Below are 57,671 nucleotides of genomic sequence, written 5' to 3' on the forward strand. Positions count from 1 at the left end.
AAATAAGAGTACTCTTTATTTTCTTTTATAGCCATAGTAACTATGTTGATAACTTCACTTGATTCTACAGAATATAAAGAACATCCTAAAATTTTACCTGTATCTTTATCAATAACAGCTTTTAAAATTCCTCTTTCTTCTTCTAAAATTTTAGCTCTAGGAATTGAAGTTGCTTTAATTACTTTTGTTTTAACCTTATATCCTGCATTTAATGCCTCTTCTTCAGACATCCCTACTCTTGATAAGGTGGGAGATAAAAATACAGAATAAGGAACTAAATTTCTAGAATTTATTGTTATAGCTTTATCTCCTGAAATACTATTTTTAACTATTCTAAAATCATCTAAGGAGATATACGTAAACTGAAGTCCTCCTTTAACATCACCTAAAGCATATATATGTGAAACATTTGTTTGCAAATTTTCATTAACTAAAATCCCCCTATTTGAGCAGTTAATCCCAGCATTTTCAAACTTTAAATCATCAATATTTGGTTCTCTTCCCACAGCTATTAAAATTCCATCAAATATTAAAGAGTGACTTTTATCATTTTTATTAAATAAAACTTCCACTTTATTTTTGAAAAAGTTATCTACTTTTATAATATTACTTTTTGTTAATATCTCAATTCCTCTATTTTGAAAATCTTTTTTAACTTCTTCCCTAATCTCGGGCTCTTCTCTTAAAAGAATATTATCTCCACCTTCAAAAACAGTTACTTGTGAACCAAAGTTATTAAAAATTGATGCAAATTCTAGTCCTATATATCCACCACCAATAATTGCTAATTTAGAAGGTAATATATCTAACTCCATAATAGATGTACTCGTGTAGATATTCCTAGTTTTTTCTAATCCCTCTATTTTAGGAATAATCGTCTTTGCTCCTGTATTTATAAATATTTGCTCACCTTTTAATATAGTTTTATCTTCTCCATTTGTAACACTTATCAAATACTCAGTTTCAAAAGAACCTATTCCTGTATAAATATCTACATTTTTAAAAGAATCTAACTTATTATAATTAGCCCCTCTTAAATCGGAAATTAGTGTGTTTTTTCTTTCAATAGCTTTTTTAAAATTCTTTTCAATTTTTTGAGATTCTTCAACAAGAATTTTTGTAGGAATGCATCCTACGTTTATACAAGTTCCACCATACATATTTTTATCTTTTTCAATTAAAGCAACTTTTTTCCCTATTTTTCCTAAAAATCCCGCAAGAGTTTTTCCACCTTTTCCAAACCCAATTATAATAGCATCATAAGATTTAGCATTTAAAATATTACATATTTTCATAATAGTACTCCTTTTCATATTCTTATTTCATATGCTCAGAATACAATATTATTTATTTTCTGTAAATTAGTTACAAAAAAGTAACTACTATAAATTTTCAAAATTTAAAAAATAAAAGACGCTAAAATTTAAAGTTCTAGCGTCTAACAATAAAAATTTTATTTATATTTTACAAATTAATTTAAACTTTTATTATATGATATATTTAAACTATTTTTAACTTTTTTTAAGCTATCTAAAAATCTATTTTTTCTATTTATATGATATACAGCTTGCCTTTTCCATGGGTCTACTTCAAATAAATCCTTGTTTAAAGAGTAATAATATTCTTGGCAAAACTTTATATATTCTTTATAAAAAGTTTCTAAATTTTTTATTCCTTTATACTTTTTTAAATAAAATAACAATAGCTGTTCTTGAGGTGTCATCTTTACAATATGATATAAAAACTCCTGCTTCCCACTCATAGCTGATAAATTTTCTTCTAAAAACTTTGACAAATCTTGATAAGTTTTAAAAGTATGTATAAACTTATCAAATTCTCTAAACTTATTATAATCCCATTTTAAATCTTTACTCATCTTTCTCACTCCCTTGAACGTAGAGAAGAAGACAAAAAAATCTACTGGATATATAATCCTTTAGATTTTTTTACACACTTGTCCACTCCTAACAATTTTGTGTAGTTTTTAGGTAAGTCTCCTGACTTAGAATCACTTTACTCCTATCCTTCCCAGATTTTATTCCAGTGGTTTTATAGTTTCATCCTCATTACAGTAGCGGAGGCTGTGTAGGATTTACACCTACTTCCTTGTTATGCCTAAGCACCCAAAAACTTTTATTTAGTTTTATAATAATTTTATATCTCATTTTAAATTATTTGTCAATTCTTAAAATTAAAAATAGCTTCTTATATATCAGCTATACTATCTAATATATAAGTTGGATTATAAACACTTTTACTATCCCTTTTAGCTTCTCCTGTTAAAACTAATATTGTGTCACAGTCATTAATATATCCTGAAGCGATATCAGTATATAATCTATCCCCTACTATTACTACTTCATCTTTTAGTAAATTTAAATTTCTTAGTGCATAATCAAGCATAGCTTTTTTAGGCTTTCCAAAATATTTAGGAATTTTTTTTGTACATAACTCAATTATATTGCAAATAGCTCTACAGTCTGGTAAAAATACTCCATCCTCCACAGGATAAACTAAATCTTCATTTGCTGCTAAATATTCTACATTTCTATGTAGAAGTTTACAAGCAATCTCTAACTTTTTATAGTTTAATTCAGAATCAAGTGTTACCACAACTATATCAATTTCAGAAAAATCAAACTCATCATTTTCATCAAATATTTGAATCTCTAAATCTTTACAATAATTTTTATAATCCTTTGTCCCCACCATAAATATTTTTTTATCTTTACAACTATTTTTTAAATAATCTGCTAATACTCCTCCAGCAGTTATTATCTCTTTCAATTCAGCTTCTATTCCCAGTTTTGTAAATTTTTCGATATAGCTCTTTGGATTTTTAGAGGAATTATTCGTATAAAACCCTATTTTCTTTCCACATTTTCGTAATTCCTCAATTTTTTCTTTAGCTCCTGGTATTAGAACATCCCCTAAAACTATTGTTCCGTCTATATCAAATAAGTATCCTTTATAATCTTTCATTTTTGCTCCTCTTTTGTTAAATTACTTTTAGTTGCTTTTTTATTTCTTACCATGGTTATAACTTTTCTTTCTAGTATTTTCATTACTATTAAAGTTATAACAACAATTAAAAAAGCTGCTATAGATAAAAATACAAATCCATATCCAATTGCTAATCCAATTGCTGCTGTTATCCATAAAGTAGCTGCTGTTGTTATTCCTGAAACCTTATCATTTGAATAAACTATTGCTCCTCCCCCTATAAATCCCACTCCTGTTACAACTTGAGCTGATAGTCTTGTAATATCTAATTTATAACTTTCTATGAGGTTAGGTTGGGAGGATATTAAATTTATTTGCCTTATTAACAGCTCCTCTTGTAAAAGGGCAATCGTTGTAGCTCCTAAACATACCAATATTAAGGTTACAAATCCTGCTGATTTATTTTTTAACTCTCTTTCTAATCCTATACAACCTCCAAATATTGAAGAAACTGTCAATCTAAATAATATCTCTGTCAATCCTATCCCAGTCATAATTATCCCTCATTTTATATTTATTTATTTTGATTTGCTATAAACTGAACTCCTAAATCTGGAAAATCTGTAAATACCCCTGTAGAATTAGTTTGGTTAAATATGATTTCAAACATCTCATCTATATTGTCTACATAGTTTGGTAAAGCATCTTTTCTAATTGTGTACGGATGTAATTCCAATCCATTTTTTCCAATATATTCTACTAATGGAGTTACTTTTATATCTCCTTTTTTAGAATTATCTCCATCTATTAGCATATACCATGCTGGACCTATTCCATCAGCATATTTTGATACTTCTTCTACTCCCTCTGGAGTAAACATCCAATCATAATTATAGTTTACCCATTCACCTTTTTTATTTTTTTCCATAGTTTCATTCCAATCAGTATATGCAACTAACTGAACTAATTTTAAATCCATTCCCATCTCTGGCATAAGTTCATTTTTAACTCTTTTTAACTCATTAAAATCAAAAACTTGGAAATAGATGGGGTCATTCTTACTTGTATAACCATACTTTTTTAGAATTTGTAAAGTTTCTTTAGCTATATCTTTTCCCTCTTGATGATGTAACCAAGGAGCTTTAATTTCTGGATATATTCCAATTCTTTTTCCTGCTGTTTTTTCTAACCCTTGAATAAACTCTAATTCTTCTTCTAAAGTATGGATTTTAAATGTTGATTTCCATAAAGGGAATCTTCCCTCGTAAACCAATTTTTCCTCACCATTTTCCACTTTAAAATTTTCAGTCATATTTAAACCTTTTATTTCAGCTAAAGTAAAATCCATAACATAATATCTACCATCTTTTCTTGCTCTATTTGGATATTGCTTAGCAACATCTGTAAGTTGGTCTAAAAAATGATCATGTATTACAATTACTTTATTATCCTTAGTCATAGCCAAATCTTGTTCTAAATAATCTGCTCCTTGACCAAAAGCTAAAGCCTTTGACTCAAGTGTATGTTCTGGCAAATAACCACTTGCTCCTCTATGTGCTATTATAATTTTTTTATCATTTTGTGAAAAAGTCGCTAAAGATAATCCTACCATACTAAGTGCTAATAAAATTTTTACGTTCATCTGACCTCCATGGATTACATTAATAGGTTTGGTATATATAGTGCTATTGTCTCCGAATAAGTTAAGATAGCTAAAACTATTAACAATGCTAAAATAAATGGTAATACCTCTTTTACAAACTCATCGAGTTTTACGCCAACTATAGTACATGTTGTAAACATCATTGAGCCAAAAGGTGGTGTTATTCCTCCAATCATAATATTAACAATTAATATTACTCCAAACTGAATTGGATCTATTCCAACCTTTAAAGCTGCTGGTACTAAAAGTGGTGCAAGAATTACAAGTGCTGCCCCTCCTTCTAAAAACATTCCAACAAAAAGTAAAAGTAGGTTAACTATAAAAAGTAACATGTATCTATTATCTGTAAATCCAACTAATAGATTTGTTATCATTTGAGGAATTCTTTCTAGCGTTAAATAATATCCAAAAACTTTTGCTCCTATTATAAGAAGCATAACAGAACCTGTTCCATAAACCGTATCTTTTAAAATAATAGGCACATGCTCCCATTTTAGTTTTTTATATACAAAAACTCCAACTACAAAACAGAATAATACAGCAACTCCACCAGCTTCTGTTGGAGTAAAAAGTCCCATACGCATTCCTAAAATAATTCCAAAAGGAATTAGTAACGCCCATATAGAATCTTTAATCTGAATCAAAATCTCCTTTATTGTAGCTCTTTTATCTCTAGTTGAAGTATATCCTCTTTTCTTAGAAATTATATGCACTACAAACATAAGAGCAACTGTCATCATAATTCCAGGTGTATATCCTGCTAAAAACATTTTAGCTACTGAAACGTTGGCTATTAATGAATAGATTATCAAATTTGTTCCTGGAGGTATTACTGGACTTACCGAAGATGATGCAGCTGTAACAGCTGCTGAAAATGGTTTTGAGAAATTTCTTTTTACCATCTCTGGAACTAAGATTTTAGATTGCATAGCTGCATCAGCATTTGCAGAACCTGAAATTCCACCCATCATAGCACTTAATATTACATTAACTTGTGCTAGTCCTCCGACCATATGCCCTGTTAAAACTTCTGCCATTTTCATTAAACTAGAACTAATTCCTGAAAAGTTCATAACAGATCCAACCATTATAAAAAATGGAACTGCCAAATATGGAAATGATTCCACTGAAGTTACAAACTGTTGAATAACCATATTAACAGACATTATATTATTCTGGAATATAAAATAATATAGTGATGCTCCTATAAGAGCAAAAGCAATAGGTATATTTAAGAAAAACAGTATAAATAAAATAATAACTGGTATAAATGGTTCCATTACATCATCACATCCTCTATTTGCTGTTCAAACTCCTCTTGCTCCTCTTGCTCTTCTATTTCTAAATTATTAAAATTAATAATATCGTAAATAAAAAAATAGATAGAGTAAATTGTCATTAACCCAAAGGAAATTGGCAAAGAACTATTTATATAAACATACGATATTTCTAAAGCTGAAGTTATCTTATCAGATGAAGATGTATAGTTATAACTTAAATAAAACATAGAAGCAGATAATACTAAAAGTAGAGTATTCGTTATAACCCTTAATACTCTTCTCCCTTTTAGAGGTAGTATTTTTGTTACAGCATCTACTCCTATAAGTCCTCTTTTTCTATAACTTGCTGTTGCTCCTAAATAAACTGTCCATATAAAGCAACCAACAGAAACCTCTTCTATCCAAGAGTATTGTATTCCTAAGAAATATCTTAGGAATACATTTACTATTACAAGAATTACAGTTACGCTGATTGTTATACTTCCAAGTAATGCTTCAAACTCTATTGCCCTAAATTTTTTTAAAATATCATTACTCATGTAAGCCTCCAAACTAGCAGATTCTATTTATTTCTAATTTTATTTAATTCATCCATTATTTGATTATAGATTCCTGGTGTCCATTTTGGAAATTGGTTAAATACGTTTTCAATTGCTTTATTAAATGCAACTGCATCAACCTCATTAAATTTAACTCCAAGTTCTTCTAATTTAGTTTGGTACTCTTTCTCTAACTTCACAGTTTCATCTGTATTATAAACACTTCCGTTATAAATCTCTTCTTCAATAACTTTTCTTTGCTCATCAGTTAACGCATTCCAAACTTTATTTGAAATAGTAACAGCTGAAACTCCTAAAAGGTGATTCGTTAAAGAAACTTGCTTTCTAACCTCATATATTTTAGTTCCATAAATTGTCATTAAAGATCCCTCTAATCCATCTACAACTTTTTGTTGAATTCCACTATAAACTTCTGTAAATGGAAGTGGAGTTGGATTTGCTCCCATAGCTTCTAAAGTTAACATATAAAGTTGGCTATTTGGAACTCTAATTTTTAATCCTTTTAAATCTTCTGGAGTTTTTACCTCTTTTTCTGTTAACATACTTCTAAATCCAAATAGATAATCTAATGATAAAACTTTTATCCCTTTTTTCTCAGCTTCAGCATTTAAATTTTTAACTAAATCACTTTTAGTCATAGCTAAGTATTCATCAAAATTATTATATAACATAGGTCCAACTACTGCGTTATAATCAGGTACGTAATCTCCTAAAAAGTTTATTCCATCTACTGATATCCAGTTTGCTCCACCAACAACTTGTTCCATACTATCTTTTCCAATTGGTAGTTGTCCGCCTGTGAAAACCTGTATCTCTAAATTATCTTTTAATCTATCATTTATTTTATTAGCTACCTGATGAAAAGTTTTTGCTGTTTGCTCATCTTCAACAAACTTCATACTCATTTTAATAACCTTTTTTTGAGGAGCTTTAGCTTGTTGTGCTCCATCTGTTTTCTCTTTTTCTCCTCCACATCCCACTAAAAAAATACTTAAAACCAACATTAAAACTTTTAAAAATCCCTTTTTCATTTGATCTCCTCCCAAATTAAATTTTGTTTTTTATGAAAAAAGAGCTATTCAAAAAAAGATAAAAATCTTTTTTACTGAATAGCTCTCTCTCTCATCTCTGCTATTTTATAAAAATCTTTACATTTTTGTTTAATATTTTCGACTTTAAATTCATTTCATATTTTTTCAGTACTAAGTATACTATATTAATTTAAAATGTCAATATTTAAACGTTATATAATTTTTAAATAATAGAAACTTTAGAAAATATTATTTTTTATAGTTAGCCAAAAGGATGAAAAATATTTATTAAGGAATATTCTTCATTTTTATTATCTAGTTTAGAAATATAATATATTTCATAAAAAATTTCAGATTTTTTCAACTTCTTATCTCTTTGAAATTTTTTTATTTTTTCAAAGTATATTTCGTTTTTAAAAGCTGCTCCTTCCACATATAAAGATACTCCTTTATTTTTATAAATCTCTTCACTATTAATAGATTTAGAAGCTACTATAATCTCTTCATAGTAACTATAATTTTTTTCATCCACCTTTAATATTATAAAGGTATCGCTTATATTATAAGAAATATCTATCTTTTTAAAAACTTTTCTTATATGAGTTTCAATATCATTGTTATCTTTTATTTCTCCTTGAGAACTTCCCAAAATAAAAAACTCTAACTCTTCCATTTGAGGTGGTTTATTTAAACTATTCATTGCGTGACTCAAAGTTTTTTCTAATCTATTTAAATTAGATTTTATATTTTTTAAGTTTTCAATCTCTTTTTCAATTATATTTTTTTGAAATACAATTGACTTTAAAATATTTTCTAAATTATTCCCTTCATATAAAATCTGTTTTATTTTTTCCAAAGGAAATCCTAAAGACTTACACCTTTTTATAAAATCTATTTGTAAAAATTGATCTATTGAATAATATCTATATTTCGTCTCTTCATCAACATAAATTGGCTTTAAAAGTCCCTCTTTATCATAGTGACGAAGGGTTTGAATAGAAATTTTTGTTAATTTAGATGTTTCTCCTATTGAAAATATCATTTTTTCCTCCAAATTTTTTTGACTCTATAGTTACAATAGAGTATATACTATTCTCTAGTAAAGGAGGAAGTGAAATGTTAAAAAAATTTATTAATTATGCTGTTCCATCTGTATTTGCGATGTTTGTATCATCACTTTATGTAATTATTGATGGAATCTTTGTAGGTCAAGGTGTCGGAAACTTAGCTCTTGCCGCTGTTAATTTAGTAGTACCTGTATCAATTTTCTTTTTTGGAATGGCCACAATGTTTGCTGTTGGAGGTGGAACTCTTATTTCTGAAAGTTTTGGAAAAAAAGACATAGCAAAAGGTGTTCACATCTTTAGAGAAGCTTTTATAGTTCTATTAATTTTAAGCTTTTTTATGAGTTTCATATTTGTTGTTTTTTCAAAAAAGATAGTTATACTTTTAGGAGCTAATGGAAATGTTTTAGAGGAAGCTAATACTTATCTAAAATATTATGTTATGTTTTGTATTCCAAATATCCTAGGAATATCTTTAAGTAGCTTTATAAGAAATGATGGAAATCCAAAGCTTGCCATGATTGCAACTGTTTCTGGTGCTTTTTTAAATATTGCTCTGGATTATGTATTTATTTTTATTTTTAAATGGGGAATAAAGGGAGCTGCTATAGCTACAGGGCTTGGACAGATTTTAACTGTTCTAATTATACTACTACACTTTTTATTTAAAAAAGGATATCTTTCTTTTGGTAAAACTAAACTTCACAAAGAAAATATATTAAGATTTATTACGCTGGGGTTTCCATCTTTTTTTATGGAGATAACTTTTTCAATAATGGTATTTTGTATGAATATAGCTATTTCAAAAGTTGGAAATGAAAGTCAACTAGCTTCATTTGGAATAATAAACTATCTAACTACAATTGTTTATATGCTTTTACTTGGTTTATCTTTTGGAGTTCAACCATTATTTAGTTTCAACCATGGAGCTAAAAATTATGAAAATGTTTTTAAATTTTATAAATTTACAATTGTATCTTCTATAGTTATTAACTTTATTTATTTTGCTATTTCATATTTTTATGGATATGACATTGTTAAATTATTTACTAAAGATGGAAGTATTTTAAATGAAACTTATATTGGTCTCACTCTATTTAATCTTTCATTTTTTATCGTAGGGATTAATGTTATTCAATCAGGATATTATCAAGCTATAAACAACCCTAAAAACTCAAATATTATATCTTTTTTAAGATCAATTATATTTTTTCCAATAACAATTTTTATAAGCAGTCATTTTTGGGGATTAACTGGAGTTTGGCTAAGTCCTTTATTTTCTGAAACTCTTTGCTTTATAACTTGGAATCTTCTATTTAATAAAAACTTGGGTTCAGTATTAACAAATTATTTTATAAAATCTACACCTAAAAACCAGTAATTTAAATTTATTTACCAACTTTTTACACTATATTAACTTCTACTTAACTCTTATGTTATATAATAACTTATAAGATTTATTTCGGAGGGATTATATTGAAAACTAAATTAGCATTACTATCATTATTTGTTTCTACATTAACTTTTTCAGAGGTTGTAAATTTAAAAAAATTTGATATAGAAGTACCATCTCAATTCATGGTTCCATATAGTGGTGATGAATCTGAATTTAAAGATGGCTTCAAAACAGGTTTTGGGTCAGCTCTAGCTTTTAAAAATATAAATTCTGATGGGACAATAGAATTTTATGCTTTAACAGATAGAGGTCCTAATGCAGATATTCCAAAATATTTAAAAGATGGTAAAAGTGTTCCTGGAAAATTTTTCCCAGCACCAAACTTCACTCCTTCAATTGGAATTTTAAAAGTTGATGATAAAAAAGCTGAAATAATAGATAAAATTGAACTAAAAGATTCAACTGGAAAAAATATTACTGGATTACCTCTTCCCTTAAACAGAATCGGTTCTACTGGTGAGGTTGCATTAGATTTAAATATGAATAGTCTAGGGTATGATATCAATGGTCTTGACCCAGAGGGAATAGCTATTGATAAAGATGGAAACTTCTGGATTTCAGATGAGTATGGACCATTTATAATAAAGGTTGATAAGAATGGAAAAATTTTAGAAAAATTAGAACCTGGAAATGGATTACCTGAAATTGTAAAACATAGAATTCCAAATAGAGGAATAGAAGGGTTAACAATTGATAAAAATGGAAATATCTATGCCGCAGTTCAAAGTACTTTAAATGTCGACGGAAAAACAAAAGATACTGCAATTTTTACTAGAGTTTTAAAAATTGATCCAGACACAAAAGAGGTTAAAACTTTTGCATATCCAATTGATAAAAATTATAAATCTAACTCTGCTGCTAAAATTGGTGATATCTATGCAGTTGATGAGAATAAACTATTGATAATAGAACAGGGAAAGCAAAAAGGAAAAATGGAAAACTTAATCTATTTAGTTGATTTTTCAAAAGCTGATGATATTACAACTTTAGGTAACCTAGAGAGTAAAGGAAACGATTTAAAAATAAAGCTTGGAGAGAAAAAGCTAGTTGTAGATTTAAGAAAACATGGATGGGATACTGAAAAAGCTGAAGGATTAACTCTTTTACCAGACAATAAAACAATTGCGATAATCAATGATAATGACTTTGGAATGGCAATAAGTGAAGATGTATCTCCTTATCATTATAACGAAAATGAAAAACAACTATACTTAAATAATAAAGCTACAAATCAAAAACTAACTTTAAAGAAAAATACAGAAACTAGTCAACTTTGGTTAGTTACACTTAAAGAGGAAATATAAAAATTATTTTAAAAATTTTAATCCAATCACAATTTGATTGGATTTTTTTTTGAATTATGTTACCATCAATCTATAGAATTAAAATAAAGGAGAGTTAAAATGGCAAAAGGTTATGATCAACATATAGAAAGAAAAAATAAAGTAAATAGTTTTGGTAGAGAACTTACAAGAAGGGCTAAGTCAAAATGTGAGCTTTGTGAAGCTACAGGTGTAAGTCTAAGTATTTTCGAAGTTCCTCCAGTAAAAGAGGAGCCAGAGGTAGAAAGATGTATTTTTATCTGTGATGAGTGTAAAAATAAATTAGAAAGAGTAAAAAAAGCTAAAGAAAATGATTTTAGATTTTTAACTAACTCTATTTGGAGTGAAGTTGATATGGTTAAAGCTTTATCTATCAAACTTCTAACAGAAATGGCAACGAAATACTCGTGGGCAGAGTTAGTTTTAGATGATCTTTATATTGATGAATCAACTGAAGAATTGATTAAAACCATAGAGTTAGAATAAACTTTTCTCATAATAGAGAAAAGTTTTTTTATTTTTTTGAATAAATATGCAAAGGAAAAAGTTAAAAAAAATATAAGTATATATTTATATAGTATTTAGGAGGATTATGCATGGATGAAAAAAATTCTATAAGAGAAAAGTTTTTGAAGTTTGAAAACATTTTAAACTCTTCAAATCAAAATAGAGAACAACTGATTATTATTTTAAGAACAGCTCAAAGCATATTTGGATATATTCCAAAAGATATCCAAAATTTAATATCTAAAAAATTAAGAATTCCTATTGCTGAAATTTATGGCGTAATCACATTTTATAATTATTTTATAACAGAACCTGAAGGAAAATATCCAATTCATCTTTGTATGGGGACAGCTTGTTATATAAATAAATCTGAAAATCTATTAAAAGAGATTAAAAGAATTCTAAATATAGATATAGGGCAAATAACTGAAGATGGACTTTTTTCTTTAAGCATAGTTAGATGCTTTGGTGCTTGTGCTTTAGCTCCTGTAATTAATATAAACGGAAAGATTTATAGTAAATTAACTCCAGAATCTTTAGAAGATATACTAAAAAAATATAAGGAGGATGAGGTATGATTACTAAAAAAGATGATTTAGAACAAATCAAAAAATATTTTATAGAAAATCAAAAAGATAAAATTCAAATAAAAATAGCCATGTCTGTTTGTGCAAAATCTTCTGGTTCAGAAAAAATTTATAACTATTTTTTAGAGGAAATTAAAAAGAAAAATTTAGATATAGAAATTATTCCTACTGGATGCATGGGATTTTGCTATTGTGAACCAACTTTAAAAGTAGTAGATCCTAAATCTAAAGAAGTAAAAATTATTGGAGAAGTTACCATTGAAAAATCAAAAAATATTTTAGATAAAATAGTAAAAAATGAAAAAATAGAGGGCGATGTAACACCTAGAGTAAACGAAAAAAGAGTCTCACTTTTAAATTGTGGTGACATAAATCCAGAAAGTTTTGAAGCTGCCATCTCTAGAGGAGCCTATTTTTCTTTAGAAAATATACTAACTAACTTTTCAAGAGAAAATATTGTTGACTCTGTAGAAAAATCTGGATTAAGAGGAAGAGGAGGAGCTGGTTATCCAACAGGTAAAAAATGGAGAGCTCTTTATGAAAATAAAGATGAGGAGAAATATATTGTTTGTAATGCAGACGAAGGTGATCCTGGAGCCTTTATGGATAGGTCAATTTTAGCTGGAGATCCACATCTTGTACTAGAAGGTATAATCATTGGAGGATATGCTGTTGGTGCGCAAGATGGGATTATCTATATAAGAGCTGAATATCCACAAGCTATAGATATGCTTTTAAAAGGTATTGAGGATTTAAAAAAACATGGCATATTGGGAAATAATATTTTTGGAACAAATTTTAGTTTCAACATTGAATTAAAATATGGAGCAGGAGCTTTTGTTTGCGGAGAAGAAACTGCTCTTATTCAATCTATGGAGGGAAAAAGAGGAGAACCTAAAGCAAAACCACCCTATCCTGTTGAACTTGGTTTCCGAGGAAAGCCAACTGTTGTAAATAACGTTGAAACTCTTGCTAATATAACTAGAATATTTCAAAATGGCGTTGAATGGTATAGAAAAATAGGCACAGATAAATCACCAGGAACTAAGATTTTCGCTCTTGTTGGTAAGATAGAAAAAGTTGGTTTAGTTGAGGTTCCTTTAGGAACAAAACTAGAGGATATTATATATAAAATTGGTGGTGGTATTAAAAATGGAAAAAAATTTAAAGCAGTTCAAACGGGAGGTCCTTCTGGCGGATGCTTAAGTGATGAAGATTTAAATATTTCAGTTGAATATGACGAACTTGTAAAAAGAGGGGCCATGATGGGATCTGGAGGATTAATTGTTTTAGATGAAGATGATTGTATGGTTGAGATGGCTAAGTTTTATATTGGGTTTTCAGTAGGTGAATCCTGTGGAAAATGTACTCCTTGTAGAATAGGAACTAAAAGATTATATGAACTTTTAGATAAAATATTAAGTAGAAATGGAGAAATGAAAGATTTAAATCTATTAGAGGAATTAAGTATAACAGTTAGAAGAGCATCTCTTTGTGGACTTGGTAAATCTGCTCCTAATCCTGTTTTATCTACGCTTAAAAAATTTAAAAATGAATACTTAGAAAAAATAGAAAGGAGATGATTTTTTTGTTTGAAATAACAATTGATGGTGTTAAAACTCAAGTTTCTGAAAATACAACTATTTTAACAGCTGCAAAAAATATAGGTATAAAAATTCCATCTCTTTGTAATTTAAAATTGGATGATTATTTTTTTAATAACCATGCAACTTGTAGAATATGTGTTGTTGAAGTAGATAAAAGAGATGGTTTGTATCCTGCTTGTTCAACTATTTGTTGGAATGGAATGAACGTTGTAACAAACTCTTCACAAATTATACAAATTAGAAAAAATATACTTGAACTCCTAATTTCAAATCATCCGAAAGATTGCCTAATATGCTCTAAATCTGGAGAGTGTGAATTACAAAAATTAACACAAGAGTTTAGGCTTAAAGAGATTAGATTTAGTGGCGAAAGAAATCAATTTAAAAGTGAATATTCAGAATCTATTATAAGAGATCCTGAAAAGTGTATTATGTGTAGAAGATGCGAAACTATGTGTAATAAAGTTCAAACATGTGGAGTTCTCTCAGCAATAAACAAGGGATTTCATTCTGTAGCTTCTACAGTATATGGAAATAATTTGGATAAAACAGTTTGCACATTCTGTGGACAATGTGTAAGTGTATGCCCTGTTGGTGCATTACATGAAAGAAATTACATTTGGGAAGTTATCGAAGCTCTTGCAGATCCTAATAAAAAAGTTATCGCACAGGTTGCTCCTGCTGTTAGAGTTGCATTAGGTGAGGAATTTGGAATGGATGTAGGTTTAAATGTTGAAAAAAAAATAGTTACAGCTCTAAAAAAAATGGGATTCGATGGAGTCTTTGATACAACTTGGGCAGCTGATTTAACTATTATGGAGGAAGCAACAGAGTTAAAAGAAAGATTAGAAGGTTATTTATCTGGAGATAAAACAATAAAACTTCCAATATTAACATCTTGTTGTCCTGCTTGGGTAAATTTTATAGAATATAATTTTCCTAACTTACTAGATATCCCTTCTACGAGTAAATCTCCACAACAAATGTTTTCAGCAATAGCTAAAAATGTATGGGCACCTAAAATGGGAATAGATCGAAAAAACTTAGTAGTTGTTTCTATAATGCCTTGTTTAGCTAAAAAGTATGAGGCTTCAAGAACTGAATTTATAAAAGACGGAAATAGAGACACCGATATATCTATCTCAACAAGAGAATTAGCAGATATGATAAAATATTTTAATATTGATTTTAAAGAGGTTATAGATCAAGAATTTGATTCACCAATGGGAGAATATACGGGTGCTGGAATAATATTTGGAAGAACTGGAGGTGTGCTTGAAGCTGCTTTAAGAACTGCCTACGAGTGGGTTGTCGGTGAAGAGCTAAAAGATATTGATTTTTTAAAATTAGAAATATCGAAAGGTTTGATAGTTAAAAAAGTAAATTTTGGACCAAAAGAATTAACTATAGGGATAGCTCATGGACTTGGAAATGCTAGAAAACTTTTAGAAGAGATTGAATCAGGAAAAGAGATTTACCACGCAATAGAAATAATGGCTTGCCATTATGGATGTGTTGGTGGCGGTGGTCAACCTTTCGTCCATGAAAATATTGACATATTAAACAAAAGAGTTGAAGCTTTAAATGATATAGATAAAAATTGTAAATTGAGAAAATCTCATGAAAATCCCTATATTAACAACTTATATAATGAATATTTTGATTTTCCATGTTCAGAAAAAGCTAAAATTTTACTTCATACAAGATTTTTTAAAAAATAAATAAAATACACCGGCTATATACCGGTGTATTTCAATTTCTCATTATTTGATACTTCTTAATTTAAAAAAGTTTTTTTATCATTGATAATTTCTTGAAGCTTATCTATAAATCTACAAAGATGAAAACCATCACATACTGCATGATGAACTTGAATAGCTAAAGGAATTAAATATTTATTATTTTCTAAATAAAATTTTCCAAAGGTAAATATAGGAAAATAATAATCATATCCATTTTTCAAATTCAAATTAAACCCATCAAAAGTATTCCAAGGAATCATTGAAACTGGAAAACTATTTTCAGGAGGATTTTCTTTTCCAATCATTTTTATACTATCTCCAAATTTAGCTATATCAAGAACATACGAGTTATAAAATTCAGAGTAAAAACTGATACAATCACTCCATAAATTAGTAAATAGATCATTCCCATCTTTCAAATAGGTATAACAAGGATATAAAGTTTCATAAACTCCTAAAACTCCATTAGAATTTTTATTTATTCTAAACTCTTCAAACTCATTAACAGTTTTAGTTAATGCAAAAATTAGTGCTGGATAAATTTTCAAATTTAATTCTTTTATATTAGTTATATCTATTTTTGTTGTTAAACTTACTGTGCATGGAATATCTTTAGAAAAATATTCATAGTATTCTTTTCTTTTCCAATTTTCAATATCAATCTTTTTAAAAAACATAAGGTTGCTCCTTTAAACTATTAATTCTTAATAATGTTGTATTATAACATATGCTCTATAGTTTGCTGTAATCTTTATTTCAGTTCTTTTTATTTTTATATTTCTTCATTATTTGAAACAAAGCTAATTAACTTAATTTTTTGAGCACCAGTAGCATAAACTATAATCTCAGAAACACCTGATTCCATAAATTCTGCTCCAATCTCATCAATTTTTTCTTTTAAAATATCTTGCTCTCGCTCATTATTTGTTTCAATAGCAACTTCCCATCTACCCATAATATCTACTTCACTTATAATCTTCATAGCATCATCTCCCTAAAAAATAATTATATTTAAAGAGTTATACTAAATTAAAGAAGTAGTTCCTTCACTATCAATTTTATATCTCTCTGGATTTTTAATTAAATCTTTTTTTATTTTTCAATTTTAGAATTTTTACTATCTTCCAATTCTTTAATTTTCGATTCTAAAAAATTTACCTTTTCATTATAATTAAAATCAGATATGCTTAAAAGTTATTAAAAAATAAAATTCTACTTCATTGAAAGATTTCTTCTAGATTTAAACCATTCAAGGGTCTCCCCTTCAGTTTCTTGTGGAAGAATTCTTCCATAAACTTCATTATACAACCATGCTAAAGTTTTTTTTGAAAGATATTTTTTCATTTCTTCCTCTCCCTCTTGCATAACTACTTTAATAAAACATGGACACTTAGTATATGATTCTGGAAGATTATTTTGATCTACTAAAATATTTTTTTGTCTAATCTCTGCACATTGAAAAAAGGGCTCTTTTCCTTCAATAGCCTCAATTATATCCCAGAAAGATATCTCTTCTGGATTTCGAGCTAATTCATATCCACCCTTTACGCCAGGAACTGATTTAGTTATTCCAGATTTTCCTAATTTTGTAAAAACTTTAGCTAAATAAGATTCTGATACTCCTTGAAATTCTGCTAAATCTTTAATTCCAACATAATCTTTATCTTTAAGCTTTACTATATATAAAAGGCAATGAATAGCATACTCCACACCTATTGACATTTTCATAATTTTTCACTCCTTTAAATGTTATTGTCTTATATTTTATCATCAAAATATTATTGATTCAAGAACGATATTTTTTATTGACATAATTTTAATAAAATGTTAATATAATTAACGACAATATATGTCGCTAATTGAAATTTTTATAGGAGGTTTTATGTTTAATGAAAAATTTTTAGAGGTATTAAAACATGAAGGGGTAGTTTCTATTGTTTCTTGTGGAGTAAACGAAGCTCATGTTTCTAATACTTGGAATAGTTACCTTACTATAACTGATAATAATAAAATTTTAATTCCTGCTGCTGCAATGATTCTAACAGAGAAAAATATTATTGAAAATCCAAAAGTAAAATTAACATTAGGTAGTCACGAAGTAATGGGATATAGATATATGGGAACTGGGTTTCTTGTTGAAGGAACTGCAAAATTTTTAAAAGAGGGTGCCGATTTTGATATGATGAAAGAAAAATTTTCATTTCTTACAAGGGTCTTAGAAATTACTGTAACATCATATAAACAAACACTTTAAATTTAAGGAGAAATAACAATGGCTAAGCAAATAATAGAAGAAAATTGTATTGGATGCGGATCTTGTGAAAGAACATGTATCGTAGGTTGTATATCTCAAATAAAAAATAAAAAAATGTTCATAGATTCTAATGCATGCGTAGATTGTGGAGCTTGTCAATTAGCTTGTCCTTCTAAATGTATTGTTTAACAAAAAAGTTTAAATTTAAAAAGAGATATTTTTTGGACAAAGTTTTCATTCTGTGTTATTATTTAAGGATAAATATTTTTATTAATAAGGAGGATAACTATGAAAATTTTTGTCTATGGAAGTTTAAGAGAGGGATTTTTTAATTTTAATAAATATATAAATAACGCAGCTAAAAAAATTGAACTTGGTGAAGTTAAAGGCAAACTATATGCTATTAAAGATCAAGAATATCCTGCACTATTAGAAGAAAACGGAACTGTAATTGGAGAAATTATAACCGTTGAAAATTGTGATTTAAAAGCTATTGATAATATGGAAAATTATTTTGGTGAAAATAATCCTAATAATGAATATAATAAGGTAAAAAAAGAGATTAAAAATTTAGAAACTGGTGAAATAGAAATTTTAGATGTTTATGTTTATAATATAACTAATCCAAATTTTTCATATGATAATCTGATACCTGTTTCATCAGGGGATTGGAAAATTTTTAAAAAATAAAAAAATTCAAAACTTTTTTCTTATCAAAAAACGTCTAATTAGCATAATAATAGTTAGAAAGTAGAAAAGGATTTTGTAGCAATTTGTAAATGTTGTAAAAAATAACCATCACACAGTTTCAATAAAGTTTTAATATTTAGAAATATGTTTAAATTTTTAAAGAGTTTTAACTAATTATGAAGTTGTTATTCTAACTATTATATGAAGTAATAGATTTAAAGTCAGTAAACTATTTTATTTTTAAGAGATTTAAAAGAAAATTTTTACAAGTTTTAAAGTTATTAGAAGGTGATTAAGTTTTAATAGTGAGTAGAGGGATTTGTGATGGTTGCCCTCTACTTTTTTATTATTTTTATAGAAATTAGAAAAAGAACTAGAATTATCTAGTTCTTTTCCTAACTTTTTGAGGGTGAAATCAACAATTCCATAAAACTTAAGGTCACTTGTCAATTTGAAACGAATTTTATGCTTAATAAGGTATGTCTTATCATTCGCTTTAAATTCATAATTTCCTTTTTATTAATTTATTCTTTAAAATATTTGTATTTTTACACTATCCCCTACTAAAAATTCTGAAGATTCTATAATCCAGTCTTCCTCTTTAGAAAGAATCATTTTTATTTCCTCTAAAAACCTCATCACTAAAGTAGTGGGCTTTACAGAACTTGCTGTAATTTCTTAACCTAAGAGAATAAATAGATTAAATTCAAGTATTTTTCATGCAAAACCACCTCCAAAAATAAATTTACCTTTAATTATACTAAATAAAAGGAAACACATTTTTTATCCGAATTTATGTTTAAGAAAACTCATTTCTAAATGTTATAGGAGGATATTATGGTAATTTTAAAATATAAAGATTGGCAAAATACTGTTGATACTCTAGGAATGTATATTCAAATGGTTGGAAAGGTTGCTCTTGAGAGAATTCCTCAAGAACCTGAGTGGGAATCAGCTATGCTTCATATTACACCAACTGGAATTTCTACTGGAAATATTCCATCTGAAAATGGATTATTTCAAATTTCATTTAATTTTATAAAACATGAACTGGTTATTCTTGATGAAAATGGAAAAGAAGCTGTTACTCCTCTTAAAGATGGAGTTTCTGTAGCTCAATTTTATAAGATATTTTTAAGTAAACTTGAATTTTTAGGATATCGAACTGATATTTATTCTATTCCTCAAGAATGGAACTTTACAACACCTTTTGAAAAAGATGAAACTCATAAATCCTATGACCGAGAAGCTGTTGAAAAGTGGTTTGAAATGATTAAATATGCTTATAAAATTCTTAGTAAATTTGCTGCTCCTTTTAGAGGAAGAAGAACAAAAGTTAATTTCTATTGGGGTTGTTTAGATATGGGAACTGTTAGATATTCTGGTAAACTTCTTAATATCGACCCTTCTTTACCTGTTGGTTTTAGATATGGTGTTGATGCTGAAGAGGTTGAATTTGGATTTAATCTTGGTAATAACAATATTGGCGAACCATATTTCTTTGGATTTATGTGGCCTAATAATCCTGATGAATATAAAAAAATGGCTCTCCCTATTGAAAAAACTTATTATAATGACCAATTTATTTATAAATTAACTGACTGTCTTGCTACTCCTAATCCTGAAGAATCTGCAATGGCTTTTTTCCAAAGTGTTTACGAAGCTGCAACTAAAGTTCAAGAATGGCAAAATCTTGAGTCTTATAATAAACCTTTAGAGCTTCCATCACAAAAAATTCGTAGAAATAAGTAAGCTATACAAATCTAACAAAGAAAAAGATTATTTACCCTCTAATCTTTTTCTTTATTTTTTGTTAGAAATAACAAATACTTTTTCTACAAGATTTGCATCCTAATCTCTTTTCAATCTCCTCCAAATTTTGAAGGAAAAAATGCTTCTTTTTAATGGATATAAAGCCCTCTTTTTTTAATTTTGCAACTACTCTTGAAACTGTTTCTTCTGTTGAATTTAAAGATTTTGCAATATTTTTATTTAGAATCTTATGATTTATAAAACTATTCTCATTATTATTTCCATAAGTTCTATATGCTCTAATCAATAATGATAACACTGCATTTTCTATAGAAAATAGCTTTATATCTCTTATTTGAAAAAATAACTTTTGATAAAAAATAGAAGTATATTCTAAAATTTTCTCATGTAAATCTATATCTTTCATATATAAAATTTTTAAAAAGTTTTTATCCACAATGTAACATGTTGTATCTTCACAAACCTCAATATAAAAATTTTCTAGATACTTATCTCCATCTAAAAAATCACTTATTCGATCTAAAATAATTATATTCCCTTTTGAATAACACCCTAATAGAAACTCTTTTTCTTCACAAAGATTATGATAATATCTAATCAATCCTTTATCTATAATCAAAATTTTTTCAGTAGAAAAACTAATATCTGTTAAAATCTCTCCTTTTTTATACTCTTTTCTTTGTGGGTTAAATTTTAAAATATCTTTTATTAAATTTTTTCTATACTCTAAGAATGTCATATTTTTCCTTTCAAATAACTTTTCTAATTAAATTATACAAAATTTTAACACATTTCTTTTTCAATTTGTATTATCTTTATAGTACTTTTTTAAAAAAAATGTAAATTATTGATTTTAATCAAGTTTTTTAGAATTTTTTTATGATAAAATTATATATATAACAAAATATTAAATATAGAAACAAAGGAGACAATTAAACATGAAGATTGCAATAATTGGAGTTGGAGCTATGGGTTCAAGATTTGGATATATGTTACAGCATTCTGGAAATGATGTATTTTTAGTTGATACTTGGAAAGAACATGTTGATACAATAAATAAAAATGGTCTTTTAGTTGAAGAAAACAGTAAATTAAATTCAATTAAAATACCCGCTTTTCTTCCTGAAGAGGTAGTAGAAATTCCAGAGCTAATAATTTTATTTACTAAATCAATGGGACTAAAACCAATGCTAAAAAGTATTAATAAAATAATTGGAAAAAATACACAAGTTTTATGCCTATTAAATGGATTAGGTCATAGTGAGACAATATCTGAATTTGTGGATATAAAAAATATATTTATGGGCGTTACTCTATGGACATCAGAACTAATTGGTCCTGGTCATGTTAAGCTGACAGGTAGTGGAAACTTGGAAATTCAAAATTTAGATCCAACTATGGGAGTTACTGCAAAAAAAATATGTCAAACTTTAAATGATGCAAACCTCAATGCAATCTATAGTAAAAATGTTGTTCTTTCAATTTGGAAAAAAGCTTGTATCAACGGCGCATTAAATAGTACTTGTACCATTCTAGATTGTAATATTGAAGAGTTTGGACAGTTAAAAAACTCTAAGAAAATCATTACAAAAATAATTCAAGAGTTTTCACAAATAGCTAGTAAATACAATATCTCTTTAAATATTGATGAAATTGTAAAAAATGTTGAACAAACCTATGATCCAAATGAAGCTGGTGAACACTTTCCATCTATGCATCAGGATTTAATACAAAATCATCGACTTACAGAGATTGACTATATCAATGGTTATATTTCAAAAAAAGGAAAAGAATTTGATATCCCAACCCCATATAACAATCTTTTAACAATACTTGTACATTCTAAAGAGGAATTATTAATAAAATAGAAAAGAACCTCATTTTTGAGGTTCTTTTTTTAAGATAAATAAATTACAATTGACTCATAAGCTCTCAATTTTATTTTTTTACCATTTAACAATATATCATTATAATTTTTTACTAAAATATCTTTTCCTATAAATTCATCTGGAATTTCAACTTCTACTTCATTTTCATAAAAATTATTTATAACTAAAAGTTTTTCAGCTTCAAATTTACGCATATATCCAAATACTTGTGAATTCTCCTCATACATAGGAATAAAATCTCCATGAGAAATAACTTTATACTCTCTTCTTAACTCTATTAATTTTTTATAGTGATAAAAAACTGATTCTTCATCTTTTAAATTACTCTCGACATTTATTGTAGAATAATTTTTAGCTACACCTATCCATGGAGTTCCTACAGTAAAACCTGCATTTTCATTATTATTCCACTGAACTGGAGTTCTGCTATTATCTCTGGATTTTTGCCCTAGAATTTCTATAGCTTCATCGATAGTTTTTCCTTTTTCAAGAAGTAGTTTATAATTATTTAGAGCTTCTACATCTTTATATTCATTTATATTTTTAAAGTGAGGATTAGTCATGGCAATCTCTTCACCTTGGTAAACATATGGAGTTCCTCTTAACATATGGATTGCTGTTCCCAGCATTTTTCCAGACTCTTTTAAATATTTTTCATTTCCAAATCTAGAAACAATTCTTGGTTGATCATGATTACACCAAAATACTGCACTCCACCCATCTCCATTTTCTATTCCCACTTGCCACTTAAAAAATATCTCTTTTAAAGATTTAAAATCCATATCTCCTAAAGCCCATTTCTCCCCATTTGGATAATCTACTTTTAAATGATGAAAATTAAATACCATAGATAACTCTTTATTTTCTGGTTTTGTATACTCTACACAATGGGAAATCGTTGTTGATGACATCTCTCCTACAGTTAAACTTCCTGGATATTTTCCAAAAGTATTAGCTGTTAATTCTTTTAAATATTCATGAACTTTAGGTCCGTCTGTATAAAATTTTCTTCCATCTGATGTAGCAGTCTCATAGTTATCATCTGGAAAATTTTGATTTTTTGAAATTAAATTTATCACATCTAATCTAAATCCATCCACACCTTTTTCTAGCCAAAAGTTTATCATTTTATAAATATCCTCTCTTAACTCTGGGTTCTCCCAATTAAGATCAGCTTGAGTAACATCAAATAAATGTAAATAATATTTTCCTAATGATTCCACATATTTCCAAGCATTTCCACCAAATTTTGAAGCCCAGTTATTAGGAGCTTTATCAGCTGTTCCTTCTTTCCAAATATAATAATTATGATATTTATTTCCAGGCCCTTTTAAAGCTTCTTTAAACCAAAAGTGCTCTGTAGAAGTATGATTAATAACCATATCCATTATTAACTTCATTCCTTTTTTATGCATCTCATCTAATAATAGATGAAAATCTTCCATAGTTCCAAATATTGGATCAATATTATAGTAATCAGCTATGTCATATCCGTTATCCATCATTGGTGAGACATACATAGGAGTTGTCCAAACTACATCCACGCCTAAATTTTTTAAATAATCTAGTTTACTTATAATTCCTCTAATATCTCCTATTCCATCCCCATTACTATCACAAAAACTTTTCGGATATATCTGATAAACTGTAGCACTTTTCCACCAATCTTTTTCTAACATAATTTTCCTCACTTTATTTTAAATTTATAATTTTATTTTTTTGCAAATCTTCCTTTACTCAATAAATAAGTAGCTATAATTGGTATAACAAAAGCTATTGACATGGCTATAATATAGTTTATCCAAAATTTAGGCTGAATAGCTAAAAATGCTGGAAGTCCACCTATTCCTATTGAGTTTGCTAAAACTCCTGTTAAAGTTGAATAAATAGCTGCAAGTGCAGAACCAATTAATGCTCCATAAAAAGGATACATAAATCTTAAGTTTACCCCAAACATAGCTGGCTCAGTAACTCCTAACCATGCTGATATTGCTGATGATAAAGATAAAGATTTTAATTTTTCATCCTTTCTATTTAAAAACATAATTGTCACAGCTGCTGATCCTTGAGCTATATTACTTAAAGCTATCATTGGCCAAATCATTGTTCCACCTTGAGCAATTAACTGTAAATCTACAGCCAAGAATGTATGATGAACTCCTGTTATAACTAATGGAGCGTAAAGCATTCCAAAAAGTATTGAACCAAACACTCTAAAAGGACCAGTTAATAAAATATTAAATATTGCTGCAATATAATTTCCTAGCTCACGAGACACTGGGCCAATAACCAAATATGAAACAACAACAGTTGTAAACAAAACTAGAAATGGCAGTAGTATCATTTTTAAAATTTCAGAAAGATACTTTCTTAAGAAAAGTTCCATTTTTGCCATAAAGACTCCCGCTAACATAGCTGGAATAACTTGAGCTTGGTACCCAACTTTTTCAATAGTTATAAATCCAAAATCCCAGAAAGGGATTGTTCCTGTAGCTTGAGCTGTAGCATATCCATAAGCATTCATAAGTTGTGGAGAAACTAATGTTATTCCTAAAACAATTCCCAAAATCTCTGTTCCTCCATATTTTTTTACTGTGGACCATGTTACTCCTACTGGTAAGAAATGGAATATAGCTTCACCTAAAATCCATAAAAAACTATGAAGTTCTGCTAATTTAGGGTTTAAACTTGTTAAAGTTTGACTTCCATCTCCAAATATTGCTAAATCCCCAATTATATTTCTGAATCCTAATATTAATCCACCTGCAATAATAACTGGAAGAAGTGGTGTAAATATTTCTGCAAATCCACCTACAATTTTTTGTAATCTTCCCATTTTTTCATTAGCAGCAACTTTTGTTTCCTCTTTAGTTGCCTCTGAAATTCCTGCAGCTATCACAAAATCTTTATATAAATCTTTGACTTGATTTCCAATTATTATTTGAAATTGTCCTGAGGTTGAAAAACACCCCTTTACCAAAGAATTATTTTCAAGCTCTACTTTTTTTACTAAACTTTCATCTTTTAAAACTAACCTAAGTCTAGTCACACAGTGAGTTGCACTAATTAGATTATTTTTTCCACCGATTAAATCTAATATCTCTTTAGCTTCCTTTTCATATTTACCCATTTTTACCCTCCAATGTTTTTAAAAAAACTTTTTAATCTCTTATTGAACATATCATATAAACTTTTTGTTATTTTGTCAACAACTTGTTTAAACAAGTTTGTATCTTTGTATAATTATTTTTTTCTGATATAATATATTTAACAAAATTAGTTAATATATATTTAGGAGACAAAATGGCTAAAAGCAGATATTTAGAAATCTACAACTTTATTAAGGAAAATATAAATAATGGAACTTATCTACCAGAAGAAAAAATTCCATCTGAAAATCAATTGAAGGATATTTTTTCAGTTAGTAGAAATACAGTTCGAAAAGCTATCGATCTTTTGGCAAGTGATGGACTTTTGAGTTCAGTTCATGGGAAGGGAGTTTTTGTTATGAAAAAAATTCCTGTTAATTTTTTATTAGGTGGAACTGAGAGCTTTAAAGAAGCTTCTTTAAAAAATAGTTTAAAGTATAAAACATCCATTCCAATTTTTGAAACTCTAATTGTTAATGAGGAACTAAATAAAAAAACTCATTTTCCCATTGGTGAAACTATTTATCATATTATTAGAATACGAGAAATTAGTGACGAAAAAGTTATTTTAGATGATAACTATTTCTTAAAAGAGATTGTTGAAGGATTAACTGCTTCAATTGCTATGGATTCTATATATGAATTTTTAGAAAATAAAAAAGGGATTAAAATAAATGGAGCTCAAAAAATAATCTCTGTTGAACCTCCTAATGAAGAGGATAAAAAATATTTAGATTTAAGAGGAAATAATCTTGTAGCTATTGTTAAAAACTTTGCTTACTTAGATAATGGAACTCTTTTTGAATATACTGAGTCTCACCATAGAAGTGATAAATTTGTTTTTAGTAGTTATGCTAAAAGATAATAAATTAGAATTTTCTAATATACTAATTTACAAAGAATTTAATTCATGGTAACATATACCAAATTATTATAAAATTTGGAGGATAATATTCAATGAAAACAATAGCTTTTGTGTGTAGAGGTAACTCTTTTAAAAGTATAATCTGTGAAAGATTTGCAAAAGAACTAACAAATGATTTTATAATTGTTAGTGCTGGAACAAATCCTGCAGAAAAAGTAAATGATGACGGTGCAAAAATTATGAAAGCAAAAAGTCTTTCTATGTCTAACTATAAACCACACTCTTTAGACGAGCTTCCACAAAATATAGATTACTTAGTAAAAATGGGATGTGCTGTAGAATGTCCATTTGTTCCTGCTAAAGAAACAATTGATTTCGATATGGATAAATACCCAGCTAACACTTTTGAAGAAAAAGAACTCATAGTAAATCTTCTTGAAAAAAAAGTTAAAGAATTTATAAAATCAATTACTAAGTAATTTTTTTATTTAAATATAAAAATTTTATTTAATAATTGTAAAGTTATATATAAATATGGTATATTATGTGTGGGGATTATTAAATTTTATATAGAAAGAGACAACTTTAATTTAAAATTAAAGCTGTCTCTTTTATTTTTTATTTTTTTATAAATTCCTCTCCTGGTCTAAGAGCACTCATATCTTTAACTCTATCTACATCAAATTTATAAAATTTTATTTTAAGTTCCACTGGCCCTTTTAAAATAACGTGATGGTATCTTTCTGGATAAATAATAAGAGGATGTTTTGCATCTACTGTATAAACTTTTCCTTTTTCATCTTCCCATACAAACTCAAGCTCACCTTTTTTTACAATAAGATAACCTAGCTTATCCTTTGGAGCCATATGTTTTTTCAAAATATCTGGGAAAATATTTTGTTCGTTCATCCACGGTGTTTCTCCAACTTTTTCCAATCCCTCTGGAAAAATTAAATTATCATAAAGTTTTACATCTGCCAACTTCCCATCCTCAATTATTTCCTGTATCTCCTCTTCAATAACTTCACTAGCATCCCCTTCAATATCTGGATTTAATCTTTTTAAATCTATTTTTTCTTTTTCACAGTTACATTTCATAAAATCACATCCTTTTAATTAAAAAACTAAAATTTTAAGACAACTAAATGTACAAAAAAAAATATTTTTTTCCTTGTAATATGTTATAATAAAATATTTCATTCTAAATTTTTTTGAACAGTTTAGATATTTTTTTATTGACATATAAATGATTTATATTATATAATATACGGAATAAATTATATAAAAGCCCTTCGTATAACCCTATTAATTTGGTATAGGGGTATCTACCGTGGAACCTTAATTCCTGCTTACGAAGAAAATACGTCACATATTGTGTCATATTTTCTTTGTAAGTGGGATTTTTTTATTTATAAAATTTAAATTTTAGAGGAGGATATATGAACTTTGAAAAATTACCTAAAATAGAGTTACACTGTCACTTAGATGGAAGTGTAAGACCTGAAACAATAATTGAGTTAGCAAAAATAGAGGGTGTTGACCTACCTACTTCCAACATTGAAAAAATAAAAAATATTTTAATTGCTCCTATGGAATGTACATCTTTAAATGAATATTTAGAAAGATTCCAAGTTCCTGTAGCTATTATGCAATCAAAGGAAAGTTTAAAAAGAGTTGCATATGAGTTAATGGAGGATTCAGCAAAAGAAAATATAAAATATATTGAAATTAGATTTGCTCCACTACTACATACAAATAAAGGATTAACTTCTGAAGATATTATTCAAAGTGTTTTAGAAGGAATAAAAGAAGGCGAAAAAAATTATGATATAAAAGGGAATTTAATCCTATCTTTTCTAAGACATATGCCAGCAGAAACAATTTACGAAGTTATTGAAATTGGAAAAAAATACTTAGGACAAGGAGTTGTTGCAATAGATTTGTGTGCTAGTGAAGAAAAAGGATTTTGTGAAAAATTCATTAAACCGTTTTTATTAGGAAAAAATTATGGATACAGAGTTACAATTCATGCTGGAGAAACGGGAATAGGTGAAAATGTTTTTGATGCAATTCAAACTCTTGGAGCAGAAAGAATTGGGCATGGAATTCATATTAAAAATTGTAAAGAAGCTTATGAACTAGTAAAAGAAAAAAATATTTTTCTAGAGATGTGTCCAACTAGCAACGTTCAAACTAAAGCTGTGAACTCTTTTGATGCTCATCCTATTTTAGATTTTCATAGAGATGGTATCAAAGTGACAATAAATACAGATAATAGAACTGTGTCTAATACAACTTTAACTAATGAGTATCATGTTATAAAAGAAAATTTTGAAATTGATTTAGATACTTATAAAAATATTTATTTTAATAGTGTTGACGCGGCTTTCACAGATTGTCAAACTAAAGAAAAATTAAAAAATTTACTAAAAGAGTTAGATTAATCAAGGGTATTAACCTATTAAATCTCTGTTCATTTTTAAAATATAACTAGTTAAAAACATAAAGAAAATAAACATAATAAAATATTTTAAAATAAAATGTTTACTTTTTGAAAATTATATGTTATACTAATTTTGTAGTAAGGAAATAACACAAGTAGATAAAGATTTTTAAGGAACTATTTTAACGAGTACTTCTTTATAATAATATTGATTGGGTAAATAGTTACTAACAATTAAAAATAACGGAGGTACTTAAATGAAAGGTACAGTAAAATGGTTTAACGAAGAAAAAGGATTTGGATTTATCACTGGTGAGGATGGGAAAGATGTATTCGCACACTTCTCTCAAATCAAAAAAGACGGATTCAAGTCTTTAAAAGAAAACGAAGAAGTAGAATTCGATGTTGTTAAAGGTGACAGAGGATTACAAGCTGAGAACATTGTTTCTGCAAAGTAATTGAATTTTACAATCCCTTATAGAAATTTCTATAAGGGATTTTTTTTTCTCACCTAACATCCAATTAAAAAACTATTCAATCCCCTCATCATAAATAGATTCGAGTAAAAAAATCTCCCTATTAAAAAATAAACTATACAAACAATTAATGCAATAACAGTTAATTTTGAAATTAAATTATAAGATTTACCTCTTTTATTGTCATCACTTCTTCCACAACACTCTCTTCTATCAACAATTAAAAATATAAGTAAAACTATTAAAACTAAAAACATAAAATCACATCCTTATTTAAATTATATAGTTTATAATAATATAAATTTGTTACATAAGTATGTCACTACAAAATATTTTTTCTAATTTTTTTAATAAAAAACTTGAAAACATATTTTTTTTATGATAAAGTATACAAAAATATTTTATAGGAGTGGTTACTATGTTTAAAATAACAATGAAAACTACAATGATGAATATGATGCCTTTGGGAGTTGGTACCAAAAATTAATTTTTTAATTTTGGGACGAACTCATTTTGATTTACTTAAATGAGATCTCCCGAAGAAATATGTTGAAAACACGTTGCTTGGGAGAATCTCTCAAGCTTTTTTTATTTATATACAATAAATTTAAACGTGGAGGAATATTAATATGAAAAAAATTATTTTGTCTGGAATTTTATTAGGAAGTTTAGCATTGGTAGGTTGTGGAAAAGAAAAGGAAAAAAATATTATAATAGGAACACCATCTAGAATAAAAAAATTAGATCCTATGGTATCTAATGATATTCCTTCACTGCTTGTAACTAATCAAATTTTTGAAACATTTTTATACTACGAAAATAAAGAGTTAAAGTCTAATGTACTTGATAAATACATCTTTGTAAACGACACTTTGGAACTTACTCCAAAAAAAGATTTAAAATTTTCTAATGGAGATTCTGTTACTATTGAAGATTTTAAAAATAGTTTTGAGAGAACTTTAACTCATCCTGGATGCAAATTTCTAACTGGAAATATTGAAACTATAAAGATAAATGGAGATAAAGTTGTAATTACTTTTAAAGTTGCTACACCTTCAATTTTAAATAATATGACATATCCAATGATTGTTCTTTTAAAAGAAACTGATAAAGGATTAGTTGGAACTGGTTCTTTCAAATTAGATAAAGAGGATATTGATACCATTGAATTATCACCAAATAATTATTCTAAAAATCCTGGGAAAAATAAAATCATATTTAGAGCTATTCCTGAAGATAATGCTAGAACAATGGCTTTAGAAGCCGAAGAAATCCAAATCAACACCAATGTTCCTCCTGTTGATAAAAAACTAGTAAAAAGCAAAGGAATAGAGGTTATTGAAACGCCCTCTGTAACTACAGAAATGGTTTGGTTTAATAATGAAAAATTAACTTTAGAAGAAAGAGTAAAAATATCTAAAGCAATAAATAAAAGAGATTTAATAGCTACTTCTTTAGAAGGAAGTGGAACTATTGCAACATCTATGATTCCTGAAACTTCGTATGGTTTTTCTCCAAACACAAAGGAAATAGAAGTAGAAGATGTTAAAATAGATCGTACCTTAAAAATTATTTTAAATGATGTTGGAACTAGAAAAACAAATGCTCAAATAATCCAGGCTAATTTAAAAGAAGTTGGAATTGAATCTGAAATTATAATTTTAGATTGGGCTAAATATTTAGATTCTTCAGCTAAAGGGGAGCACGATCTTCTTCTTGGAGGATGGGTTAACGGAACTTTTGATGCTGAAGGAGTTTTATATCCTTTGTTCCACTCTCAAAACGCTCCTGAAGCAGGAAGAAGAACAATGTATAGTAATAAAGAGTTCGATTCTCTTTTAGAGTCTTCTAGAACTTATGATTTAAAGCAAAGAGAGGAGTATCTAAAAAAAGCTGCTGAGAAATTATACGAAGATTATGCTATTTTACCTCTATATTACCCTAATTACTCTGTAGGAGTTGCAAATAATGTTGTGGGATTTAAAGGAGACGAAAGAGGACTTTATAATTTCTCTCAATTAAATTTTAGAAATTAGATTTTATTTAAAAAAAATGAATAAGAGATGACATAAGTCTTCTCTTATTCATTTCTATCTTCTTTTAAAATACTGTAAATCAAATGAAGCATCTCTTCACCTTTATAAACTTTTACAAATTCACCTTCAATTTTCATTCCAACTCTTTCAGCCACTCTACAAGAGTTAATATTTTCAGGTCTAATTTCAGCAATTACTTTATTAACATGTAAAAAATCAAAAGCATATTTTATACAAGCACTTACACCTTCTGTAGCATAACCAAATCCCCAATATCTCTTATCCAATATATAAGCTACTCCTATATGTTTTTCCCCATTGATACCCTCTATTAAAGGTCCAATTAGTCCAATAAATTTTTTTGTTTCCTTTTCAAAAACAGAAAAATAACTATATCCCTCATTTTTATAACGAACTCTATTTTTTTCAATCCATTCCATAGTTTCTTTTTTAGAAAATCCATGTCCCCATGCATACATAATCTCTTTATCTTTTAAAATGTTATATATTGAATCAAAATCATCTTCAGCAATCTCTCTAAACTTTAATCTTTCACTAATAATTTTGTATTCCTTATCCATCTTTCATCTCCAATTATAGCTTTTTTATTTTTTGCACACATCAATCCATGAAATAAAAGGTGTATATTTTTCTATCTCTTCTATTGTTAGTTCAATTGCACTATTACTGCTTCCACAAGCTGGAAATACTGTTTTAAATCTCTTTAAGGAATCATCTAAATATATATCTATATTTTCATTAATTCCAAATGGACAAACTCCGCCAACATCATGGCCTATAGTCTCTAACACCTCATCAAATTTTAACATTTTAGCTTTGGATTTAAATTGCTCCTTATATTTTGAGTTATCAATTTTTGTATCTCCAGCAGTTACAATTAAAATTGGATTTTCATTAACAACAAAAGAAAGTGTTTTTGCTATTCTACACGGTTCACACTGTAAAGCTTCAGCTGCTAACTCCACTGTGGCACTTGATACCTCAAACTCTTGAATTCTATTTTCAATTCCAAACTCTTTAAAATACTCTCTAACTTTTTCAATTGCCATTGATCTCCTCCTCACTATTTTTTAGAAATAACTTTATCATAGCAATAAAATGGTTTTTCCTTTCCTAAAAATTCCATTTCCCCAGCTAATTGAAATCCAAATTTTTTAAAAAGAGAGTTCATCTTATCGTTTATTGAATATGTATCCGTTTTGAGGTATGAAACTCCATTTTCCAATGCTAGCTCCTCTGAAAACTTTAATAATGAAAGTCCTACCCCTTGATTTCTAAAGTTTGGATTCACTGCCATTCTATGAACAATCATAGCCTTTTCTAAAGATTGCCAATCAATATGGTCATACTCAGCAGGTTCTATGCAATTTATACAAACAAAGCCTCTTATTTCATCATTTAACTCATCCACATATAAATCACCAGCATCTATGTCTTTTGAAAAGTTTATCGCTTGTGGGTAGCTTTCATCCCACTGAGTATTATTATAAGTTTTCATCTCTTTAATTGTTACTGATATAATCTCCATTATTTTTTGAATATCTATCTCTGTTGCTTTTCTTATCACAATTTTTTCTCCCCTTTAATTATAAGATATTAGAGATTTTAACCCTTTTTCCAATATTTTCATAGTATAAAATTTATAAATAAAAAAATATCCACTACACCTTAATCTTGTAGTGGATATTTTACACTTATAAAATTACATTATTTTTTATAATTAAAATCTGGAATCTGCTCCCATCTTCTTTTTAATGTGTGAGCTGCTAATTTGGGTTTTCTTTCTCTTGTAAATATCCCTTTTTTATTTCCTCCAACTTTCATTCATAATTTATCTTTTAAAATTTTTACCTGGATTGAAAATTCATCTACAATAGCTGAAGTTAAAAAAATTGATGAGGATATCATAAAAGAATATTCTAAGCTTTGTCTTTTTCATAATGAAAAATATAATACCTATAGTTTAAATATAAAAAATGCCCTACTTTTTATTGATATAAATAAAGATAACCCTATTAGTTTAAGTGAAGTTGCTGATTTTGTTTCACTTAATCCTGATTATCTTTCAAGATTGTTTAAAAAAGAAGTCGGTATAAATTTTAAAGACTATATTCAAAAAATAAAAGTAGATTTGGCTATAAACTACCTTGAAAATACAAATTTAAAAATATCTGAAATAGCTTTTAAGTTAGATTATTGTAATATTGAAAACTTTTCTAAAATTTTTAAAAAATATCAAAATGTTACTCCAGCTAAATTTAAAAAAAACTTGGAAATTTCTAATATAAATAAAAAATAGAGAGGTTTTAATTCCTCTCTATTTTTTTATTTTATAAGTTCTAAATACTTATCTATAACATCTTTTGGTTCTGCCCGTTTTGTATAATCAACATCTATATAGGCATACACAATAACTCCTGATGAATCTACTATATAAGTTGCAGGAATTGGAAGGATTCTACTTTTCTTCCCTTGAGATTTTTCTAAATTGATTCCAAATCCATCATAGATATTTTCAATTGTTTCAGTTATATCAAATGTCAGATTTAATTTTTTAGCAAACTTATTATCAATATCTGAAAGAACTTCAAAATTGAGATTTTCAACATTAATAGAACTCTCTGGTCTTTCTGGAGAGATTGCTATCATTTTAATTTTATTTTTATCCTTTAATAACTCATTGTATGTAGATAATTCTAAATTACAATATGGACACCAAGTTCCTCTATAAAAACTTATAATTGCTGGTTGTTTTCCTAAAACATCCATTATAGATACTTTGTCTCCTAAATTATTTAACAAAATAGTATCTTCTATTTTATCTCCAATATTAAATGCTTCTTTTTCTAATTCACTATTTTTTAAACTTTGAGTAGCTTCTAACATTTTAGATAATATTTCTGGACTTATCCTATTTTTAGCTGACTCTCTTCTTTCTGATAATTTTTTTTCAAGAATATTCACCATTAATCACCTCTTTAAATTTTTAAATGTACTCTCTTATGTTTTAAGAATAATATAAGATAGGTATAAAAACAATTAGTTACTATTTTGTTACCAGTTACGTAGAAGTAACTAGTTTACAAATTATGTAGCTTTATGATATTCTAAAAGGTAATTATGTTTAAAAGGGGTATTTATTATGAAAAAAATATTAATCTTTAGTTTTTTAATTTCAACTCTAGCCTTTAGTAGTGAATCTATTGGAGTTGGTAAAGATGATAAGTATGGATATGAAATAAAATTAAAATTAGAAAAAGATTCAAATGGAAAGATTAAAAATATTGAAATTCTAGAAGACAATACTAAAAAAAGTATTTCTAGAAAAGCACTTCCTAAATTAATAGCTGAAGCCAAAATTAAAAATTCAGCAGATATAGATTCAATTGCTGGAGCCACATACACATCTGATGTTTTTAAAAAGGCTTTAAAAGCTGCTCTTGAAAATACCAAGTAAGCAAAAATAATTTCAAATCAAAAGGTGAATAAATGAGAGAAATAACTTGTCCTTTAGAAGCTATTTTCTTTATTCTAAGAGGAAAATGGACCCCTATTATTTTATGGAGAATGCGTTTAGGAAACCAACGTCTAACTGATTTAAAAAAAGATATTATTGGTTGTAATGAAAAAATGTTAATCCAACACTTAAATGATATGATTGAACATGGACTTTTAGAAAAAATTGAATATAATGTTTATCCAAAACATACCGAATATAGATTGACCGAGTTTGGAAAAGAGCTAATCCCTACTTTTGCAAAATTTCAAGAGTTAGGAATTAAATACTTACAAAAAAGTGCGTTATTAACAGATGATAAATAGTATGTTATTCTTAAGTTGAATTAAAACTTAGGAGGAACCTATTATGAAAAAAAATATTTTAGTAACATTAAGTGCTTTATCTATTTCAGCTTTTGGATTTACTTTAGAAAGTAATAGTATAGAAAATGGATATATAAAAGAAAAATATGGTAAACATGGAACTCAAAATCTAAATGGTATGCCTAGTTTATCTTTTCCTTTAGAATGGAAAAATGCTCCTAAAAATACTAAAAGTTATGCTTTAGTTATGGAAGATTTTGATGCTATTCCTGTTACAGGATTTTCTTGGATACATTGGATTGCAATTATTCCTAAAACAACTACTAAACTTCAAGAAAATGCTAGCTTAGAAAATAAAGAGATTATTCAAGGTGTTAATAGCTGGATCTCTTCTATGGGAAGATTAAATAAAAGTGATGCCTCACATTTTGGAGGTCCTGCACCACCAGATACAGATCATACTTATAACATTACTATCTATGCTCTAGACAAAGAGATTAATTTACAATCTGGATTTTATTTAAACGAACTTTATACTAACATGGATGGCCATATTCTTGATAAAGTTACATTAAAAGCTAAATATAAAAAATAAAGAAAGATGAAGTATGCAGTAAATATATGTATACTTCATTTTTTTAATTTTATATATAAAAAAAAGATGTATTTCTACATCTTTTAAAGTTCGTATTGGTACCCCGTAGGGGAATCGAACCCCTGTTTATAGAGTGAAAATCTATTGTCCTTACCACTGAACGAACGGGGCAGGTGATGGTGCGTCATACTGGGCTCGAACCAGTGACAACACGATTAAAAGTCGTGTGCTCTACCATCTGAGCTAATGACGCATATCTTGTTAAATTTTTATTTATTTTTTGGTGGCGGGAGCTGGACTCGAACCAACGACCTTCGGGTTATGAGCCCGACGAGCTGCCAACTGCTCTATCCCGCGATATATTAAATGGTGCCTGGGGCCGGAATCGAACCGGCACGCTATCAGATAGCTCAGGATTTTAAGTCCTGTGCGTCTACCTATTCCGCCACCCAGGCGTCCTAGTTAGAAACTTACATTTCTCTCACGAACAAAATTATTATACCGCATTTTATAAAAAAAGTCAACTATATTTTTTATTTAATTTAAATATTTTATTTATTTTTCTGTTTCTTGATATATAATGTATATAACAATTTAATTATTTTTAAGGAGAATAACATGACTGGAAAAAATAGAAAAGATATTAAAGCAGGATTAAGAGTTATGATAGTAAAAAAAGAAGATCAACGAACTGGAAAGCTTACTGAAGGAGTTGTTAAAGATATTCTTACAAACTCTAGTACACACCCCCACGGAATAAAAGTTAGACTTCAAGATGGAACTGTTGGTAGAGTCCAAGAAATCAAAAGTATTTAAACATAAAAAAACTTAGATTAAGTAATAACTTATACTTAATCTAAGTTTTTCTAATTATATTTTAATTATTTTTCTTAATTTCAAAAATTAACATATGTGAATTTTCTAAAGATTTGATTTCTATTTCTTCATCTCCCATTATAGCTTCATACCTTTTTCCAAGTAATCCATCTATTTCTGTTTCTCCTTCAAAAAATGCTATATAATAACCAAATCCTTTTTTAGGAGAAAATTTTATTTTTTTATCTTTCTCTAAATATAATGCAAATATATTTATATTTTGATTTATTTTTATAGGAGCTTCTTTTTCACCAGAAGCTATCAATAAAAATTTATTTACTCTATCTTCCCATTTAAAATCGACCTGTCCATAATTTGGTTCATAATCCATTTTATTAGGAATTATCCATATTTGAGCAATCTCAACTGACTCATCCTCTTCATTGAATTCTGAATGAGATACTCCACTTCCTGCACTCATATATTGAACAGAACCTTTAGCAACTTTTTTACTCTCATTATTAATACTATCTTTATGAGTTATAACTCCTTTTAATATATAAGTTAATATTTCCATATTTTTATGAGGATGAGTTTCAAATCCTGTGTGTGGAGCTATAATATCATCATTTATAACTCTTAAAGGCCCAATTCCCAAATTATTAGAATCATAGTATTCTGCAAAGGAAAAATGATGAACAGAGTACAACCAATCGTATCTACTTTCACCCATATGACTTTTAAATTTTTTTATTAACATTTTACAAAAAGTGTTCAATTAATATTGAAGCACAATTCTTTCACCTCCATTAAAAATATACATCATTTAAATATTAAAATACTTCTTAAATATTTTTGTATATTATTTTTTAGAGCAATAAATTTACAGCTTTAATCTTTTAATAATTTTTCTATTTTTAATAATAATTTTTCTATCTCTTCTTTTCTTTTATCATCAACATATTGAATTTTTTCTTTTATATTATTAAAAATCTCAAAATTTATATTTACTCCAATCTCTTTTCTAATCTCTTCACTTCTAATTGGATTTTCTGCTTTTAAAAACATTTTAAACTCAATCACACTATTTGATGTGTTTAAATATGTTAAATTTTCTTCTAAATTTTTATAAATTTTTTCTATCTCTCTGAAAGTTAAAGATCCTACAATTTCTTTTGCCGTGTCAGTACTAGTATTCTCAAATAATTCAAATCTTCTTCTATGTCTCAAAGCTGTCATTCTATTAAAACCAACTAATTCTAACCACTGACAATATGTCATATCCTCTTGTATTTTTTCTGAAACTTCTTTAAAAATCTTTCCAAGTTGAATTGAAGCATTAGCTTGTAAATTTAAAATCTCTTTTGTTTTTACTTCTAAAAACTCATTTTCCTCTTTAGTTTCACAAAATTCTATTTTAGCTACATTTTTTATTATTTCTAGTGCTTCACTTTTCTTCTCTTTTTCAATGACTTCTTTGCTAGCTCCTTCAGTAGCTCTTCTCAATCTATCTATTGCTCCCATTGAACACCCCTCATTGTATAATTTAAGCAAACTTAATTTTTAATATAACACTGTAACACAAATTTTATTCTTGTAACACATGTGTTACATCCCTTTTATAACCTCTATTAAACTATCTTGAACTTCTTGTAATCCTTTTGAATTTGTTTCCCAAACGCTTTTTCCTTTCTCTAAAAGAGTCTCAATTTGCGATAACTCTTTTATCGGCTCAGGAAGAAGTATTGTTGTTTGTCCTAAAACATTTTTTAAATCATTTAAATATTTATTCTGATTTGTTGTATTTCTGTATTTATTAACTATTATTGAAAATACCTTATCAATACCAGCTTCTTCTACTACATTTATAACTCCTTCAACTGTAACTCTATCACAGAAACAAGGAATAATAACTTTATCTGAACACTCTACAAATATTGTATCTAATTTCATAGTTGGAATACTATCAATTAAAACAAAGTCATACTCTATTTTCATTTTTTCTATAAATTTAGGAAGATTATTTAAAAATGTTGTAGAAAATTTAGAATCCTCAAGTGGAATAAAATCAACATTTTCTCTTATTCTTACAATATCTCCATCTTCACCTTTTACAAAAGCTTTTAAACCACTATCAAAAATAGGTTTATGCTCTTGTGGAGCTGTATAGTCTAACACATTATTTTGAGAATCTGATGTTAAAATTAATACTTTTTTTCCAATTAATGATAGTCCAACTGATAATTGAACTGTTAAAAAAGTTTTTCCTACTCCACCTTTATTAACTTTTATTGTGTATACTTTTCCTTTTCTATCCACTTTTCCCTCCACATTTGGCTTTATACTCACAGCGTCATCTAATAGTGTAATTACAACATCTTTTTTCTCTTCCGTTAAGCCTAAACTATTTATAATAGGCAACGGAATTACTAATTTTGGTGATTTATATTTTCCTACTTTATCAAATTTAACTTTATAATTTTTTATTAATAAAAGAATTTTTCCATTTTCCGTTTTTTGCTCTTGCTCTACTAAAGTTTTTCCATACTTTAAAATAATTTCATCATTTTTATATTCAAAAATAATGTTATTGTTTTCCTCTGTTATAGATAAAAAATTTAAAATATCTTTAGATAAATTTAATCTACACCCATTTAATCTTCCATCTTTTTTATATGAAAACGATAATTTTTTTATCATTCTTAACTCCTTAACTTAACAATAATTTTAAATTTTTAAGAGCTTTTTCAATTTCATCTGAATTTTTTCCTTCTAAAGATATCTTTGCTCCATTTAAATTTAATGTTACTGTTATCAAATTTTCACGATAGTTTATTTTCATTATTATCCTCCTAAATTTTAGAAAAATTTAATGAATTTTCTATTGCGAGTAGAAAGGACTTTACATTAAAATTTTCTATATTTTACCTTAATAAAATAATACTTCTTTTATTGTGTTATGTCAAGCCTAAAAAATATTTTTTTCTCACTTTTATTGATTTTAAATATTTTTAATGTTATAATTTGTCCGCGAGTAGAAGGGATTTATCTTAAGATAATCTCTTTTTTTTATAAAAAAAGCACTTTTTTCAACTAATGAAAAAGTGCTTTTTACTTATCTTAAAATTACTTATTAAATTATTTTCCTAATAAAATTTCCTCAACTTTATTTTGAACATCATCTATAGTTTGAATATTCCCTGCTAATACTTCCTTTGTTAATCTCATTTTCAATCTTAGTAACTCCTCTTTAGAGAAATCTCCTTCTAGCATTATTAACACATTATTTATATAATCTTTTGCTAATGATAAAAATTCTTTAGTTAAAGGCTCTGAATAGCTTTTATTTTTTTCTTCTATTTCTATTACCTCTAATTCTGGTGAAGAGTTACAATTAAAATAATCTATTTCATTTAAATAGTTTAAAATTATTCTTTTTTTTCCGGCATTAAAAGCCATTTTCTGTATTTTAGTGTTCATTCCACATATTTTTATATAATTTTTAAATGCATTTTTTTCTATCTCATCTTTTTCTTCTTGAGTTAATAACTCAAAAGAAGCTTCTAATTGAAGAAATTTTTCATCAATTACTTCATCTTTTCTTATTTCAATTTTCTCTTGAGATAAATTTTCTTTTTTAGTTTTTTCTATAATAATATCTCCTGCCCAATCATTTTCTAAAGCTTTTAAGAAAAATGCTCTTGGACTAGTTAATTTTTTTTGCTTATTTAAATAAGCTATTGTTCCTCTTACTTTTTCTTCTCCATATTTTTCAATACTATCTGCTATAGTTTTTGGCATAGATTTCAATTTTTTAGCTATATTTGGTAACTTATTAAATAATTCTTCTATCAACTCTTTAGTTATAACTGTTTTTTCCAATTGTTCTTTTTCATTTTCAGTTAATGTATCGTGCTCTGTTGCAGATATTGTTAATTGAGTAGAAATATTTTTAAAATCATTAAAATCATCAAAAAATCTCTCTTGTTTTTCTTCAGCTGAATCTTCATAAAAATGTATCTCTATCTCTGATTTTTCCCAAGTACTATCTTTTACAAAATTAAACTCTTTAATCAAATTTTTTATTTTTAATTCGTTTAAATTATTTTCTAAAATTTTTATAGTGTTATGTGGGTTTTTAGGATTAAACTTTAACGGAATTCTTTTTATTAAAAAAAGTGTATCTATTCTTAAGTAAAGCTCATGATATCTAAGCTTTTCTATTAACATATAAATTGTACGAGCCGTACTGGTATCTATATCTAATAAAATATCAGAATTATAAACCATATAACCTTTTGTCATTATATTATTGTAAAAATGGTCTGATACAGATATTTCATAAACTTCTTTTATTCTGTTATCACTGATCTGATCTTTAAGAGTTTTATTTTTTCTATCATCAAGTCTAATTCTTTTTAGTGATAGAATTGTTGTTTCAATATCTTGAGTTAAGATTGATTTATTCACAGAAGAATACATTGTATTTTTAAAGTTATAGTTAGAAGTTGCCAACCTTGATAAACTTTCTTTAATCCTTTTTACATAATCTTTGGTTGTTAACTTTAGTTCTTTTTTTAACTCTGCTGCCGTTACAATAAATCTTCTTGGCATACCTTTATTTTTCATAACTTTCATCAAGGCTATAAAAACTTTTTCTTCTAATTCTCCAGGTATATAATCTCCTGCTTTTGGTGTAACATTTATATATGTATCACGATTTTTATTAAAATAATATTTTACAATTTGATTTACTTTTCTTCTTGTATTTTTAGAAAAAAGTGGATATTGTATAACATTCATATCAACACGAACTAAGGATTTATTTTTAATAAAATCTTCGTCTACATAGATATTTTCTTCTACTATCTCTGTTTCTGGTGTATCTATAACTTCCTCTTCATACCACTTGCTCATTAATTTATCTCCTTAAAAATAATCTAAATTTTTTACACTTAATAATGGGGGTTATCTAGAAAATTATCCAATTTTTTACATATTTTAACATAATTTCTTATAAAAATATATAAATTATTCTTAAAAACAGTCATTTTTTCTTATAAAATACACCTCAGTAATGCGTGGTCATATAATAAATTAATAAATATCCCCCAGCAATACGTTAAATTTTTATTAAACCCTCAGTAATACGTGTAAAAGCCCTCGGTAATACGTGTAATCACCCTCAGTAATACGTGTAATCACCCCCAATAATACGTGTAACAAGTCCCCAATAATGCGTGGTAATAAAAACATTACTTTTCATAATAAAATCAATGCTTAAACAAGCTTTTTTTATACTTTTTTTTGTACATAACAATATAAACAATATATAACAATATAAACAACTATAAACAATGTAATTTTTCTAATTTTCTAATATTAAATAAAAAATAAGCACTTATTAATGAGGGTAACTTAAAAAATATATAAAATTATATTAATTAACAAAAAATAAAAAATCCAAGAAAACTAAGCCTTTTAAAAGCAAAAATTCTTGGTTTAAACCTATTTTTTAAACAAATTTTTCTATATAATAAAAAACCTTCCTTTTGGGGAAAAGGAAGGTTTTTATAACACGGGGGAGTGTTAAAATAAAAAGATTTAAATAAATTTGGGGGGTATTAAATTTACTTAATCATCGGTTTCGATTAATAATACCATATTCGCACTGTTATGTCAATAGTGTTTTTATTTAGAAAATATTTTTTCGATTTTTTCTAAATTAGAGCGTATTAAAATTAAGTGATTTAAAATAGAAAAAACTAAACTTTCAAAGTTAAATCTAATAATTTGAATATAAAGTCAAAAAAAACTTGAAATTTTATGTTTTTTGACTTATGATTCAACTATAGAATTTTTATTTTTTATAAAATAATTAGAAATAATAAAATAAAAAAAGGTGGGATCTATGAACTTAATATTAACTAAATTAAAAAATATGGATGAACAAAATATATTTGAAATAAAAAAAAGAGAAAAGATGTCAAAATCTTCGATATATATTTTAAAAATAGATTCAAATAAATTTTTAACTTCCAATACATTAATTGAATTTTTAAAGAAAAAAGATTTGAGAAATGAAGTTTTAGAGTTTACATTAGAAGAAATATCTAGATTGATAGAAAGAAAATTATCAACTAAATATGAATTTATGGGGATGTATAATCCTAATTTTCCTAAAGAAATAAAATAAAAAATTATTAGTATATATAAGCTAAATTAAGGATAGGTAACAAATGATTGAATTTAAGAACAAAGATGATATAAAATATATAAAAGTTATATTAGATGATTATCAAGAAAATTTTTTATTAGAAAGTAAATTAACTATAAAGGGCATAGAAATTAAAGTTAAACAAAGTTTAATTAATGAAAAAATTTTTAAATCTATAAAAGAAATTAAAGTAATTTCTTTAAAAAATATAAAAAATTATGAAGCTATAAAAGATAGTATTAAAGTAAATAGTTATACTGCTATTGGAATCCACGTAAGATGGGCGTTAACTAAAGATATCAAACCAATTACAAAAATTGATAAAATATTTGAAATTTTAAATAATGTAAATGCTTTTTATAATGATTATGAATTATACTTTAAACCTTTTGGAGTAGTTCAATTTATTAATACTAAATTAGATATAAATATAAGTTTTAAAAATAGCGAAGAATTATGTGAATATATAAAAAAACATTTTAGTATCTCTTAAATTAATAAGAAATAATGTATAATAAATAACAAGAAAATTAAAGGAGTTAATTTATTATGAGAAAAAGAATTTTTTATTTAATAAATATTTTTTTTATTTTATCGTTACAAATATTAGCATTAAATTTTACAAATAGTGAAAAGATTGAGCAAATATTTCAACAAAATGAAGTAAAAGGAACATTTGTAGTTTATAATCCTCAAAATAATAGTTTTATAGGATATAATGAAAATAGAGCAGAGGAGCGATTTTATCCAGCATCTACTTTTAAGATATATAATTCTTTGATTGGACTAGAGACAGGAGCTGTAAAAAATGTGGATAAAGTTTTTTATAAATATAATGGTGAAAAAGTATTTTTAGAGAGTTGGGCACAAGATTCTAACTTAAGATATGCTATAAAAGTTTCACAAGTTCCAGCATATCAACTTTTAGCTAAAAAAATTGGAATGAAAAAAATGCAAAATGAAATTAATAAACTAAATTTTGGAAATAAAGAGCTAGGAGAAAAAGTTGATCAATTTTGGTTAAGAGGACCTCTAAAAGTTAGTGCAGTAGAACAGTGTAAGTTATTGGCTAAATTAGCTAATAATGAGCTTCCATATTCTAAAAATAATCAAAAACAAATTCAAGACATAACTATTTTAGAAAATACAAAAGATTGGACTTTACATGGAAAAACTGGCTGGGCAACATCAAACATAGAAATACCTGTAGGTTGGTTTGTTGGTTGGGTAGAGAAAAATGGACAAATTTATAGTTTTGCTATTAACTTAGAAATGAAAGATGGAAAAGATTTATTCAAACGTGAAAAAATTGCAAAAGAATCTTTAAAGTCTTTAGGTATATTATAAAAAAATCTTCCCGTCTAAAATTTAGAGCGGGAAGAAAATTTATAAAGTTTTCCTAGTTTTCTATAAAAAAAATCTTTTCTAGTTAAAGCTCCCTTGATAAAATATTTTTTAACTGGAAGATAGCATTTTAATTCTTCTAAATATTCATACGAATTCCAAGTTCCAACTTTAATATTCTTTTCATAATAACCATTTTCAAATGAATTAAAATACTTCCCATTTTTTATAATAATTTCATCTGTAATTTTGCCTTGAAAAACCTCTTCTAAAGTTACTATTCCCAAATGATGAATATGAAAAAGAAAATAGTATTTTCCATTGCTAAATAAAACATCATCACTATTAAGATATTTTATAAAATTTAAATTATCAAGTGAATAAATTTGAAAATATTTTTGAAGATTAAATCTTTCATAATCTTGAGGAAAAACTTCGTATTTGTTAAAATTTTTTTTATCAGGCTGCTCCTCTTTTTCAATAGCATTAAGAGTATTCCAATCATAATTATTAAAATTTATGATCTTATAATACGGAGTTAGTTTATCTAATTCTTTTTTTGCTAAATTAACATTGAAGTTTTTAATATTTGCAATTTTACTATTTAGTTTATGAGAGGTTATAGTATTAAATGTTTTAAAGAATTCTGTAACTTCATCCTCTTCGTACTCATCTTCTTCCATATTTAAATTGGTAAGAGAATATCCTTCTAAATAATTTTTATCATCTTTAGAATAAATAATAAAAATCTCATTAACACTATCTTTATTAGTATCATATAAAAATACATCTTTAACTTTTGTTTTTATATTTTGTGTATCTAAAACAATAGGTTTATTATTTTTATTTATTTCAAAAGTAATATTATATTTATTTTTGGTTTTTTCAAATTTAAGAAGTCCGTTGACAGTTGTAATTTCATTTTTAAATAATTCTAATTTCAAATTTGGGTATATCGTATTTCCATGTAATTTAAATGGAGTTAATAAAATTAAAAATAGTAAAATTAGATATTTTTTTTGAAAATTTTTGATTAAATTAAATTTTGATTTATAAGTTTTCATAAAACCCTCCAACAAAATATCCATTGAAATTTATCTTTGAATTTATGAGAATTATAGCACAAAAATAAGAGGAAAAATCAATAATAAAAAAATAAATTTTCACGTAACACATGTGTTACATAAAAATTAAAAAAACTAGTTTAATTAAATTTGACTTTGAGAAAAGTGAGAGCTATACTTATAATATAGCAGATAAAGGGAGGTATTTTATGAAGAAAGTATCTAGTTTCATTTTATGCTTAATTATAGTTGGTTATTATTCATCTCAAAATAAAAAAAATCAAAAGTTAAAAAATACTAGAAATCAGTTGGCATATGAATACAGTGTAAAAACTGATAATTTAAATAATAAATTGATATATGAGTATAATCTAAAAGATAATAACTCAAATAATAAGTTATTATATCAATACAAATAATAAAAAACTGTTAACAATTTTTAATTTTTGTTAACAGTTTTATTTTTTTATTAATAAATTTATTTATCGATAATCTTGACAAATAATTAATTCACAATTTATTGAATTTGTATTCAAAACAATCTTTTGTTCAAGGGATGGAGACTTGTCAGAGAAAAAAGCAAAGTTATTAGTAGATGAGACTCTACCATATGCCATTCCAGCCTCGTTGCCAGAAGAACCTCGATTAACTCCAGCTATAAAGAAGATATGAGTGTTAAATTGCTTTTTAACAGGTATTAAAGCATAATTCACACCATCTAAATTAATTACTTCAGGAAAATAACTTTCAGCTAAAATTTCGACACAAATTTCAGAAGAAGCATCAATAGCAGCTAAAAAACATTCTTTCTCAAAATTAGTACTAATATTTTCTAATCTAACTAAAATATAACCTACATATTTATTTGGGGGAACAACAATGTCTTTAGAACCCCAAAATATATAAGGACCACCACTTTTCCAACTATTGATGCCTCTATTTGAAGTTTTGAATAAATCATATCTAGATTTAAAAATTAGAGATTTTTCATTAAAAGATGGTGAATTATTATCTTCTATAATTGCTCCAGATCCAATATTATTTTTATGAATGATTGTTGTATTCCAATTCCCACTAGGTTTTGTATAAAAGAAAGAGTTAGCAATCATATTTTGTTCTTTAGAATCACTATTTATACTCCAAGTTCCACCTTCACTTCCGTTGATAACAACACCCTTTGTTTTTCCTTTAAAAATCATATCTCCATCAAAAAATTGACATCCATTTAACATATAACCAACTTCAACATTTTCAAATCGTATAGATTCTTCAATGTTATGATTAAATTGACACCCTGTAAATGAAGCATGGGAATTATTAGGATAGTTGATTCCATCAGTTGTTCCACCTACAACTCTAGCACCATTTTGATTTCTGTTAAATTGGCAATTAGATGCCATATTATTTCCACCACCAGTAAAATATCCAATGTAATTTTCTCCAGCTATACATCCATTTAATTGAGAGTATTCACCTCTAACGTCATTTTTTATACCAATATAGTTTTTATAAGCTTTAAAATTATTTAAAATTGGTATTTTATAATATTGAGGAGCCGATTGTGCACCAGTATTTTTAATTTTTATACCAGAGTCATTACACCCACTAGCAGAACAGTTATTTAAGGTAACAGATAAACATCCGTCTAAATACCATCCAACTTGATTTCCTTTTATTGAGGGTCTTATGATTTCATTATTTCCAAGAACATGAATATTTTCAATGATACAATTTACATTAGAAAGAATTCTAATGATATTACTGTTTAAGTTGCTTTTGAAAATAGTATTAAATTCCCCTCTTAAAAAGGTTCCATTGGGTATATTTAAATGGGTTATCAAATAAGTTCCTGTAGGAACTTTAATCTCTTCTCCTATATGCGAATCAATTATATTTTGGATTAAAGAAGTTTGGTCAATACTTCCATCTTTAATAATCTCTTCAAAATAATTAAAATTATTTTTGTTATCATCATACCAAAAAATTTTCATATCTAAATACCTCCATGTAATAAAAATTCAAAATTGTTATTGATATAATGATAACATTTTATTTTAAAAAAGTTTATATAAAATTTATATGTTTTAGTACAATCCTTATTAAATCAATATTCTTATTGAAAAGTTAGAGGGTTAACTTGTCAAATATAATAAAAAAGTTTGACTTAATTTATATCGTTATGTAGAATTGTTTCATATAAGTTTTAAAAAGGAGGGGAAATGAATAAAGAACTAATTAAAATTTCAAGTGCGTTAATAGCAGATGGTGAAAACTTTTTACAACATATAGTTGATAATAATATGGATACATTATTTCTTTCAGTAGCAGATGGAAAATATCCAAAAGATATTTATTTTGAATTTCCTGAGAGTATTGTTTTAGATAGGGTTGATTTTTTTACAAATCATCCAACAAATGATGATGGAAAAATAACTAAATATGAGATTTTATATAAAAATAGCAGTTCAGCAAAAGAATGGAGAAGCATATATGTTTCAAATACATATAGTTCTAAAGGTATTAGAATAGCTAAATTTGAACCAATTTTAGCTAAAAATATGTGTTTAAGAATTCATGCTTCATCTTCGAAAAAAGTAGCAATAAATAATATTGAATTTTATATAAGAGAAGACTTAAAAGAGAAATTATTGGAAATCTTTGAAGATATAGATTGTAAAAAATAATAGAAAGTTATTCTTTAAAAGATATAAGAGAGTTTAAAATCAATAATAAGGATTATAATTTTATAGGAGAACTTTGTGAAGTTGGAAAATATATTCGTCTAAATGGAGCTATAGAAACAGTAAAAACTATAAAAATTCAAGGAGTTGAAAAGGACATTTCAGCAGAAGAATTCTTTGAGAATTTAAAGAGTAATAAGCCATTAGTAATCACTCCACTTAATATCTTTGTAGAAAAGCAAAGAGAACTTCTTTTGGTAACAGATAAATCAACAGATATTTATATAATAAATGAAATTGGAAAAGATATCATATGGAAAAAAGAACGATTAGGAAAGGGAATGAATATAATTTATTCTAAAGATATTTCTGGAGATCTTTATTTAATTAATAATAGAGTAGATTTAGAAATGGTTGTTTATAATCCTATTGAAAAAACAAATTTTAAATTAGGAGACAATAGATTTTCACAAGTTTTAAAAGATGAAAATTTAGATAAAAATATTTTTGTAGCAGGAAAGAGTTTTAATGCTAGTTTATCTAAAAAGTGGATAGTTGAAAATTTTAATGAAAGTGAATTTATTCAAAGCATTGAAAATTTAGATACAGTTTTAGATTATATTTATTTTTTAATGGAAAGAACAGATGTATACAGTGAAAACATAGTTCCATTTAAAACATTTTTTATACAAGGAAAAAGTATAGATAGAGAAGCTAGTTATGAGAAAGTAGATTTAGGAAGTTATTTAAGTTTTGCAAATTCTCCAGAAAAGTTTTTTAATAAGAATATTCAAAATATTATTAATGAGGATTTTTGTAATGTAATTAGAGAGTTATTTATCAATGAAAATATAGTTGGAGTTGAAGTTTCTAAAGTTTTTAAATTTTTATTAAAACAAGAATTATATATAAGGTATTTAAGAATACAACCAGAGGTAGAGGATGTGACTTTAAATATTTGGTCTAAAATTAGATTAGTTCATGGAACAGAGAGATTAATTCCTAAATTAATTAGAGGAGTAATCGAGCCTACTTTAGATAATTTAGTTTTAGTTGCTTCACAAATATTAGAGAGAAATCTTTCAATATACTTTAAAGAGGTATACTCTTTAAGTGAGGAGACTATTCAAGGATGTGAAAAGTATCCATCGCTTCATGTGGATATAAATTGGGTAACTTATGAAAATCAGAGAGAATATCAATTAGAAGAGGTAAGAAGGTTTAATGAAATTTTAAGAAGAAATCAATAGGAGTTGAAAATATGCTAAAGAATAGTTATACAAGAAAAATTATTGAAACTTTAAGTATAGTTGATAGAATAAGTTTTTTATGTGATGAAGTTATAGAAAAAGTTATTTTAAAATATTTAGATGGATATGGAAATGAAAGGACTCAAGAGTTTGCTGTGGAACAAACTCAAAATCTAATAACAGTAAGTTTTGCTAAAACATTAGTTAAAGAGTTATCAATTGAAATTTTAGGAACTTTAGAAGTTAGAGATATTGAAGTTAATAGACATCCTATAGAAAATTTTAGTATCAATGAAGATATAGAAAAGAAAATATCATATGAAGCTTTAACAGTGACTTCTTCTTCTGCGGAATCATCAAAACCTATATCAAGAGCCTTTGATGGAAACTTAAATACAGAAGCTCAATTAAAAAAATATTCAAATTACGGTTGGGTTCATATGGTGTTATCAGAGGAGAAAGTAATTGATTGCGCAAGAATTTTGAGTTATAGAAGCAGTACTTCAGGATTAATAAAGCAGTTTAAAATTTTAGTAAAAAATCCTATGGATGGATTATGGATTGAAGCTGGAACTTATGTTACTGAAGAGTTTAAAAATGAATGGATGACAATTAAAACATTACCATACTTAACTAAAGAGGTTACGTTAATAGTTGAAGATTCAGAAAATAAATGGGCATATATAAATGAGATAGAAATATATAATTATTCAACTCTTGAAAGAGATATTTTAAATTTATTTACTGATGAGTCTTTGGTAGATATAAAATCTGAAGTTGCATATTGGGATATAGTTAGATTAAAAGAAAGAGCTGTGAGTACAGATTACTATAAAGAACTTTTAAATAAAGCATTAGAAATATATTTAAGTAAAAGGACTCCAGCAACTTTAAGATTAACTTTTGAAAATTTAAAAGTAATTAATAATTTAAGGTTTAGAGCTTCTGGAGAAATGGAGTTATATAATATTGAGTATGTAAATTCAGCAGATGAATATATAAAAATATCTACACCAATAATAGAAAGTGGAGAAATAAAAACTTTAAACATTCCTAAAATTTTAGCTAAAGAGGTTTATATTGAAATTTATGGAGTGAATAGTATTGAAGATGTAATATATGAGGAATATCCTATAGATGGCTTTGCTTTAACTGAAGATAGTGAACGAAAAATCTCAAGGGAAGCTTTAAATATAACAACATTAAATGAAAACTCAAGATTTCCTTTAACTAATATGTTAGATGGAAACGAAAGATCTGAATCACATATGAGTGGAACTTATAGTGGTCATCATGACTATAATTTTAAAATAGATAGTTTAAAAATAATTGATAAGTTTAGAATTTTAAGTACAAGATTCAATCCTAGTTTTACATCAGGTTCTATAAAAAGATTTGAAGTTTTTAACAGAGATTTAAGTAGTGAAGAGTTAGTATCTTTAGGAAGTTACACTGTTGAGGAGTATAATGATGAGTGGCGTGAATTAAACTTTACACCAGCCTTAACAGATGAAATTATTTTAAGAGTATACGAGTCTGATAGAAATTGGATATGCATAAATGAAGTTGAAATATATCAATATAGTCTTTTAGAAAAAGAGATAAAAGGTTTATTTTTAGATTCTAATTTTATATCACTAAGAGCTAATGTAACTTATTGGGAGATACAAGAGTTAAGAAAAAGAGCAACAAATACTAAAGAGTATATAGATCTTTTAAATATAGCTGAAGAGTTATTTTATAAGGATAAAACACCTACGACTTTAGAATTAAATTTTGAAAATTTAAAAGTTATAGATAATATTCAATTTAAAGTAGATGGGATTGTAGAAAAAAATTATATTGGATATTTAAATACGCAAAATGAAAATATAAAATTAATAACTCCATTAGTTCAAAATAATGAAAATATAATAATTGATACCTCTAAAATTTTAACGAAAAATTTATATATTCAGCTTTATGGTGTAACAGAAATAAGAGAATTAACTTATAATGAATATCCATTTGAAAATTTTGCAATAGTAGAAGACACAGAGAGAAAGTTGTTAAAAGAAAATATAACGATAACTACATTAAATGAAAACTTAAGTTTTCCACTAACTAATATGTTAGATGGAAATGAAAGATCTGAATCACATATGAGTGGAACTTATAGTGGTCATCATGACTTTAATTTTAAATTAGATAGTTTGAGAATAATTGATGAGTTTAAAATTCTAAGTACGAGATTTAATCCTAGCTTTACTTCTGGTTCTATAAAAAGATTTGAACTTTTAGGAAAAGATTTAAGTAGTAATAGGCTTATATCTTTAGGAACTTACTCTGTTGAGGAATATAATGATGAATGGCGTGTGTTGAAATTTGCTCCAGTCTTAACAGATGAGATTATATTAAGAGTTTATGAGTCTGATAGAAATTGGGTATGTATAAACGAAGTTAAAATATTTAATTATAGTACCCTAGGAGCACAGATAGATTATTTATTTGCTGATAAGTGGCAGACAACTTTAAGAAGTGATGTAACTTTTGAAGAGATAAAGAGATTATCTGATTTAGTAACAGTAACTCAAGAGTATAGAGACTTAATTAATAGGGCTTTTGAACTATATTATGATGGAGTACCTCCAAAGTGTATAGAAGTTGAGTTTGGAGAGTTAAGGATATTTTCTGAAATAGAGTTTGATATTATTGGTAAATTAGAGAAAATTATTTTAAGCTACTACGACACATATAATAATTTACAAATTAAAGATTGCAATATTAATATTTTAGAAAATAAAGGCACAATAGTTCTTAATGGATTTGCTTATACAAGAGGAATAAAATTAGATGTTTATGGTGCAAGAGATTTAGCAGATATAAAGTTTAAAGAACACCAGATATCTGAGTTTGCATTAGCAGAAGATTTAGATCAAAGATTAACATATGAGCAATTAGCTGTAAATTGTAATAATGTACATGAAAGTTATCCTCTCTCAAATATGTTTGATGGAAATGTAAGAACAGATTTTCGTTCAAGAGCTTTTAGTAATAATCTAGATATAAATATAAAATTAAATGAGGCATCAATTCTAGATGAGATTGGAATCACTAGTTTTAGATTTGATAGCCCAAGTGGAGTAACTGGACTTATTAAAAAAGTACTGATATTGATAAAAGACACAGTTTCTAAAAAATGGTTAGAGTTTGGGTATTTAGAAGTAGAAGATTTTGTAAGAGAGATGCATATTTTAAAAAATTCTCCATATTTAACAGATGAGATATGTGTAAGAATTTTAGAAGCTGATAGAGGTTGGGTTTTGATAAATGAACTTGCAATAAATAAGTATAGTTTATTAGAAGCTGAAATAAAAAATCTATTTACAGATGAAACATACGCAGCATTAAAAGATAGTATAACTTATGAATTAATTAGAGCATTAAAAGAGAGAGCAAGCAACTCAGAAGATTTAAAAGAACTTATAGCTAAAGCATTAGAGTTATATTTTAAAAGAAAAACTCCAATTTTAGAGGCAGTTCCTGTGGATAAAAATATTATTTTTGATAGAGTTGATTTAGAATTTACAGGAAATTTAGAAAGAATAGTATTTGAATATGAAGATAATTTTGGATGTAAGATTCAAAAAATATTTGATTATTTAGATCAAGACAATGATAGATTTAGTTTGAATTTACCTAAAATACATGGAGAGAATGCTTTAGTTAAAGTTTATGGTGTTGATTCTATTTTATCAATTAATGCAAACACTTATTCTTTGAAAGAGGTTTCAATATATAACGATGTAGAAATCTATATTCCAAAGAATGAGATAACAGTAACAGAATCAGATCCGACCTCTAACTCATACTTAATAGAAAGAGCTTTTGATGAAAATATGAATACAGAGTATCGTTCAAAATCATTTAGAGATTACTCAGATATTACAATAAAACTAACAAAAGAAACACTTTTAGAGAAAATAAATTTATATAGTTTTAGAAGTGCTAATCCTGGAATAGTAAAAGGATATTCTATTTTTGTAAAAAACATTTTAATGGATGAGTGGGTAGAGTTTGGAAACTATTCTAATGAGGAGTTTATTAATAACTGGTCAACAGTAAAGAATAGTGCATATTTAACAGATGAGATTAAAATAAGAGTGACTGATGCAGAAAGTAATTGGGTTTGTATAAACGAAATTCAAATTTGTCCTCTTAATACATTGAGATGTGATGTGGATAGATTATTTAAAGATAATAGTTTTATGGAGTTAAGAACGGGTGTAACTTTAGAAGAGATATTAGGTTTAGAATCTTTAATAAAAAAAGATTCAGCTCTTATAAAGAAGATTCAATTAGCTAAATTTTTATTTGAAAGTATTGAATCAGAGGAGTTTGATATTCCGTTAAAAGAAGTAAAAATCTTTGATAGAGTGGAGTTTATAACAGAGGGAGAGATTTCTAAAATACATTTAAAATATGTTGATACCTATGGTTACAAAAGAGAAAATGAAGTACCATTTGAAATAATTGGTGATAATGTTTTAATTAATTTTGAAAAAATTATGACAGATAAAGCTTCTATTGTAATTTATGGAAAATCTCAAAGTTATGGAATTCAAAAAATTTATCAAGTAAAAACAAACTCATATAATTTAGAAGAGTTTGCAATAGATGAAGATATAGATGTTAGACTTCAAAGAGAAAGTTTCAGTATAAGAAACTCAGCATTAAATGGTGGATACAATGATATAGAAAAACTTTTTGATGGAGATTTAATAGGACAGGTTCACTTTAGGAAAACACCAGGAGCTTATATATACTTAAAGTTAAATAAACCAATGCTAATTGAAGCTGGAAGAGTTATGAGTTATAGAAATGCTACATCAGGATTTTTACAAAAATATAAAATATCTTTAAAAAATAGTTTTGATGGTAGTTGGGTAGACTTAGGAAGTTTTGAAAGAGGAGAATATTTAAACAATTGGTTAGAAATAAAAGGAGACAAATATTTAACAGATGAAATCTGGATTGATTTTGAGCAAGGAGAAAATAACTGGACACTGATAAATGAATTAGAAATATTTGTTTATAATATTTTAGAGGAGAAAATAAATAACTTATTTAAAACTTCTGAGTGTTTAGAGTTAAAAGATACAGTAACACTGGATGAAATAAGAAATCTTTTATCTAAAGAGTTATTCAAACAAGAGTATATAGATAAGTTAATTTTAGCAAAAAAACTTTATATAGAAAAAGCATCACAACCAATAGAGTTTCAAATAAAAAACAGTGAATTTTTAATAGCTAATGGTTTAGAAATAAAATTTGAAGAGTTACCAGAAAAAATCTTAGATATTTCTGTATACTATAAAGATTCTTTAGGAAATAAAAAAATAATAAAAGATTTGAATTTAGTTACTGATTTAGAAAATCAAAAGCTTCTTGGAGAGTTTGGTGAAAAGATTTTAATAGAACCTGTGATTCAGTTAGTTTTAGATGAGGATGAAAAGTGGAAAGTTAAATCTGGAGATTTTAAAATAGTAAATCAAAAAGATTTATATAATAATGAAGATATTTCAGATATTTATCCAGTTGATTTAATAACTCTTGAAACTTCATGTGTGGAAAAAACTGGATTAGAAAATATTTTAGATGGAAATAATGAAACTTACTATGAAAATTCAGAGTTAGGAGAGGTTATATTTAAATTCCAAAACCAAAAAATATTTAATAGCTTAACTATTTTAAGTGAGATAGCAGGTCAAAGTACTGGAAAAATTTATAGTGCTTCAATTTTCTATAGAAGTGAAAATCAAAACAATTGGGAGAGACTAGCAAATTATGAAAATAGTTCACCAACTTCGTTAGTTAATTTAGAATTTGCATCGATATTAGCAAAAGAGATACGTATTATTTTACAAAAGACGGTTGAAAATAAAGTTATTTTAAATAAAGTTGAATTCAATATCTATAACAAGTTTAATGAAATTGTTGAAAAAATGTTTGAAGATAAAGAGATGTTTACAAAACTAAATTCAAATGTAACAAAAGATTTAGTAGGAAGACTAAAGTCAAAAACATTGTCATCTACGAGTATTATTTCTACAAAATTAAAAATAGCTGAAAATATTTTAGACAACAACAAAAACATAGGATATGATATTTTTACATTGAAAGCATTAGAATATGATGTAAATTATTATTTTTCAAAGCTACAAACAAGCACTACAGGAAGAGCTTATCCTACACCTTATTATATTTATCCAAATACGAATCAGATATTTATAAGTAATAAAGACCTTAGATTAGAGTTAAGTTTAGCTGATCATAAACCTTTAAGTGAACATACATTTTATATTAAAAAAGGAATTAATATAGTTAACTTAGGAGATAAAACAGGTCATGTATTTATAAATGGAGGAAGTAAAGGTGGAAGAGAAGAGGAGATAAGACTTTACACAACTGATGAAGTAACAGGATTACATTATAAATATGGATTTACAACTGAAGATGAGTTCTACAGTAAAGAAAGGAACTTAACATATAAAGAGGATAATCATGTGAGTTCAAATACAGCATATATTGAAGGAAAGAATTTTACTTCAGCAATAAGATATGATTGGTTAAGAGAGAATATTCCTTTAGGAACTTTAACAGATAGAGTAAAAATCTTAGATGAGTTTTTAGATTTTTTATATTATATAGCAGAAGCTGGGACATATTTTGAAAATGCAGTACCATATAGAAGACTTATGTGGGAAGGGGGAACAGCAAATCCTCATGCAGGAGGATGTTATGCAGGAGCCTATACAGCATATTCGAATAATCCATTGGCAATTTTAAACAAAGGTTTATCAAACTTTGCTTCGTCATGGGTTGTTGGACATGAGGTTGGGCACGAGATGGATTCTAATTATCATATGGGATTATTTGGAGAAGTTATGAATAACTGGTTTGCAGAGGAAGCAAGAATTAAATATTTAAAAAATCCGAGATGTGCTCCCGAATTAGTAAAGATTGCAGATACAGAGATTTCAATTTATGATATGGGATTCTTTTATAGGTTGGCATTCTGGATTAAATTAAGATTGTATTATAATGATGGAGATTTCTTTGTGAAGTATCATAATATAATGAGACATTTACCTATTGAATTAGAACCATTTAGTATTCCAGATAGGTTGATGATAATGTCGTCAATGATTATTGGAAGAGATACATCTGATTATTTCTTAAGACATAAATTCCCAATAACTGAATCAGCAGTAGAGATATCTAGTAAATATCCTAAATTTACTATAGACATAACTAAAATAAATTGGGATAATCAAGAGGAGTTTAGAGAAGAGGAAAAAAATAGAATTTATCAAATTTATAAAGAAAAAGTATAAAATAATATTAAACTTTTATTGAAAAAGAGCCTCTTTTTACAGAGGCTCTTTTTATTTGATTTTACTTATAATCCCCTTCCATAAATCTATAGAAAGCAGGGTTTACCCAAATCTCTTGAGTTGTAACTTTTAAGTTTGATCCTTTTTTCATAAAATCAATGAAAGCTTTTGAATTTTTAGGAAGAGTTAGAACATTAGCTTCAAAATCTCCATTTTTAACTAAATGAGATATTAACATTTGATATCCCTCAATTTTATCTGTTTGTATAAATGGTTGCCACCATGATTTATAAATTAACCCCTCTTGATCTTTAGAATCTTTTTTTGCGTAAAGGTCAATAAGTTTTGTAAATTTAATTTTATCGTTATTATTTGAGAATTGGAATTTTAAATCGTACTCTGTAGGAGTAACAACAATTTTTCCATCTTCTAAAATAATGTGAGTATAGTTTGGAGCTCCCCAATTTGGATTATGTAAGAAAGCAGAAGTCTTAGGTTCTAGTTGAACTTTGGCATCAACACCTTCACCCTTTAAAAGAGCTATTAACTGTATAGCATGTGTAATATCATTATGACCATAACTTACTGAAAGGTTTTTATCAAAATTAGCATAGTTATTGATATTTTTTAAATTGTAGCCAGTCATAAGGCCATTAGCTAAAGCTACATTTAATTTTTCAAGTAAAAGATTATCTTTTGCAGGAACAACATTATTCCATTTTACTAAAACTTTTTCAAAAATATTTTTATCAGAAATATTTCCTAAAGAGTTTTCATTGTTATCTAAAAAATCAGAAACATATTCTGTAATACTTGAGTAATTTTTTTGGTTAAGCATTTCCACTGAAGTTATATTTAAATCAACTAAAACTGCTTTATGTGAAAGAGATTCAGAAGATTCAGTTTTAATATTTTTATAGCCTTTTAAACTTTTTTCAATTTTTTCTTTTGGATAAGTTTTTGCTAACTCTTGAAGTTTTAATTTTTCAATAGCTGAACTAGGTTCAGTAGCAGCAAAAGCTGTTAGATTTAAAAGTATAAGAGTAAGTAAGATTTTATTTTTCATTGTATTGTCCCTCCGAATTTTAATTACATTTGTGTAAGCATAGTCATTACAATTTTAGCAGAGTTATCAGCTGCAATTGTAA

Annotated in this window: 58 protein-coding genes, 4 tRNA genes and 2 riboswitches (2 of these 64 cut by a window edge); of the genes, 28 read left to right on the top strand and 34 right to left on the bottom strand. The window is 26.6% G+C overall.

Annotated features, from left to right (window positions below; all coding sequences use genetic code 11):
* From H5J23_RS00670 to H5J23_RS00710, 9 genes are all read right to left on the bottom strand, one after another.
* A protein-coding gene (locus H5J23_RS00670) for an FAD-dependent oxidoreductase (protein ID WP_185890395.1) crosses the window boundary here: on the bottom strand, positions 1 to 1,295 show its 5' portion. It extends 64 nt beyond the left edge of the window; only the first 1,295 of its 1,359 coding nucleotides appear in the window; it begins with the start codon at positions 1,293 to 1,295; its stop codon lies off the left edge, out of view.
* Between the two features lie 176 nt (positions 1,296 to 1,471).
* Positions 1,472 to 1,876 (bottom strand): hypothetical protein, encoded by a 405-nt coding sequence (locus H5J23_RS00675; protein WP_185890397.1) that lies wholly within the window; start codon positions 1,874 to 1,876, stop codon positions 1,472 to 1,474.
* Positions 1,877 to 1,969: 93 nt separating this feature from the next.
* A riboswitch (cobalamin riboswitch) is annotated at positions 1,970 to 2,142 on the bottom strand.
* Between the two features lie 63 nt (positions 2,143 to 2,205).
* Positions 2,206 to 2,982 carry an HAD-IIA family hydrolase gene (locus H5J23_RS00680; protein WP_185890399.1) on the bottom strand — a complete coding sequence of 259 codons (777 nt, stop codon included), beginning with the start codon at positions 2,980 to 2,982 and terminating at the stop codon, positions 2,206 to 2,208.
* Positions 2,979 to 3,497: an MgtC/SapB family protein gene (locus H5J23_RS00685; RefSeq protein ID WP_023052458.1), complete on the bottom strand. Its 519-nt coding sequence runs from the start codon at positions 3,495 to 3,497 to the stop codon at positions 2,979 to 2,981. Before H5J23_RS00685 ends, H5J23_RS00680 begins: the two co-directional genes overlap by 4 nt.
* Before the next feature lie 20 nt (positions 3,498 to 3,517).
* Positions 3,518 to 4,585 carry a glycerophosphodiester phosphodiesterase gene (gene glpQ, locus H5J23_RS00690; RefSeq protein ID WP_023052457.1) on the bottom strand — a complete coding sequence of 356 codons (1,068 nt, stop codon included), beginning with the start codon at positions 4,583 to 4,585 and terminating at the stop codon, positions 3,518 to 3,520.
* A 14-nt stretch (positions 4,586 to 4,599) separates the two neighbouring features.
* On the bottom strand, positions 4,600 to 5,886 hold the full coding sequence (locus tag H5J23_RS00695; RefSeq protein ID WP_185890401.1) for a TRAP transporter large permease: 1,287 nt from the start codon (positions 5,884 to 5,886) through the stop codon (positions 4,600 to 4,602).
* A complete protein-coding gene (locus tag H5J23_RS00700) occupies positions 5,886 to 6,425 on the bottom strand; it encodes a TRAP transporter small permease (protein WP_023052455.1) in 540 nt (179 codons plus the stop codon). Before H5J23_RS00700 ends, H5J23_RS00695 begins: the two co-directional genes overlap by 1 nt.
* Before the next feature lie 23 nt (positions 6,426 to 6,448).
* On the bottom strand, positions 6,449 to 7,477 hold the full coding sequence (locus H5J23_RS00705) for a C4-dicarboxylate TRAP transporter substrate-binding protein (protein WP_185890403.1): 1,029 nt from the start codon (positions 7,475 to 7,477) through the stop codon (positions 6,449 to 6,451).
* Between the two features lie 262 nt (positions 7,478 to 7,739).
* Positions 7,740 to 8,519: a helix-turn-helix domain-containing protein gene (locus H5J23_RS00710; RefSeq protein WP_185890405.1), complete on the bottom strand. Its 780-nt coding sequence runs from the start codon at positions 8,517 to 8,519 to the stop codon at positions 7,740 to 7,742.
* Positions 8,520 to 8,593: 74 nt separating this feature from the next.
* Between H5J23_RS00710 and H5J23_RS00715 the strand changes: the two genes are divergently transcribed.
* The 6 genes from H5J23_RS00715 to H5J23_RS00740 all read left to right on the top strand — a co-directional run bounded on the left by H5J23_RS00715 (position 8,594) and on the right by H5J23_RS00740 (position 15,741).
* Entirely contained in the window at positions 8,594 to 9,922 is a 1,329-nt protein-coding gene (locus tag H5J23_RS00715) for an MATE family efflux transporter (protein ID WP_040407040.1), read from the top strand.
* A gap of 95 nt (positions 9,923 to 10,017) precedes the next feature.
* Positions 10,018 to 11,301 carry an esterase-like activity of phytase family protein gene (locus tag H5J23_RS00720; RefSeq protein WP_185890407.1) on the top strand — a complete coding sequence of 428 codons (1,284 nt, stop codon included), beginning with the start codon at positions 10,018 to 10,020 and terminating at the stop codon, positions 11,299 to 11,301.
* 99 nt (positions 11,302 to 11,400) lie between these two features.
* Positions 11,401 to 11,805 (top strand): PhnA protein, encoded by a 405-nt coding sequence (locus tag H5J23_RS00725; protein WP_185890409.1) that lies wholly within the window; start codon positions 11,401 to 11,403, stop codon positions 11,803 to 11,805.
* Positions 11,806 to 11,915: 110 nt separating this feature from the next.
* Positions 11,916 to 12,404: an NAD(P)H-dependent oxidoreductase subunit E gene (locus H5J23_RS00730; RefSeq protein WP_023052449.1), complete on the top strand. Its 489-nt coding sequence runs from the start codon at positions 11,916 to 11,918 to the stop codon at positions 12,402 to 12,404.
* On the top strand, positions 12,401 to 13,996 hold the full coding sequence (locus H5J23_RS00735) for an NADH-ubiquinone oxidoreductase-F iron-sulfur binding region domain-containing protein (protein WP_255494318.1): 1,596 nt from the start codon (positions 12,401 to 12,403) through the stop codon (positions 13,994 to 13,996). Before H5J23_RS00730 ends, H5J23_RS00735 begins: the two co-directional genes overlap by 4 nt.
* Positions 13,993 to 15,741, top strand: a complete 1,749-nt coding sequence (locus H5J23_RS00740) for an NADH-dependent [FeFe] hydrogenase, group A6 (protein ID WP_185890411.1) — start codon at positions 13,993 to 13,995, stop codon at positions 15,739 to 15,741. The genes H5J23_RS00735 and H5J23_RS00740 overlap by 4 nt, the downstream gene beginning before the upstream one ends.
* Positions 15,742 to 15,797: 56 nt before the next feature.
* Here H5J23_RS00740 and H5J23_RS00745 read toward each other — a convergent pair whose 3' ends face one another.
* From H5J23_RS00745 to H5J23_RS00755, 3 genes are all read right to left on the bottom strand, one after another.
* Complete coding sequence (locus tag H5J23_RS00745; protein WP_185890413.1) at positions 15,798 to 16,439, bottom strand: CatA-like O-acetyltransferase; 642 nt, start codon at positions 16,437 to 16,439, stop codon at positions 15,798 to 15,800.
* A gap of 95 nt (positions 16,440 to 16,534) precedes the next feature.
* On the bottom strand, positions 16,535 to 16,744 hold the full coding sequence (locus tag H5J23_RS00750; RefSeq protein ID WP_023052445.1) for a hypothetical protein: 210 nt from the start codon (positions 16,742 to 16,744) through the stop codon (positions 16,535 to 16,537).
* Positions 16,745 to 16,974: 230 nt separating this feature from the next.
* A complete protein-coding gene (locus H5J23_RS00755) occupies positions 16,975 to 17,490 on the bottom strand; it encodes an Rrf2 family transcriptional regulator (RefSeq protein WP_185890415.1) in 516 nt (171 codons plus the stop codon).
* A gap of 154 nt (positions 17,491 to 17,644) precedes the next feature.
* On the opposite strand from H5J23_RS00755, the gene H5J23_RS00760 reads away from it, so the two are divergent.
* From H5J23_RS00760 to H5J23_RS00775, 4 genes are all read left to right on the top strand, one after another.
* Positions 17,645 to 18,016 (top strand): pyridoxamine 5'-phosphate oxidase family protein, encoded by a 372-nt coding sequence (locus H5J23_RS00760; protein ID WP_040407012.1) that lies wholly within the window; start codon positions 17,645 to 17,647, stop codon positions 18,014 to 18,016.
* An 18-nt stretch (positions 18,017 to 18,034) separates the two neighbouring features.
* Positions 18,035 to 18,205 (top strand): 4Fe-4S binding protein, encoded by a 171-nt coding sequence (locus H5J23_RS00765; RefSeq protein ID WP_185890417.1) that lies wholly within the window; start codon positions 18,035 to 18,037, stop codon positions 18,203 to 18,205.
* A 99-nt stretch (positions 18,206 to 18,304) separates the two neighbouring features.
* Positions 18,305 to 18,706 (top strand): gamma-glutamylcyclotransferase, encoded by a 402-nt coding sequence (locus H5J23_RS00770; protein WP_185890419.1) that lies wholly within the window; start codon positions 18,305 to 18,307, stop codon positions 18,704 to 18,706.
* An 837-nt stretch (positions 18,707 to 19,543) separates the two neighbouring features.
* On the top strand, positions 19,544 to 20,458 hold the full coding sequence (locus H5J23_RS00775; protein ID WP_185890421.1) for a DUF5996 family protein: 915 nt from the start codon (positions 19,544 to 19,546) through the stop codon (positions 20,456 to 20,458).
* Positions 20,459 to 20,519: 61 nt separating this feature from the next.
* Here the strand turns inward: H5J23_RS00775 and H5J23_RS00780 are convergent, their stop codons facing one another.
* Positions 20,520 to 21,218 carry a Crp/Fnr family transcriptional regulator gene (locus tag H5J23_RS00780; RefSeq protein WP_023052439.1) on the bottom strand — a complete coding sequence of 233 codons (699 nt, stop codon included), beginning with the start codon at positions 21,216 to 21,218 and terminating at the stop codon, positions 20,520 to 20,522.
* A 199-nt stretch (positions 21,219 to 21,417) separates the two neighbouring features.
* On the opposite strand from H5J23_RS00780, the gene H5J23_RS00785 reads away from it, so the two are divergent.
* Positions 21,418 to 22,347, top strand: a complete 930-nt coding sequence (locus H5J23_RS00785; RefSeq protein ID WP_185890423.1) for a 2-dehydropantoate 2-reductase — start codon at positions 21,418 to 21,420, stop codon at positions 22,345 to 22,347.
* 29 nt (positions 22,348 to 22,376) lie between these two features.
* Here the strand turns inward: H5J23_RS00785 and treC are convergent, their stop codons facing one another.
* Together treC and treP are read right to left on the bottom strand one after the other, a co-directional pair.
* Positions 22,377 to 24,047 carry an alpha,alpha-phosphotrehalase gene (gene treC, locus H5J23_RS00790; protein ID WP_185890425.1) on the bottom strand — a complete coding sequence of 557 codons (1,671 nt, stop codon included), beginning with the start codon at positions 24,045 to 24,047 and terminating at the stop codon, positions 22,377 to 22,379.
* Positions 24,048 to 24,079: 32 nt separating this feature from the next.
* The gene (treP, locus tag H5J23_RS00795; RefSeq protein WP_023052436.1) at positions 24,080 to 25,498 is read right to left on the bottom strand and encodes a PTS system trehalose-specific EIIBC component; all 1,419 of its coding nucleotides are present in this window, start codon (positions 25,496 to 25,498) and stop codon (positions 24,080 to 24,082) included.
* A 173-nt stretch (positions 25,499 to 25,671) separates the two neighbouring features.
* Here treP and treR point away from each other — a divergent pair, with 173 nt between their 5' ends.
* The gene (gene treR, locus H5J23_RS00800) at positions 25,672 to 26,382 is read left to right on the top strand and encodes a trehalose operon repressor (protein ID WP_023052435.1); all 711 of its coding nucleotides are present in this window, start codon (positions 25,672 to 25,674) and stop codon (positions 26,380 to 26,382) included.
* 92 nt (positions 26,383 to 26,474) lie between these two features.
* On the top strand, positions 26,475 to 26,861 hold the full coding sequence (locus tag H5J23_RS00805; protein ID WP_023052434.1) for a hypothetical protein: 387 nt from the start codon (positions 26,475 to 26,477) through the stop codon (positions 26,859 to 26,861).
* A gap of 139 nt (positions 26,862 to 27,000) precedes the next feature.
* On the opposite strand, the gene H5J23_RS00810 is transcribed toward H5J23_RS00805, so the two are convergent.
* A complete protein-coding gene (locus tag H5J23_RS00810; protein WP_185890426.1) occupies positions 27,001 to 27,480 on the bottom strand; it encodes a DUF1971 domain-containing protein in 480 nt (159 codons plus the stop codon).
* A gap of 174 nt (positions 27,481 to 27,654) precedes the next feature.
* A riboswitch (purine riboswitch) is annotated at positions 27,655 to 27,754 on the top strand.
* Positions 27,755 to 27,821: 67 nt separating this feature from the next.
* On the opposite strand from H5J23_RS00810, the gene add reads away from it, so the two are divergent.
* Entirely contained in the window at positions 27,822 to 28,826 is a 1,005-nt protein-coding gene (add, locus tag H5J23_RS00815) for an adenosine deaminase (RefSeq protein ID WP_185890427.1), read from the top strand.
* Between the two features lie 256 nt (positions 28,827 to 29,082).
* Positions 29,083 to 29,283 (top strand): cold-shock protein, encoded by a 201-nt coding sequence (locus H5J23_RS00820; protein ID WP_023052431.1) that lies wholly within the window; start codon positions 29,083 to 29,085, stop codon positions 29,281 to 29,283.
* Between the two features lie 53 nt (positions 29,284 to 29,336).
* Here H5J23_RS00820 and H5J23_RS00825 read toward each other — a convergent pair whose 3' ends face one another.
* Positions 29,337 to 29,558, bottom strand: coding sequence for a hypothetical protein (locus H5J23_RS00825; protein ID WP_023052430.1), 222 nt, complete (start codon positions 29,556 to 29,558; stop codon positions 29,337 to 29,339).
* Between the two features lie 372 nt (positions 29,559 to 29,930).
* On the opposite strand from H5J23_RS00825, the gene H5J23_RS00830 reads away from it, so the two are divergent.
* Positions 29,931 to 31,337, top strand: coding sequence for an ABC transporter substrate-binding protein (locus H5J23_RS00830; RefSeq protein WP_185890428.1), 1,407 nt, complete (start codon positions 29,931 to 29,933; stop codon positions 31,335 to 31,337).
* A gap of 44 nt (positions 31,338 to 31,381) precedes the next feature.
* Here the strand turns inward: H5J23_RS00830 and H5J23_RS00835 are convergent, their stop codons facing one another.
* From H5J23_RS00835 to H5J23_RS00845, 3 genes are read right to left on the bottom strand one after another with little or no spacing between them, the layout of a single operon-like run.
* On the bottom strand, positions 31,382 to 31,918 hold the full coding sequence (locus H5J23_RS00835; protein ID WP_185890429.1) for a GNAT family N-acetyltransferase: 537 nt from the start codon (positions 31,916 to 31,918) through the stop codon (positions 31,382 to 31,384).
* Between the two features lie 24 nt (positions 31,919 to 31,942).
* Positions 31,943 to 32,407 carry a YbaK/EbsC family protein gene (locus H5J23_RS00840; protein ID WP_023052426.1) on the bottom strand — a complete coding sequence of 155 codons (465 nt, stop codon included), beginning with the start codon at positions 32,405 to 32,407 and terminating at the stop codon, positions 31,943 to 31,945.
* 14 nt (positions 32,408 to 32,421) lie between these two features.
* Positions 32,422 to 32,925 (bottom strand): GNAT family N-acetyltransferase, encoded by a 504-nt coding sequence (locus tag H5J23_RS00845; protein ID WP_023052425.1) that lies wholly within the window; start codon positions 32,923 to 32,925, stop codon positions 32,422 to 32,424.
* A 204-nt stretch (positions 32,926 to 33,129) separates the two neighbouring features.
* Between H5J23_RS00845 and H5J23_RS00850 the strand changes: the two genes are divergently transcribed.
* A complete protein-coding gene (locus H5J23_RS00850) occupies positions 33,130 to 33,657 on the top strand; it encodes an AraC family transcriptional regulator (protein ID WP_185890430.1) in 528 nt (175 codons plus the stop codon).
* Between the two features lie 26 nt (positions 33,658 to 33,683).
* On the opposite strand, the gene H5J23_RS00855 is transcribed toward H5J23_RS00850, so the two are convergent.
* On the bottom strand, positions 33,684 to 34,325 hold the full coding sequence (locus tag H5J23_RS00855) for a peroxiredoxin-like family protein (RefSeq protein WP_255494321.1): 642 nt from the start codon (positions 34,323 to 34,325) through the stop codon (positions 33,684 to 33,686).
* Positions 34,326 to 34,500: 175 nt separating this feature from the next.
* Here H5J23_RS00855 and H5J23_RS00860 point away from each other — a divergent pair, with 175 nt between their 5' ends.
* Genes H5J23_RS00860 through H5J23_RS00870 form a run of 3 tightly spaced genes read left to right on the top strand, consistent with a single transcriptional unit; the run spans position 34,501 to position 35,775 of the window.
* On the top strand, positions 34,501 to 34,815 hold the full coding sequence (locus H5J23_RS00860; protein ID WP_185890431.1) for an FMN-binding protein: 315 nt from the start codon (positions 34,501 to 34,503) through the stop codon (positions 34,813 to 34,815).
* Positions 34,816 to 34,847: 32 nt separating this feature from the next.
* A complete protein-coding gene (locus tag H5J23_RS00865; RefSeq protein ID WP_185890432.1) occupies positions 34,848 to 35,180 on the top strand; it encodes a helix-turn-helix domain-containing protein in 333 nt (110 codons plus the stop codon).
* A gap of 43 nt (positions 35,181 to 35,223) precedes the next feature.
* Positions 35,224 to 35,775 (top strand): YbhB/YbcL family Raf kinase inhibitor-like protein, encoded by a 552-nt coding sequence (locus tag H5J23_RS00870; RefSeq protein WP_185890433.1) that lies wholly within the window; start codon positions 35,224 to 35,226, stop codon positions 35,773 to 35,775.
* A gap of 96 nt (positions 35,776 to 35,871) precedes the next feature.
* Here H5J23_RS00870 and H5J23_RS00875 read toward each other — a convergent pair.
* The 4 genes from H5J23_RS00875 to H5J23_RS00890 form a co-directional block, all read right to left on the bottom strand.
* A tRNA-Glu gene (locus H5J23_RS00875) sits at positions 35,872 to 35,946 on the bottom strand.
* Between the two features lie 6 nt (positions 35,947 to 35,952).
* Positions 35,953 to 36,028 (bottom strand) — tRNA-Lys (locus H5J23_RS00880).
* A 28-nt stretch (positions 36,029 to 36,056) separates the two neighbouring features.
* Positions 36,057 to 36,132: transfer RNA gene (locus H5J23_RS00885), tRNA-Met, on the bottom strand.
* Between the two features lie 10 nt (positions 36,133 to 36,142).
* Positions 36,143 to 36,230 (bottom strand) — tRNA-Leu (locus H5J23_RS00890).
* 163 nt (positions 36,231 to 36,393) lie between these two features.
* Here H5J23_RS00890 and H5J23_RS00895 point away from each other — a divergent pair.
* Positions 36,394 to 36,591, top strand: coding sequence for a YwbE family protein (locus H5J23_RS00895; RefSeq protein ID WP_023052419.1), 198 nt, complete (start codon positions 36,394 to 36,396; stop codon positions 36,589 to 36,591).
* A gap of 61 nt (positions 36,592 to 36,652) precedes the next feature.
* Here H5J23_RS00895 and H5J23_RS00900 read toward each other — a convergent pair whose 3' ends face one another.
* The 5 genes from H5J23_RS00900 to H5J23_RS00915 form a co-directional block, all read right to left on the bottom strand.
* Positions 36,653 to 37,351: a pirin-like bicupin family protein gene (locus tag H5J23_RS00900; protein ID WP_023052418.1), complete on the bottom strand. Its 699-nt coding sequence runs from the start codon at positions 37,349 to 37,351 to the stop codon at positions 36,653 to 36,655.
* Between the two features lie 131 nt (positions 37,352 to 37,482).
* Positions 37,483 to 38,115: a hypothetical protein gene (locus H5J23_RS00905; protein ID WP_185890435.1), complete on the bottom strand. Its 633-nt coding sequence runs from the start codon at positions 38,113 to 38,115 to the stop codon at positions 37,483 to 37,485.
* 84 nt (positions 38,116 to 38,199) lie between these two features.
* Positions 38,200 to 39,291, bottom strand: a complete 1,092-nt coding sequence (locus tag H5J23_RS00910; RefSeq protein WP_185890437.1) for a ParA family protein — start codon at positions 39,289 to 39,291, stop codon at positions 38,200 to 38,202.
* A gap of 10 nt (positions 39,292 to 39,301) precedes the next feature.
* The gene (locus H5J23_RS14120) at positions 39,302 to 39,433 is read right to left on the bottom strand and encodes a hypothetical protein (RefSeq protein WP_023051805.1); all 132 of its coding nucleotides are present in this window, start codon (positions 39,431 to 39,433) and stop codon (positions 39,302 to 39,304) included.
* Positions 39,434 to 39,729: 296 nt separating this feature from the next.
* The gene (locus tag H5J23_RS00915) at positions 39,730 to 41,508 is read right to left on the bottom strand and encodes a hypothetical protein (protein WP_185890439.1); all 1,779 of its coding nucleotides are present in this window, start codon (positions 41,506 to 41,508) and stop codon (positions 39,730 to 39,732) included.
* A 994-nt stretch (positions 41,509 to 42,502) separates the two neighbouring features.
* Between H5J23_RS00915 and H5J23_RS00920 the strand changes: the two genes are divergently transcribed.
* From H5J23_RS00920 to blaOXA, 3 genes are read left to right on the top strand one after another with little or no spacing between them, the layout of a single operon-like run.
* Positions 42,503 to 42,787, top strand: coding sequence for a hypothetical protein (locus H5J23_RS00920; protein WP_185890441.1), 285 nt, complete (start codon positions 42,503 to 42,505; stop codon positions 42,785 to 42,787).
* Positions 42,788 to 42,830: 43 nt separating this feature from the next.
* Complete coding sequence (locus H5J23_RS00925; protein ID WP_185890443.1) at positions 42,831 to 43,301, top strand: hypothetical protein; 471 nt, start codon at positions 42,831 to 42,833, stop codon at positions 43,299 to 43,301.
* 56 nt (positions 43,302 to 43,357) lie between these two features.
* The gene (gene blaOXA, locus H5J23_RS00930) at positions 43,358 to 44,155 is read left to right on the top strand and encodes a class D beta-lactamase (protein WP_185890445.1); all 798 of its coding nucleotides are present in this window, start codon (positions 43,358 to 43,360) and stop codon (positions 44,153 to 44,155) included.
* Between the two features lie 14 nt (positions 44,156 to 44,169).
* On the opposite strand, the gene H5J23_RS00935 is transcribed toward blaOXA, so the two are convergent.
* A complete protein-coding gene (locus H5J23_RS00935) occupies positions 44,170 to 45,216 on the bottom strand; it encodes a hypothetical protein (protein WP_185890447.1) in 1,047 nt (348 codons plus the stop codon).
* A gap of 209 nt (positions 45,217 to 45,425) precedes the next feature.
* On the opposite strand from H5J23_RS00935, the gene H5J23_RS00940 reads away from it, so the two are divergent.
* On the top strand, positions 45,426 to 45,635 hold the full coding sequence (locus tag H5J23_RS00940; RefSeq protein WP_040406525.1) for a hypothetical protein: 210 nt from the start codon (positions 45,426 to 45,428) through the stop codon (positions 45,633 to 45,635).
* A 63-nt stretch (positions 45,636 to 45,698) separates the two neighbouring features.
* On the opposite strand, the gene H5J23_RS00945 is transcribed toward H5J23_RS00940, so the two are convergent.
* On the bottom strand, positions 45,699 to 47,207 hold the full coding sequence (locus tag H5J23_RS00945; protein ID WP_185890449.1) for a hypothetical protein: 1,509 nt from the start codon (positions 47,205 to 47,207) through the stop codon (positions 45,699 to 45,701).
* Positions 47,208 to 47,435: 228 nt separating this feature from the next.
* On the opposite strand from H5J23_RS00945, the gene H5J23_RS00950 reads away from it, so the two are divergent.
* The 3 genes from H5J23_RS00950 (at position 47,436) to H5J23_RS00960 (ending at position 56,523) form a co-directional block, all read left to right on the top strand.
* On the top strand, positions 47,436 to 47,900 hold the full coding sequence (locus tag H5J23_RS00950; RefSeq protein ID WP_185890451.1) for a hypothetical protein: 465 nt from the start codon (positions 47,436 to 47,438) through the stop codon (positions 47,898 to 47,900).
* Between the two features lie 251 nt (positions 47,901 to 48,151).
* Positions 48,152 to 49,147, top strand: coding sequence for a hypothetical protein (locus H5J23_RS00955; RefSeq protein WP_185890453.1), 996 nt, complete (start codon positions 48,152 to 48,154; stop codon positions 49,145 to 49,147).
* 11 nt (positions 49,148 to 49,158) lie between these two features.
* Positions 49,159 to 56,523, top strand: coding sequence for a discoidin domain-containing protein (locus tag H5J23_RS00960; protein WP_185890455.1), 7,365 nt, complete (start codon positions 49,159 to 49,161; stop codon positions 56,521 to 56,523).
* Between the two features lie 61 nt (positions 56,524 to 56,584).
* On the opposite strand, the gene H5J23_RS00965 is transcribed toward H5J23_RS00960, so the two are convergent.
* A complete protein-coding gene (locus H5J23_RS00965) occupies positions 56,585 to 57,589 on the bottom strand; it encodes a hypothetical protein (protein ID WP_023050054.1) in 1,005 nt (334 codons plus the stop codon).
* Between the two features lie 23 nt (positions 57,590 to 57,612).
* Positions 57,613 to 57,671 carry the final stretch of a 5'-methylthioadenosine/adenosylhomocysteine nucleosidase gene (locus H5J23_RS00970; RefSeq protein WP_185890457.1) on the bottom strand. The gene runs 691 nt beyond the window's last position, so only the last 59 of its 750 coding nucleotides appear in the window; its start codon lies off the right edge, out of view — the gene reads right to left on this strand; the stop codon is at positions 57,613 to 57,615.

Source organism: Cetobacterium sp. 2G large, assembly GCF_014250655.1.
Taxonomy (GTDB): Bacteria; Fusobacteriota; Fusobacteriia; order Fusobacteriales; family Fusobacteriaceae; genus Cetobacterium_A; species Cetobacterium_A somerae.

What these genes read in the sequence shown, in the direction of transcription:
- H5J23_RS00675 (WP_185890397.1), bottom strand. Translation starts at nt 1,876, where the DNA reads ATGAGTAAAGATTTAAAATGGGATTATAATAAGTTTAGAGAATTTGAT.
- H5J23_RS00680 (WP_185890399.1), bottom strand. Translation starts at nt 2,982, where the DNA reads ATGAAAGATTATAAAGGATACTTATTTGATATAGACGGAACAATAGTT.
- H5J23_RS00685 (WP_023052458.1), bottom strand. Translation starts at nt 3,497, where the DNA reads ATGACTGGGATAGGATTGACAGAGATATTATTTAGATTGACAGTTTCT.
- glpQ (WP_023052457.1), bottom strand. Translation starts at nt 4,585, where the DNA reads ATGAACGTAAAAATTTTATTAGCACTTAGTATGGTAGGATTATCTTTA.
- H5J23_RS00695 (WP_185890401.1), bottom strand. Translation starts at nt 5,886, where the DNA reads ATGGAACCATTTATACCAGTTATTATTTTATTTATACTGTTTTTCTTA.
- H5J23_RS00700 (WP_023052455.1), bottom strand. Translation starts at nt 6,425, where the DNA reads ATGAGTAATGATATTTTAAAAAAATTTAGGGCAATAGAGTTTGAAGCA.
- H5J23_RS00705 (WP_185890403.1), bottom strand. Translation starts at nt 7,477, where the DNA reads ATGAAAAAGGGATTTTTAAAAGTTTTAATGTTGGTTTTAAGTATTTTT.
- H5J23_RS00710 (WP_185890405.1), bottom strand. Translation starts at nt 8,519, where the DNA reads ATGATATTTTCAATAGGAGAAACATCTAAATTAACAAAAATTTCTATT.
- H5J23_RS00715 (WP_040407040.1), top strand. Translation starts at nt 8,594, where the DNA reads ATGTTAAAAAAATTTATTAATTATGCTGTTCCATCTGTATTTGCGATG.
- H5J23_RS00725 (WP_185890409.1), top strand. Translation starts at nt 11,401, where the DNA reads ATGGCAAAAGGTTATGATCAACATATAGAAAGAAAAAATAAAGTAAAT.
- H5J23_RS00730 (WP_023052449.1), top strand. Translation starts at nt 11,916, where the DNA reads ATGGATGAAAAAAATTCTATAAGAGAAAAGTTTTTGAAGTTTGAAAAC.
- H5J23_RS00735 (WP_255494318.1), top strand. Translation starts at nt 12,401, where the DNA reads ATGATTACTAAAAAAGATGATTTAGAACAAATCAAAAAATATTTTATA.
- H5J23_RS00740 (WP_185890411.1), top strand. Translation starts at nt 13,993, where the DNA reads ATGATTTTTTTGTTTGAAATAACAATTGATGGTGTTAAAACTCAAGTT.
- H5J23_RS00745 (WP_185890413.1), bottom strand. Translation starts at nt 16,439, where the DNA reads ATGTTTTTTAAAAAGATTGATATTGAAAATTGGAAAAGAAAAGAATAC.
- H5J23_RS00750 (WP_023052445.1), bottom strand. Translation starts at nt 16,744, where the DNA reads ATGAAGATTATAAGTGAAGTAGATATTATGGGTAGATGGGAAGTTGCT.
- H5J23_RS00755 (WP_185890415.1), bottom strand. Translation starts at nt 17,490, where the DNA reads ATGAAAATGTCAATAGGTGTGGAGTATGCTATTCATTGCCTTTTATAT.
- H5J23_RS00760 (WP_040407012.1), top strand. Translation starts at nt 17,645, where the DNA reads ATGTTTAATGAAAAATTTTTAGAGGTATTAAAACATGAAGGGGTAGTT.
- H5J23_RS00765 (WP_185890417.1), top strand. Translation starts at nt 18,035, where the DNA reads ATGGCTAAGCAAATAATAGAAGAAAATTGTATTGGATGCGGATCTTGT.
- H5J23_RS00770 (WP_185890419.1), top strand. Translation starts at nt 18,305, where the DNA reads ATGAAAATTTTTGTCTATGGAAGTTTAAGAGAGGGATTTTTTAATTTT.
- H5J23_RS00775 (WP_185890421.1), top strand. Translation starts at nt 19,544, where the DNA reads ATGGTAATTTTAAAATATAAAGATTGGCAAAATACTGTTGATACTCTA.
- H5J23_RS00780 (WP_023052439.1), bottom strand. Translation starts at nt 21,218, where the DNA reads ATGACATTCTTAGAGTATAGAAAAAATTTAATAAAAGATATTTTAAAA.
- H5J23_RS00785 (WP_185890423.1), top strand. Translation starts at nt 21,418, where the DNA reads ATGAAGATTGCAATAATTGGAGTTGGAGCTATGGGTTCAAGATTTGGA.
- treC (WP_185890425.1), bottom strand. Translation starts at nt 24,047, where the DNA reads ATGTTAGAAAAAGATTGGTGGAAAAGTGCTACAGTTTATCAGATATAT.
- treP (WP_023052436.1), bottom strand. Translation starts at nt 25,498, where the DNA reads ATGGGTAAATATGAAAAGGAAGCTAAAGAGATATTAGATTTAATCGGT.
- treR (WP_023052435.1), top strand. Translation starts at nt 25,672, where the DNA reads ATGGCTAAAAGCAGATATTTAGAAATCTACAACTTTATTAAGGAAAAT.
- H5J23_RS00805 (WP_023052434.1), top strand. Translation starts at nt 26,475, where the DNA reads ATGAAAACAATAGCTTTTGTGTGTAGAGGTAACTCTTTTAAAAGTATA.
- H5J23_RS00810 (WP_185890426.1), bottom strand. Translation starts at nt 27,480, where the DNA reads ATGAAATGTAACTGTGAAAAAGAAAAAATAGATTTAAAAAGATTAAAT.
- add (WP_185890427.1), top strand. Translation starts at nt 27,822, where the DNA reads ATGAACTTTGAAAAATTACCTAAAATAGAGTTACACTGTCACTTAGAT.
- H5J23_RS00820 (WP_023052431.1), top strand. Translation starts at nt 29,083, where the DNA reads ATGAAAGGTACAGTAAAATGGTTTAACGAAGAAAAAGGATTTGGATTT.
- H5J23_RS00825 (WP_023052430.1), bottom strand. Translation starts at nt 29,558, where the DNA reads ATGTTTTTAGTTTTAATAGTTTTACTTATATTTTTAATTGTTGATAGA.
- H5J23_RS00830 (WP_185890428.1), top strand. Translation starts at nt 29,931, where the DNA reads ATGAAAAAAATTATTTTGTCTGGAATTTTATTAGGAAGTTTAGCATTG.
- H5J23_RS00835 (WP_185890429.1), bottom strand. Translation starts at nt 31,918, where the DNA reads ATGGATAAGGAATACAAAATTATTAGTGAAAGATTAAAGTTTAGAGAG.
- H5J23_RS00840 (WP_023052426.1), bottom strand. Translation starts at nt 32,407, where the DNA reads ATGGCAATTGAAAAAGTTAGAGAGTATTTTAAAGAGTTTGGAATTGAA.
- H5J23_RS00855 (WP_255494321.1), bottom strand. Translation starts at nt 34,325, where the DNA reads ATGGTGAATATTCTTGAAAAAAAATTATCAGAAAGAAGAGAGTCAGCT.
- H5J23_RS00860 (WP_185890431.1), top strand. Translation starts at nt 34,501, where the DNA reads ATGAAAAAAATATTAATCTTTAGTTTTTTAATTTCAACTCTAGCCTTT.
- H5J23_RS00865 (WP_185890432.1), top strand. Translation starts at nt 34,848, where the DNA reads ATGAGAGAAATAACTTGTCCTTTAGAAGCTATTTTCTTTATTCTAAGA.
- H5J23_RS00870 (WP_185890433.1), top strand. Translation starts at nt 35,224, where the DNA reads ATGAAAAAAAATATTTTAGTAACATTAAGTGCTTTATCTATTTCAGCT.
- H5J23_RS00895 (WP_023052419.1), top strand. Translation starts at nt 36,394, where the DNA reads ATGACTGGAAAAAATAGAAAAGATATTAAAGCAGGATTAAGAGTTATG.
- H5J23_RS00900 (WP_023052418.1), bottom strand. Translation starts at nt 37,351, where the DNA reads ATGTTAATAAAAAAATTTAAAAGTCATATGGGTGAAAGTAGATACGAT.
- H5J23_RS00905 (WP_185890435.1), bottom strand. Translation starts at nt 38,115, where the DNA reads ATGGGAGCAATAGATAGATTGAGAAGAGCTACTGAAGGAGCTAGCAAA.
- H5J23_RS00910 (WP_185890437.1), bottom strand. Translation starts at nt 39,291, where the DNA reads ATGATAAAAAAATTATCGTTTTCATATAAAAAAGATGGAAGATTAAAT.
- H5J23_RS14120 (WP_023051805.1), bottom strand. Translation starts at nt 39,433, where the DNA reads ATGAAAATAAACTATCGTGAAAATTTGATAACAGTAACATTAAATTTA.
- H5J23_RS00915 (WP_185890439.1), bottom strand. Translation starts at nt 41,508, where the DNA reads ATGAGCAAGTGGTATGAAGAGGAAGTTATAGATACACCAGAAACAGAG.
- H5J23_RS00920 (WP_185890441.1), top strand. Translation starts at nt 42,503, where the DNA reads ATGAACTTAATATTAACTAAATTAAAAAATATGGATGAACAAAATATA.
- H5J23_RS00925 (WP_185890443.1), top strand. Translation starts at nt 42,831, where the DNA reads ATGATTGAATTTAAGAACAAAGATGATATAAAATATATAAAAGTTATA.
- blaOXA (WP_185890445.1), top strand. Translation starts at nt 43,358, where the DNA reads ATGAGAAAAAGAATTTTTTATTTAATAAATATTTTTTTTATTTTATCG.
- H5J23_RS00935 (WP_185890447.1), bottom strand. Translation starts at nt 45,216, where the DNA reads ATGAAAACTTATAAATCAAAATTTAATTTAATCAAAAATTTTCAAAAA.
- H5J23_RS00940 (WP_040406525.1), top strand. Translation starts at nt 45,426, where the DNA reads ATGAAGAAAGTATCTAGTTTCATTTTATGCTTAATTATAGTTGGTTAT.
- H5J23_RS00945 (WP_185890449.1), bottom strand. Translation starts at nt 47,207, where the DNA reads ATGAAAATTTTTTGGTATGATGATAACAAAAATAATTTTAATTATTTT.
- H5J23_RS00950 (WP_185890451.1), top strand. Translation starts at nt 47,436, where the DNA reads ATGAATAAAGAACTAATTAAAATTTCAAGTGCGTTAATAGCAGATGGT.
- H5J23_RS00960 (WP_185890455.1), top strand. Translation starts at nt 49,159, where the DNA reads ATGCTAAAGAATAGTTATACAAGAAAAATTATTGAAACTTTAAGTATA.
- H5J23_RS00965 (WP_023050054.1), bottom strand. Translation starts at nt 57,589, where the DNA reads ATGAAAAATAAAATCTTACTTACTCTTATACTTTTAAATCTAACAGCT.